This is a genomic window from Georgenia satyanarayanai (assembly GCF_900116375.1).
Lineage (GTDB): Bacteria > Actinomycetota > Actinomycetes > Actinomycetales > Actinomycetaceae > Oceanitalea > Oceanitalea nanhaiensis.
Map to the genome: position 1 here is coordinate 610,729 of NZ_UETB01000001.1, position 57,671 is coordinate 668,399.

General features: G+C 74.0%; 53 protein-coding genes and 3 tRNA genes (2 of these 56 only partly in view). 48 read left to right on the top strand and 8 right to left on the bottom strand.

Annotation, left to right across the window (positions count from 1 at the left end):
- Window positions 1-756, bottom strand: the 5' portion of a protein-coding gene (locus tag DSZ44_RS02640; RefSeq protein WP_110851007.1) for an aminotransferase class IV. 102 nt of this gene lie to the left of the window's left edge; 756 of the gene's 858 nt are visible here — the first part of the coding sequence; its start codon is at window positions 754-756; its stop codon lies beyond the left edge, outside the window.
- Between the two features lie 96 nt (window positions 757-852).
- Window positions 853-1,971: a chorismate-binding protein gene (locus tag DSZ44_RS02645; RefSeq protein ID WP_220035062.1), complete on the bottom strand. Its 1,119-nt coding sequence runs from the start codon at window positions 1,969-1,971 to the stop codon at window positions 853-855.
- A gap of 85 nt (window positions 1,972-2,056) precedes the next feature.
- Here DSZ44_RS02645 and DSZ44_RS02650 point away from each other — a divergent pair.
- The 24 genes from DSZ44_RS02650 to DSZ44_RS02765 all read left to right on the top strand — a co-directional run bounded on the left by DSZ44_RS02650 (window position 2,057) and on the right by DSZ44_RS02765 (window position 22,841).
- A tRNA-Gly gene (locus DSZ44_RS02650) sits at window positions 2,057-2,129 on the top strand.
- A 38-nt stretch (window positions 2,130-2,167) separates the two neighbouring features.
- A tRNA-Cys gene (locus tag DSZ44_RS02655) sits at window positions 2,168-2,238 on the top strand.
- A gap of 17 nt (window positions 2,239-2,255) precedes the next feature.
- Window positions 2,256-2,327: transfer RNA gene (locus DSZ44_RS02660), tRNA-Val, on the top strand.
- An 87-nt stretch (window positions 2,328-2,414) separates the two neighbouring features.
- Window positions 2,415-3,038, top strand: coding sequence for a maleylpyruvate isomerase N-terminal domain-containing protein (locus DSZ44_RS02665; protein WP_110851009.1), 624 nt, complete (start codon window positions 2,415-2,417; stop codon window positions 3,036-3,038).
- Between the two features lie 151 nt (window positions 3,039-3,189).
- Window positions 3,190-5,220 (top strand): threonine--tRNA ligase, encoded by a 2,031-nt coding sequence (thrS, locus tag DSZ44_RS02670; protein ID WP_373681220.1) that lies wholly within the window; start codon window positions 3,190-3,192, stop codon window positions 5,218-5,220.
- Window positions 5,217-5,783, top strand: a complete 567-nt coding sequence (locus DSZ44_RS02675) for an HIT family protein (RefSeq protein WP_373681221.1) — start codon at window positions 5,217-5,219, stop codon at window positions 5,781-5,783. Before thrS ends, DSZ44_RS02675 begins: the two co-directional genes overlap by 4 nt.
- Complete coding sequence (gene pgsA, locus DSZ44_RS02680) at window positions 5,780-6,397, top strand: phosphatidylinositol phosphate synthase (protein WP_110851327.1); 618 nt, start codon at window positions 5,780-5,782, stop codon at window positions 6,395-6,397. The genes DSZ44_RS02675 and pgsA overlap by 4 nt, the downstream gene beginning before the upstream one ends.
- The gene (locus tag DSZ44_RS02685) at window positions 6,394-7,344 is read left to right on the top strand and encodes a phosphatidylinositol mannoside acyltransferase (RefSeq protein ID WP_110851011.1); all 951 of its coding nucleotides are present in this window, start codon (window positions 6,394-6,396) and stop codon (window positions 7,342-7,344) included. Before pgsA ends, DSZ44_RS02685 begins: the two co-directional genes overlap by 4 nt.
- A complete protein-coding gene (locus tag DSZ44_RS02690; protein WP_110851012.1) occupies window positions 7,344-8,537 on the top strand; it encodes a glycosyltransferase family 4 protein in 1,194 nt (397 codons plus the stop codon). Before DSZ44_RS02685 ends, DSZ44_RS02690 begins: the two co-directional genes overlap by 1 nt.
- Window positions 8,534-9,124 (top strand): hypothetical protein, encoded by a 591-nt coding sequence (locus tag DSZ44_RS02695; RefSeq protein WP_110851013.1) that lies wholly within the window; start codon window positions 8,534-8,536, stop codon window positions 9,122-9,124. The genes DSZ44_RS02690 and DSZ44_RS02695 overlap by 4 nt, the downstream gene beginning before the upstream one ends.
- Window positions 9,125-9,196: 72 nt before the next feature.
- Window positions 9,197-10,426 (top strand): PrsW family intramembrane metalloprotease, encoded by a 1,230-nt coding sequence (locus DSZ44_RS02700; protein WP_110851014.1) that lies wholly within the window; start codon window positions 9,197-9,199, stop codon window positions 10,424-10,426.
- 93 nt (window positions 10,427-10,519) lie between these two features.
- A complete protein-coding gene (gene pdxS / locus DSZ44_RS02705) occupies window positions 10,520-11,431 on the top strand; it encodes a pyridoxal 5'-phosphate synthase lyase subunit PdxS (protein ID WP_110851015.1) in 912 nt (303 codons plus the stop codon).
- Complete coding sequence (locus tag DSZ44_RS02710; RefSeq protein ID WP_258369170.1) at window positions 11,428-11,961, top strand: NUDIX hydrolase; 534 nt, start codon at window positions 11,428-11,430, stop codon at window positions 11,959-11,961. Before pdxS ends, DSZ44_RS02710 begins: the two co-directional genes overlap by 4 nt.
- Window positions 11,962-11,990: 29 nt before the next feature.
- The gene (gene pdxT, locus DSZ44_RS02715) at window positions 11,991-12,596 is read left to right on the top strand and encodes a pyridoxal 5'-phosphate synthase glutaminase subunit PdxT (RefSeq protein WP_110851017.1); all 606 of its coding nucleotides are present in this window, start codon (window positions 11,991-11,993) and stop codon (window positions 12,594-12,596) included.
- Between the two features lie 55 nt (window positions 12,597-12,651).
- Window positions 12,652-13,410 (top strand): YebC/PmpR family DNA-binding transcriptional regulator, encoded by a 759-nt coding sequence (locus DSZ44_RS02720; RefSeq protein ID WP_110851018.1) that lies wholly within the window; start codon window positions 12,652-12,654, stop codon window positions 13,408-13,410.
- Window positions 13,411-13,463: 53 nt separating this feature from the next.
- Window positions 13,464-14,042 (top strand): crossover junction endodeoxyribonuclease RuvC, encoded by a 579-nt coding sequence (gene ruvC / locus DSZ44_RS02725; RefSeq protein ID WP_110851019.1) that lies wholly within the window; start codon window positions 13,464-13,466, stop codon window positions 14,040-14,042.
- A gap of 55 nt (window positions 14,043-14,097) precedes the next feature.
- Entirely contained in the window at window positions 14,098-14,697 is a 600-nt protein-coding gene (gene ruvA, locus DSZ44_RS02730) for a Holliday junction branch migration protein RuvA (protein WP_110851020.1), read from the top strand.
- Window positions 14,690-15,712, top strand: a complete 1,023-nt coding sequence (gene ruvB / locus DSZ44_RS02735) for a Holliday junction branch migration DNA helicase RuvB (protein ID WP_110851328.1) — start codon at window positions 14,690-14,692, stop codon at window positions 15,710-15,712. Before ruvA ends, ruvB begins: the two co-directional genes overlap by 8 nt.
- Before the next feature lie 105 nt (window positions 15,713-15,817).
- The gene (gene yajC, locus DSZ44_RS02740) at window positions 15,818-16,213 is read left to right on the top strand and encodes a preprotein translocase subunit YajC (protein ID WP_110851021.1); all 396 of its coding nucleotides are present in this window, start codon (window positions 15,818-15,820) and stop codon (window positions 16,211-16,213) included.
- Window positions 16,214-16,242: 29 nt separating this feature from the next.
- Entirely contained in the window at window positions 16,243-18,216 is a 1,974-nt protein-coding gene (secD, locus tag DSZ44_RS02745) for a protein translocase subunit SecD (RefSeq protein ID WP_110851022.1), read from the top strand.
- Entirely contained in the window at window positions 18,213-19,295 is a 1,083-nt protein-coding gene (secF, locus tag DSZ44_RS02750; RefSeq protein ID WP_110851023.1) for a protein translocase subunit SecF, read from the top strand. The genes secD and secF overlap by 4 nt, the downstream gene beginning before the upstream one ends.
- A complete protein-coding gene (locus tag DSZ44_RS02755) occupies window positions 19,292-19,828 on the top strand; it encodes an adenine phosphoribosyltransferase (RefSeq protein ID WP_110851024.1) in 537 nt (178 codons plus the stop codon). Before secF ends, DSZ44_RS02755 begins: the two co-directional genes overlap by 4 nt.
- A gap of 47 nt (window positions 19,829-19,875) precedes the next feature.
- Complete coding sequence (locus tag DSZ44_RS02760; protein WP_110851025.1) at window positions 19,876-22,176, top strand: RelA/SpoT family protein; 2,301 nt, start codon at window positions 19,876-19,878, stop codon at window positions 22,174-22,176.
- Between the two features lie 95 nt (window positions 22,177-22,271).
- A complete protein-coding gene (locus tag DSZ44_RS02765; protein WP_110851026.1) occupies window positions 22,272-22,841 on the top strand; it encodes a hypothetical protein in 570 nt (189 codons plus the stop codon).
- A gap of 20 nt (window positions 22,842-22,861) precedes the next feature.
- On the opposite strand, the gene DSZ44_RS02770 is transcribed toward DSZ44_RS02765, so the two are convergent.
- The gene (locus DSZ44_RS02770; protein WP_258369171.1) at window positions 22,862-24,832 is read right to left on the bottom strand and encodes a DUF349 domain-containing protein; all 1,971 of its coding nucleotides are present in this window, start codon (window positions 24,830-24,832) and stop codon (window positions 22,862-22,864) included.
- Window positions 24,825-25,607 (bottom strand): peptidylprolyl isomerase, encoded by a 783-nt coding sequence (locus tag DSZ44_RS02775; RefSeq protein ID WP_110851027.1) that lies wholly within the window; start codon window positions 25,605-25,607, stop codon window positions 24,825-24,827. Before DSZ44_RS02775 ends, DSZ44_RS02770 begins: the two co-directional genes overlap by 8 nt.
- 150 nt (window positions 25,608-25,757) lie before the next feature.
- On the opposite strand from DSZ44_RS02775, the gene DSZ44_RS02780 reads away from it, so the two are divergent.
- Genes DSZ44_RS02780 through DSZ44_RS02795 form a run of 4 tightly spaced genes read left to right on the top strand, consistent with a single transcriptional unit; the run spans window position 25,758 to window position 31,147 of the window.
- Entirely contained in the window at window positions 25,758-26,468 is a 711-nt protein-coding gene (locus DSZ44_RS02780; protein ID WP_110851028.1) for an MBL fold metallo-hydrolase, read from the top strand.
- Window positions 26,469-26,506: 38 nt separating this feature from the next.
- Window positions 26,507-27,832 (top strand): histidine--tRNA ligase, encoded by a 1,326-nt coding sequence (gene hisS / locus DSZ44_RS02785; protein WP_110851029.1) that lies wholly within the window; start codon window positions 26,507-26,509, stop codon window positions 27,830-27,832.
- A gap of 1 nt (window position 27,833) precedes the next feature.
- Window positions 27,834-29,579: a dynamin family protein gene (locus tag DSZ44_RS02790; protein WP_110851030.1), complete on the top strand. Its 1,746-nt coding sequence runs from the start codon at window positions 27,834-27,836 to the stop codon at window positions 29,577-29,579.
- A complete protein-coding gene (locus DSZ44_RS02795) occupies window positions 29,576-31,147 on the top strand; it encodes a GTPase (RefSeq protein WP_110851031.1) in 1,572 nt (523 codons plus the stop codon). Before DSZ44_RS02790 ends, DSZ44_RS02795 begins: the two co-directional genes overlap by 4 nt.
- A gap of 191 nt (window positions 31,148-31,338) precedes the next feature.
- Here DSZ44_RS02795 and DSZ44_RS02800 read toward each other — a convergent pair whose 3' ends face one another.
- Complete coding sequence (locus DSZ44_RS02800; RefSeq protein ID WP_110851032.1) at window positions 31,339-33,111, bottom strand: DEAD/DEAH box helicase; 1,773 nt, start codon at window positions 33,109-33,111, stop codon at window positions 31,339-31,341.
- Between the two features lie 223 nt (window positions 33,112-33,334).
- Entirely contained in the window at window positions 33,335-34,714 is a 1,380-nt protein-coding gene (locus tag DSZ44_RS02805) for an MFS transporter (RefSeq protein ID WP_110851033.1), read from the bottom strand.
- Between the two features lie 114 nt (window positions 34,715-34,828).
- Between DSZ44_RS02805 and aspS the strand changes: the two genes are divergently transcribed.
- Window positions 34,829-36,616, top strand: a complete 1,788-nt coding sequence (aspS, locus tag DSZ44_RS02810; RefSeq protein WP_110851034.1) for an aspartate--tRNA ligase — start codon at window positions 34,829-34,831, stop codon at window positions 36,614-36,616.
- 1 nt (window position 36,617) lies between these two features.
- Entirely contained in the window at window positions 36,618-37,343 is a 726-nt protein-coding gene (locus tag DSZ44_RS02815; protein ID WP_110851035.1) for a GNAT family N-acetyltransferase, read from the top strand.
- Window positions 37,344-37,460: 117 nt separating this feature from the next.
- On the opposite strand, the gene DSZ44_RS02820 is transcribed toward DSZ44_RS02815, so the two are convergent.
- Complete coding sequence (locus tag DSZ44_RS02820; RefSeq protein ID WP_258369173.1) at window positions 37,461-39,722, bottom strand: MMPL family transporter; 2,262 nt, start codon at window positions 39,720-39,722, stop codon at window positions 37,461-37,463.
- Between the two features lie 85 nt (window positions 39,723-39,807).
- Between DSZ44_RS02820 and DSZ44_RS02825 the strand changes: the two genes are divergently transcribed.
- The 17 genes from DSZ44_RS02825 (at window position 39,808) to nusB (ending at window position 55,265) form a co-directional block, all read left to right on the top strand.
- Entirely contained in the window at window positions 39,808-41,268 is a 1,461-nt protein-coding gene (locus tag DSZ44_RS02825) for a threonine/serine exporter family protein (RefSeq protein WP_181424511.1), read from the top strand.
- 170 nt (window positions 41,269-41,438) lie between these two features.
- Window positions 41,439-42,776 carry a replication-associated recombination protein A gene (locus tag DSZ44_RS02830; RefSeq protein ID WP_110851038.1) on the top strand — a complete coding sequence of 446 codons (1,338 nt, stop codon included), beginning with the start codon at window positions 41,439-41,441 and terminating at the stop codon, window positions 42,774-42,776.
- Window positions 42,777-43,093: 317 nt separating this feature from the next.
- Window positions 43,094-43,726 carry a 30S ribosomal protein S4 gene (rpsD, locus tag DSZ44_RS02840; RefSeq protein WP_110851040.1) on the top strand — a complete coding sequence of 211 codons (633 nt, stop codon included), beginning with the start codon at window positions 43,094-43,096 and terminating at the stop codon, window positions 43,724-43,726.
- A gap of 109 nt (window positions 43,727-43,835) precedes the next feature.
- Window positions 43,836-44,183 (top strand): DUF948 domain-containing protein, encoded by a 348-nt coding sequence (locus tag DSZ44_RS02845; protein ID WP_110851041.1) that lies wholly within the window; start codon window positions 43,836-43,838, stop codon window positions 44,181-44,183.
- A complete protein-coding gene (locus DSZ44_RS02850) occupies window positions 44,183-44,416 on the top strand; it encodes a hypothetical protein (protein WP_110851042.1) in 234 nt (77 codons plus the stop codon). Before DSZ44_RS02845 ends, DSZ44_RS02850 begins: the two co-directional genes overlap by 1 nt.
- A 36-nt stretch (window positions 44,417-44,452) precedes the next feature.
- Window positions 44,453-47,149: an alanine--tRNA ligase gene (gene alaS / locus DSZ44_RS02855; protein WP_110851043.1), complete on the top strand. Its 2,697-nt coding sequence runs from the start codon at window positions 44,453-44,455 to the stop codon at window positions 47,147-47,149.
- On the top strand, window positions 47,146-47,640 hold the full coding sequence (ruvX, locus tag DSZ44_RS02860) for a Holliday junction resolvase RuvX (protein WP_110851044.1): 495 nt from the start codon (window positions 47,146-47,148) through the stop codon (window positions 47,638-47,640). The genes alaS and ruvX overlap by 4 nt, the downstream gene beginning before the upstream one ends.
- On the top strand, window positions 47,637-48,806 hold the full coding sequence (gene mltG, locus DSZ44_RS02865; RefSeq protein WP_110851045.1) for an endolytic transglycosylase MltG: 1,170 nt from the start codon (window positions 47,637-47,639) through the stop codon (window positions 48,804-48,806). Before ruvX ends, mltG begins: the two co-directional genes overlap by 4 nt.
- A gap of 2 nt (window positions 48,807-48,808) precedes the next feature.
- Entirely contained in the window at window positions 48,809-49,744 is a 936-nt protein-coding gene (locus DSZ44_RS02870; protein ID WP_309146697.1) for a shikimate dehydrogenase, read from the top strand.
- Window positions 49,734-50,321, top strand: coding sequence for a prepilin peptidase (locus DSZ44_RS02875; protein WP_110851046.1), 588 nt, complete (start codon window positions 49,734-49,736; stop codon window positions 50,319-50,321). Before DSZ44_RS02870 ends, DSZ44_RS02875 begins: the two co-directional genes overlap by 11 nt.
- Window positions 50,322-50,380: 59 nt before the next feature.
- Window positions 50,381-51,592 carry a chorismate synthase gene (gene aroC, locus DSZ44_RS02880; protein WP_110851047.1) on the top strand — a complete coding sequence of 404 codons (1,212 nt, stop codon included), beginning with the start codon at window positions 50,381-50,383 and terminating at the stop codon, window positions 51,590-51,592.
- Entirely contained in the window at window positions 51,589-52,134 is a 546-nt protein-coding gene (locus tag DSZ44_RS02885) for a shikimate kinase (protein WP_110851048.1), read from the top strand. The genes aroC and DSZ44_RS02885 overlap by 4 nt, the downstream gene beginning before the upstream one ends.
- A complete protein-coding gene (gene aroB, locus DSZ44_RS02890; protein WP_110851049.1) occupies window positions 52,131-53,210 on the top strand; it encodes a 3-dehydroquinate synthase in 1,080 nt (359 codons plus the stop codon). The genes DSZ44_RS02885 and aroB overlap by 4 nt, the downstream gene beginning before the upstream one ends.
- 47 nt (window positions 53,211-53,257) lie before the next feature.
- Entirely contained in the window at window positions 53,258-53,875 is a 618-nt protein-coding gene (locus DSZ44_RS02895; protein ID WP_110851050.1) for a hypothetical protein, read from the top strand.
- Entirely contained in the window at window positions 53,872-54,243 is a 372-nt protein-coding gene (locus DSZ44_RS02900; RefSeq protein WP_110851051.1) for a hypothetical protein, read from the top strand. The genes DSZ44_RS02895 and DSZ44_RS02900 overlap by 4 nt, the downstream gene beginning before the upstream one ends.
- Before the next feature lie 28 nt (window positions 54,244-54,271).
- Window positions 54,272-54,835, top strand: coding sequence for an elongation factor P (efp, locus tag DSZ44_RS02905; RefSeq protein ID WP_110851052.1), 564 nt, complete (start codon window positions 54,272-54,274; stop codon window positions 54,833-54,835).
- A 1-nt stretch (window position 54,836) separates the two neighbouring features.
- Complete coding sequence (gene nusB, locus DSZ44_RS02910) at window positions 54,837-55,265, top strand: transcription antitermination factor NusB (protein WP_110851053.1); 429 nt, start codon at window positions 54,837-54,839, stop codon at window positions 55,263-55,265.
- 56 nt (window positions 55,266-55,321) lie between these two features.
- Here nusB and DSZ44_RS02915 read toward each other — a convergent pair whose 3' ends face one another.
- Window positions 55,322-56,194, bottom strand: coding sequence for a GNAT family N-acetyltransferase (locus DSZ44_RS02915; protein WP_181424513.1), 873 nt, complete (start codon window positions 56,192-56,194; stop codon window positions 55,322-55,324).
- Window positions 56,195-56,410: 216 nt separating this feature from the next.
- Here DSZ44_RS02915 and gltB point away from each other — a divergent pair, with 216 nt between their 5' ends.
- Window positions 56,411-57,671, top strand: partial view of a glutamate synthase large subunit gene (gene gltB, locus DSZ44_RS02920; RefSeq protein ID WP_110851055.1) — the 5' portion only. It continues 3,311 nt past the right edge of the window; only the first 1,261 of its 4,572 coding nucleotides appear in the window; it begins with the start codon at window positions 56,411-56,413; its stop codon lies off the right edge, out of view.

Consider the following 57,671-nt stretch of genomic DNA (forward strand, 5'->3'; position numbering starts at 1 on the left):
GACGATGCCGCGCGTGGCGGAGGTCACGGCCGCGTGCTCGGCCGCGAGGAGGTCGGCGATCGGCACGACCGCCTCCCGCACGGGCAGGCCCGCCTCGTGCGCCCACTCGAGGACGAGCTCGCGGGTGACGCCCGCGAGGCAGCCGGAGGCGAGGGGAGGGGTGAGCAGCTCGCCGCCGGTCTCGAGGAAGACGTTGGACGCCGACCCCTCGCACAGCTCCTCCCGCGTGTTGGCGAGCACCGCCTCCGTCCCGCCCTGCCGGCGGGCGTGCTCGAGCGCGAGGACGTTCTCCCCGTAGGAGGTCGACTTGACCCCCACGAGCGGGGAGCGCTCGTTGCGCACCCACGGCACGACGACGACGGCGGTACGCGGGGGCGGTCCGTCGGCTCCCGGGTGGGGCACCGACTCGGCCGACGCGGTGAGGAGGAGGGTGGGCGTCGCGTCGGCGCGGGGTGTCCCGGCCGGGAGCGGCCCTGCCGTCCACGTCATGCGCAGCCGCCCGGTCCCGCCGTCGAGCCGTGCGGCGAGGTCGAGGGCCGCGCCGGTGACGACGTCGGTGGGCGGGACGGGCAGCCCGGCGACGGTGGCCGAGCGCACGAGCCGGGCCACGTGCCGGCGCAGGGCGAAGGGCCGACCGGAGACGACGACGCAGGTGTCGAAGACGCCGTCGCCCACCGTGAGGCCCCGGTCCAGGGCCGTGACGACGGGCTCCTCGGCCGTCCGGACTTTGCCGTCGAACCACACGAGAGTGCTCATGGGGGAAGCCTGCCACCACGGGAGGTCCCGTGACCTCCCCGGTTCACCTTCTGCAGGCGGACGGAAGGAGGGGAGGCCGGAGGAGAAGCGGGGAGGTCAGCCGGGCGGGGCGGAGGCGAGCGCGACGAGGCGGGCGGCCTTGAGCTCGGTCTCGCGCCACTCGGCCTGCGGGTCGCTGCCCCACGTGATGCCCGCGCCCGTGCCGAACCGGAGCGTGCCGGCGCCGGTCCCACCGGGCGGCGTCCACCAGAAGGTGCGGATCCCGACGGCGAGCTCCGCCCGGCCGTTGTCGGCGTCGATCCACCCGACGGCCCCGCAGTACGGGCCGCGCGGCGCGGGCTCCAGCTCGCGGATGAGCCGCAGCGCGCTCGACTTCGGGGCGCCGCTCACCGAGGCGGGCGGCAGCGTGGTCTCGAGCAGGGCCGCCCAGCCGGCGGCGTCGAGTGGGTCGCGCAGCGTGCCACCGACCCGGGAGACGAGGTGGACGAGCCCGGGGTGCTGCTCGACGGCGCACAGGTCGAGGACCTCGACCGTGCCGGGAAGGCACACGCGCTGGAGGTCGTTGCGCACGAGGTCGGTGATCATGACGTTCTCGGCGCGGTCCTTGGCGCCGAGGTCCTCGGCACGGGTCGCGGTGCCCTTGATGGGGCCGGACACCACCCGCCCGTCCCGGACGGAGAGGAAGAGCTCGGGGGAGGCGCTGACCACCCACGCCGGTCGCTCGGCCGCCCCGGCCGGGACGTGGACGGTCCCGGCGTAGGGCGCCGGGTTGCCGGCGGTGAGGACCGCCGCGAGAGCAGCGGCGTCCGGCTCCGCCGCCGCCGAGCCGAGCGGCGCGGACAGCACCCGGCAGATGTTGGCCTGGTAGACCTCGCCCTCCCGCACGGCCGCGCGCACCCGGCGGACAGCCGCCATGTAGGCCTTCTCGTCCAGGGAGCTGCGCCAGGACACGGGGGAGGGGCCTACCCAGGTGCCGCCGTCGGCCGGTCCAGATCGCCCCGTGGTCCTTGTCACATCGTGGACGTCGGAGGTGGTTTCGGAGAAGCGCCAGCCCGTCGTCGAGCCCTCGAAGTCGGCCACCACCGCCCACCACCCCGAGGTCAGTGCCTCGGGGTGTTTGCGCAGGTCAGCGCACTCGACGAGGCCGCGGGCGCGCACTCCGGGGAAGTCGGCGCGGGCCTCCTGGAGGCGCCGACGAGGGGCTGCTGAGCTCACTCGCGCCACGCTAGTGGGCGAGTTGGACGTGCGGCCCTCCCCTCGGCTAATGTTGTCAACGCCGCCGGGGAAGCCCGGCAGCAACGCGGATGTGGCTCAGTTGGTAGAGCATCACCTTGCCAAGGTGAGGGTCGCGGGTTCGAGTCCCGTCATCCGCTCGAGGTACCACCCCCCGGTGGGGCAGTACAAGCCTCAGGGTGGCGTGGCCGAGAGGCGAGGCAGCGGCCTGCAAAGCCGTACACACGGGTTCGAATCCCGTCGCCACCTCGGTTGAAGCAGGACAAGGGCGATTGGCGCAGCGGTAGCGCGCTTCCCTGACACGGAAGAGGTCACTGGTTCGATCCCAGTATCGCCCACGAGAACGAAGCCCCCGGCCAGCAGGCCGGGGGCTTCGTCGTTCCCCGCGGGTCTACCGTGTCCTCCTCGGCAGGAGGAGGACCACCGTGGACCAGGTCACGCTCTACCTCGACACCGCCCGCGCCTACGCCGGTCTCGTCGCGCTCGTGCGCCCCGAGGACTGGGAGCGCCCGGCGCTGGGCGTGTGGGACGTGCGCGCCCTCGTCGGGCACACGACCCGCGCCCTGACGACCGTCGTCGACTACCTCGCGGCCGCCGAGCCCGCGGACGGTGCCGACGTCCTCACCGCACCGGAGTACTTCGCGGCGTTCGCCGCGTCGCCGGACAAGGAGGCGGCGGACGACGCCGTGGCGGCACGTGGACGGGCGGCCGGCGTCGGGCTAGGCAGCGGCCCCGCCGCGCGGACGGCCGAGCTCGTCGAGGAGGTCGCCGACGCCCTGGGCGGCGTGGCCGCGCGGCGGCTCGTGCAGACCCGGTTCGGCCACCTGCGCCTCGAGGAGTACCTGCGCACCCGCACGTTCGAGCTCGTGGTCCACGGCCTCGACCTCGCCCGGGCGCTCGAGCTGCCCGACGGCCTGCTCCCCGCGCCCGCGGTGGCCGGTGCGCTGGAGCTCGCGACGCAGACGGCGGCCGCGTCCGGGCACGGGCCGCACGTGCTCGCCGCGCTCACCGGACGGTCCCCCCTCCCGCCCGGGTTCGCCGTCCTCTGAACGGGTCCACCGGGTCCCGCCAGGGTGTGACGACCGCGACTCCGGCAACGGATCGGTGACGATTCGGCGCACGGGTGGGACGGGGCCGGGGCGCTCCGGGCAACCTGAGTACGATCGGTCAGTCATGTCCGAACGTCAGCGGGAGCCCACTGTGTCATCCGTCTCTGAGCAGGTCCTTGTCGTCGACGGCGCCGAGCGGACGGTCACCGAGGGCACCACCGGGACGGACCTGTTCGGCGAGGACCGCGCCGTCGTCGCCCTCCGGGTGGACGGCGAGCTCAAGGACCTCGCCACCGACGTGTCGCGCCTCCGGGCCGGCGCCGTCGTCGAGAAGGTCGACATCGCCAGCGAGGACGGCCTGTCCATCCTTCGCCACTCCGCCGCCCACGTGCTGGCCCAGGCGGTGCAGCAGGTGCGCTCGGACGCGCGCCTGGGCATCGGCCCGCCGATCACCGACGGCTTCTACTACGACTTCGACGTCGAGACCCCGTTCACGCCCGAGGACCTCAAGGACCTCGAGAAGCAGATGAACCGGATCATCCGCGAGGGCCAGAGCTTCGTGCGCCGCGTCGTCACCGACGAGGAGGCCCGCGCCGAGCTCGCCGACGAGCCGTACAAGCTCGAGCTCATCGGCCTCAAGGGCTCCAGCGCCGAGGACGCCGCCGAGGGCGCCTCGGTGGAGGTCGGCGCCGGCGAGCTGACGATCTACGACAACGTCCGCCGCGGGGGAGAGGTGGCCTGGAAGGACCTGTGCCGCGGCCCGCACCTCCCGAGCACCAAGCTCATCGGCAACGGGTTCGCGCTCCAGCGCTCGGCCGCCGCGTACTGGCGGGGGAGCGAGAAGAACCCCCAGCTCCAGCGCATCTACGGCACCGCGTGGCCCACGAAGGACGAGCTCAAGGCCTACCAGGAGCGCCTGGCCGAGGCCGAGCGCCGCGACCACCGCCGCCTCGGCTCGGAGATGGACCTCTTCTCCTTCCCCGACGAGATCGGCTCCGGCCTGCCCGTCTTCCACCCCAAGGGCGCGATGATCCGCATGGAGATGGAGGAGTACTCCCGCCGCCGTCACATCGAGGCCGGGTACTCCTTCGTCAACACGCCCCACATCACCAAGGGCCACCTCTTCGAGGTCTCCGGCCACCTCGACTGGTACCGCGACGGCATGTACCCCCCGATGCACCTGGACGAGGAGCGCGACGCCGAGGGCAACGTCAAGCGGCAGGGGCAGGACTACTACCTCAAGCCGATGAACTGCCCGATGCACAACCTCGTCTTCGGCTCCCGTGGCCGCTCCTACCGCGAGCTGCCGCTGCGGCTCTTCGAGTTCGGCACCGTCTACCGCTACGAGAAGTCCGGCGTCATCCACGGACTCACCCGTGCCCGCGGCTTCACCCAGGACGACGCCCACATCTACTGCACCCGCGAGCAGATGAAGGACGAGCTGAACTCCCTGCTCACCTTCGTCCTGGACCTCCTCAAGGACTACGGGCTCGACGACTTCTACCTCGAGCTGTCCACCCGCGACCCGGAGAAGTCCGTGGGAGACGAGGCCACCTGGGAGGAGGCGACCCGCGTGCTCGAGGAGGTCGCCACCGCCTCCGGCCTGGACCTCGTCCCCGACCCGGGCGGCGCCGCCTTCTACGGCCCGAAGATCTCCGTGCAGGCGAAGGACGCCATCGGCCGCACCTGGCAGATGTCGACCATCCAGCTCGACTTCAACCTGCCCGAGCTCTTCGACCTCGAGTACCAGGCCGCCGACGGCACCCGCCAGCGCCCGGTGATGATCCACCGCGCCCTCTTCGGCTCCATCGAGCGTTTCTTCGGCGTGCTCCTCGAGCACTACGCCGGCGCCTTCCCCGCGTGGCTCGCGCCCGTCCAGGTCGTCGCCGTGCCGGTCGCCGACGTCTTCGACGACTACCTCGCCGACGTCGTCGCCCAGCTCCGTGCCCGGGGTGTGCGCGCCGAGCTCGACCAGAGCGACGACCGCTTCAACAAGAAGATCCGCAACGCGACCAAGGAGAAGGTGCCCTTCATCCTCATCGCGGGCGGGGAGGACGCCGACGCCGGAGCGGTCTCCTTCCGCTTCCGGGACGGCTCCCAGCGCAACGGGGTGCCCGTGGCCGAGGCGGTCGAGCTCATCACCTCGGCCATCGCCGAGCGTCGGCAGGTGTCGACGGCGTGAGCGACGTGTCGCCGCCGAGCGGCGAGCCGGCGGAGGGGCTCGTCGGTGTGCCCGACGCGTTCCAGCGGCTGTGGACCCCGCACCGGATGGCCTACGTCGACGGTCACGACAAGCCCGGGGACGCGAGCACCGGCCAGTGCCCCTTCTGCCGGGCTCCCCAGCGGGAGGACGCCGACGCCCTCGTCGTCCACCGTGGTGAGCACGCCTACGTCGTCCTCAACCTCTACCCGTACAACCCCGGGCACCTCCTCGTGTGCCCCTACCGCCACGTCGCCGACCTCACCGAGCTGACGACGGCGGAGCGGGACGAGGTGGGTGCGCTCAGCGCGACCGCGATGACCGTCCTGCGGGCGGTGAGCGCGCCGCACGGCTTCAACCTGGGCATGAACCAGGGCGAGGCCGCCGGTGCCGGGATCGCCGCCCACCTCCACCAGCACGTGGTGCCCCGGTGGGGCGGGGACGCGAACTTCTTCCCGATCGTCGCCGGCACCAAGGCACTGCCGCAGGTGCTCGGCGAGACCCGGGACCTCCTTGCCGCGGCGTGGCCGGGGGCGACGTGCTGAGCTCCAAGGGCCGCGTCGTCACCAACGCGATCTTCGGGCCCGTCGCGCGCACCCTCGTCCGGGCCGGCGTCAGCCCCGACACCGTCACCGTCACCGGCACCGTCCTCACGGTGGCCGTGGCGCTGTGGCTGCTGCCGTCCGGGCACTTCGTCGCCGGCCCGCTGGCCATCACCGTCGTCGTCCTCATCGACAGCGTCGACGGGCTCATGGCCCGGATGCTGGGCCGCTCCACGCGGTGGGGCGCCTTCCTCGACTCGACCCTCGACCGGGTCGCCGACGCCGCGATCTTCTCCGGGATCCTCCTGTGGAGCATCGGCGCGGAGGAGACGTGGGTGCTCGGCACCGCGCTGGCCTGCCTCGTCCTCGGGAGTGTCGTCCCCTACGCCAAGGCCCGCGCCGAGGGGCTGGGCATGACGGCCTCGGGCGGGATCGCCGAGCGCGCCGACCGGCTGTTCGTCGCCCTCGCGGCGGTGCTCGCCGTCGGGCTGGGCGCGCCCGTCGTCGTCCTCGTCGTCGCGCTGGGGCTCCTCGCCCTCGCCTCCCTCTACACGGTGGGCCAGCGGATGGCGGCCGTGCACCGCCAGACGCGGGGCGACGTGGGGGAGACGGCGTGAGCCTGGACCCCGCGGCACTGCTGCTCGTCGCCGCCCGCATCGTGCCCAGGCTGCCCGCCTGGCTCTCCGCCGGTCTCTTCGCCGGCGCCGCCGAGCTCGCCGCCCTCACCGGCGTGGCCGGGGTGGGGCAGCTGCGCGCCAACATCGCCCGTGCGGTCCCGGACGCGTCCCCCCGCGAGCTGCGGCGTCTCACCCGCCGTGGCATGCGTTCCTACATGCGGTACTACGAGGAGTCGCTGCGGCTGCCCACCGTGAGCGAGGCCCAGCTGGGCCAACGCGTGCGCGCGGTGAACGACGGCTGGGTCCGCGCCGAGCGCGCCGCCGGCCGGCCCGTCGTCGTCGCCCTGGGCCACCTGGGCAACTGGGACCTCGCCGGCGCGTGGGCCACCCGTTTCCTCGCCCCCGTCGTCACCGTCGCCGAACACCTCGAGCCGGAGGAGCTCTTCCAGAGCTTCCTCGACTTCCGGCGCGGGTTGGGCATGACGATCATCCCCCTCGAGCGGGACGGCTCCACCTTCCGGGCGCTGCTGCGCGAGACCCGCTCCGGTGTCCCGCTCGTGCCGTTGCTGGCGGACCGCGACCTCTCGCGCACGAACGTCGACGTGGCGCTGCTGGGGGAGCGGGCACGCGTGGCGCCCGGCCCGGCCACGCTCGCGGTCGCCACCGGCGCCACTCTCGCCTTCGTCGGGATCCACTACGAGCGTCTCCGGGGACCACGCCGGCAGGCGGCCGGAAGCCGGTGGGGCATCGTCATCACCTTCGGTGACCCGATCACACCGCCGGACGGTGCCTCCCGGGAGGAGACCGTCACCGCCCTCACGCAGGCGTGGGTCGACGAGCTCGGCGAGGCCGTCCGTGCCCACCCGGAGGACTGGCACATGCTCCAGCCACTGTTCGTGGGGGACCTCGACCCCGCGCGCCTCAAGCCGGCCGGGAGCGTGGCCTGATGCGCATCGGGATCGTCTGCGGCTACTCCTTCGACGTGCCTGGCGGCGTGCAGTTCCACGTCCGTGACCTCGCCGAGCACCTCATCGCCACCGGCCACGACGTCAGCGTGCTCGCTCCCGCCGAGGACGCCACCCCCGTCCCCGACTACCTCGTGCCCGCGGGCCGCACCGTGGCCCTGCCGTACAACGGCTCGGTGGCACGGCTCAACTTCGGGCCGGTCGCCGCCGCGCGGACCCGCCGCTGGCTGGAGGAGGGCGACTTCGACGTTCTCCACCTCCACGAGCCGATCACCCCGAGCCTGTCGATGCTTGCCCTGTGGATCGCCAACGGTCCCATCGTCGGCACCTTCCACACCGCCATGGACCGCTCCCGTGCGCTGCAGGTGGCCTCCCCGCTCGTGCGGCCGCTGCTGGAGAAGATCGGCGGCCGGATCGCCGTGTCCGAGGAGGCGCGGCGCACCGTCGTCGAGCACCTGGGAGGGGACGCCGTCGTCGTGCCCAACGGCGTGTTCGTCGACCGTTTCGCCGACGCCCCGCGGGCGGAGGCGTGGTGCGGGACCGACGAGCGGCCCACCGTCGCCTTCCTCGGCCGGCTGGACGAGGCGCGCAAGGGCCTGCCGGTCCTCGCCGAGGCGATCCCGCAGGTGCTCGCGCAGGTGCCCGGCGCCCGGTTCCTCGTCGCCGGTCGCGGCGACGTCACCGAGTACCGCAGCACGCTCGGCCACCTCGGTGACGCCGTCACCTTCCTCGGGCCGGTGAGCGACGCCGAGAAGGAGTCCCTGCTCGCCTCGGCCGACGTCTACGTCGCCCCGCACACCGGCGGGGAGAGCTTCGGGATCGTCCTCGTCGAGGCGATGAGCGCGGGCGCGCACGTCGTCGCCAGCGACATCCCCGCCTTCCGTGCCGTGCTCGACGGCGGCCGGTACGGCACGCTCTTCCCCACCGGTGACGCCGCCGCCCTCGCCGCGGCGCTCGTGCCTGCCCTGCGCGACCGGGGCGCCTCCCGGTCGGTGGTCGAGGCGGCCCGAGAGGGCGTGCGCCGCTTCGACTGGTCGGTCGTCACCCGCGAGGTCCTCGCCGTCTACGAGATGGTGACGGCCAGCGGTGCGCACGTGCGCGAGGACCCGCGCTCCAGCACGGTGGTCGGTCGCCTGCGTGCCGCGCTGGACGGCCGGACGGAGGTGGAGCAGTGACCTGGGAGGGATGGACGCTCGTCGTTGTGCTGCTCGTGCTCGTCCTCGGGTGGGTGCTGTGGCTCCTGGCCTCGCGCGTGGACCGCCTGCACCGCAAGGTGCTGCGCTCCCGGGCCACGCTCGAGCTCCAGCTCGCCCAGCGCGCGGCCGCTGCTCACGAGCTCGCGATGAGCGGGGCGCTGGACCCCGTCGAGGCCGTGCTCCTCGCCGACGTCGCCCAGCGCGCCAGCGCCGTGGCGCCCGGCCCGGTGGTCCGCGACGGCCTCGAGGGCGAGCCTGACGTCGACGAGCCGGCCGGTGACGTCGACCGCTCCCTCGTCGAGTCCGAGCTGTCCCGCACGCTTCGTGCGCTGCTCGAGTCGCATGCCGACACCGAACCGCTGGGGGACAACCCGCTGGCCGTCGACCCGCTCAACCGGCTCGACGCCGCGTGGTACCGGCTCGAGCTCGCCCGCCGCTTCCACAACGCCCACGTCGCCGAGGTGCGGCGCATGCGCACCAACCCCGTCGTGCGGGTGCTGCACCTCGCCGGCCGGGCACCGATGCCGCACGCCTTCGACATGGACGACGCCCGGCCCGCGCGCTGAGCGCGGCGGCCGCGCCGTGGGGGCCGTGGCGCTGGGCGGGCCGCGTCCGTGGCTGCCTCTACGCTGATCGCCATGGCCTTCCCCCCTGAGCCCTACCCGCCGTCGGCACGCCCGGCGCGGCCCACCGCGTACCTGGCCGGCGAGCAGCCGCAGACCGCGCCCTGGGGTGCGGGTGGGCTGGCAGCGCCCGCGCAGGCGCCCTGGCAGCCGCCGCGGCCGCGGCGTGGCGGGACGGTGCTCGTCGCGGTCGGCACCGGGGTGGGAGTCCTCGCGCTCATCGTGACCATCGCCCAGATCGCTGCCCTCACGAGCGCCGGTGCGGCGCTCGTCGGCGGCATCGTCGCGCTCGTCCCGCTCACGGCCGTCCTCCTCGGTATCCGGTGGATCGACCGGTGGGAGCCGGAGCCCCGGTACGCGCTGCTCTTCGCCTTCCTCTGGGGCGCCGGCGTCTCCACGCTCGTGTCGATCTGGCTCAACACGGCGTTCTCCACCGCCGTCTACTACAGCACCGGCAACCTCGAGACGGCCGAGATCCTCGGTGCGGCGCTCGGCGCCCCACTCATCGAGGAGACCGCCAAGGGGCTGGGTGTGCTCGTCCTGTTCCTCGCCCGGCGCCGCTACTTCGACGGGCCGGTCGACGGCATCGTCTACGCCGCCATGGTGGCGGCGGGCTTCGCCTTCGTCGAGAACATCCTCTACTTCGGCCGCGCGATCGAGATGCTCCCGCAGATCTTCGTCATGCGCGGGATCCTGTCACCCTTCGCTCACGTGATGTTCACGGTGGCGATCGGCATCGCCCTGGGCCTGGCGGCCCGCAGCCGCTCGTCCCTCGCGTGGGTGGGGGCGCTGCCGCTCGGCTGGCTGGTGGCCGTGCTGCTCCACGGGCTGTGGAACGGCAGCACCTTCACCGGGTCCTTCTTCGGGCTCTACGTCGTCGTCCAGGTCCCGCTGTTCGTCGGGGCGATCGTCCTCGTCGTCTGGCTGCGCCGCCGCGAGCGGCGCGTCATCACCGGCCGCCTCGTCGAGTACGCCCGCGCCGGCTGGTTGGCCCCGCACGAGGTGACCATGCTCGGCTCCTTCCCCGGCCGGCGTGCAGCCATGTCGTGGGCCGCCCGTGGTGGACCAGCGGCGAAGGGTGCGATGAGGGACTTCCAGCGCTCGGCGACCGCCCTGGCCCTGGGCCGGCAGCGCTTCGCCACCGGTCGCGCCGAGCCCAGCTACCACCACGACGAGCGCGTCCTCCTGGACCGCGTCACCACCAGCCGCACGTCCTTCCTCCGCGCCCTGTCCGGAGCGCGCTGACCGCAGGCCGCCGGGTCTGGACAGGCGCACCGGGCCCTGAACGGCCGCACGTAGACTGGGTGCGCCCTTCCCCCTCCACCACCGAGGTGCACCATGTCCCAGCAGACTCCCACGCCCAGCGGCCCCCAGGTCGGCACCGCCCGCGTCAAGCGCGGCATGGCCGAGATGCTCAAGGGCGGCGTCATCATGGACGTCGTCACGCCGGAGCAGGCCCGCATCGCCGAGGACGCCGGCGCCGTCGCCGTCATGGCACTCGAGCGCGTGCCCGCGGACATCCGGTCCCAGGGCGGGGTGTCGCGGATGAGCGACCCGGACATGATCGACGGGATCATCTCCGCCGTCTCGATCCCCGTCATGGCCAAGGCCCGCATCGGGCACTTCGTCGAGGCGCAGGTCCTGCAGAGCCTGGGCGTCGACTACGTCGACGAGTCCGAGGTCCTCAGCCCGGCCGACTACGAGCACCACATCGACAAGTGGCAGTTCACCGTGCCCTTCGTCTGCGGCGCGACCAACCTCGGTGAGGCGCTGCGCCGCATCTCCGAGGGCGCGGCCATGATCCGCTCCAAGGGCGAGGCCGGCACCGGCGACGTCTCCAACGCCACCACGCACATGCGACGCATCCGCCAGGACATCCGCCGCCTCTCCTCGCTGCCCGAGGACGAGCTCTTCGTCGCCGCCAAGGAGCTGCAGGCCCCCTACGACCTCGTCGTCGAGGTGGCGCGCACCGGGCAGCTGCCCGTCGTCCTCTTCACCGCCGGCGGCATCGCCACCCCGGCCGACGCCGCGATGATGATGCAGCTCGGAGCCCAGGGCGTCTTCGTCGGCTCGGGGATCTTCAAGTCCGGCAACCCGGCGCAGCGCGCCGCCGCCATCGTCCGCGCGACGACCTTCTTCGACGACCCCTCCGTCGTCGCCGACGTCTCCCGCGGACTGGGCGAGGCGATGGTCGGCCTCAACGTCGACGAGGTCCCCGTGCCGCACCGCCTCGCCGAGCGCGGTTGGTGACCACCTACGGGCTCGGCCCCGACTGGGTGCCGGGCCCCGACGGCGTGCCCTTCCGGCGCGCCGCGCGTGTCATCCTCCTCGACGACGCCGACCGTCTCCTCCTCGTCCGCGGACATGACGCGGGGGAGACCAGCCGCTCGTGGTGGTTCACGGTGGGCGGTGGCCTCGAGCCGGGGGAGGAGCCCCGCGCGGGCGCCCTGCGGGAGCTGCGCGAGGAGACGGGCCTGCGCCTGTCGGCCGAGCAGCTCCAGGGCCCGGTCCTCACCCGCAGCGCGGTCTTCGACTTCGCCGCCGTCACCTGCCGGCAGGACGAGGAGTTCTTCCTCGCCCGCGGCACCGAGACGCGCCTGGACGACGGCGGGTGGACCGCGCTCGAGCGCGACGTCCTTGACGAGCTGCGCTGGTGGGAGCTCGACGAGCTCGACGCGGCCGTGGCCGCCGGCGCGGTCGTCTACCCCCGCCTGCTGCCGGGGCTCGTGCGTCGCCTGGCGGGCGGCTGGGACGGGACGAGCGAGCACGTCGTCGAGTAGGGCCCCGTGCCGTCGTAGACTGGTGGTTCGTGACCTCCCCGCGCATCGGCGTCCTGGCTCTTCAGGGTGACGTGCGCGAGCACCTCGCGGCCCTCGACGCCGCCGGTGCCCGCGCCGTCGCGGTACGGCGCGCCGGTGAGCTCGCCGCCGTGGACGGCCTCGTCCTGCCGGGCGGGGAGTCGACGACGATCGGCAAGCTGCTCGTCGCCTTCGGTCTGCTCGAGCAGCTGCGCGAGCGGATCGGCTCGGGGCTGCCCGTCTACGGCTCGTGCGCCGGGATGGTGCTGCTCGCCGACCGGGTGGCTGACGCGCACGGCCCCCTCGTGGGAGGCATGGACGTCACGGTCCGGCGCAACGCCTTCGGGCGTCAGGTCGACTCCTTCGAGGAGGACCTCCTGGCACCGGGGCTCGGCATCGTCGACGCCCCGCTCCGCGCGGTGTACATCCGGGCGCCGTGGGCGGAGGAGGCGGGCGACGGCGTCGAGGTCCTCGCACGCGTGAGGTCCGGGCCCGCCGCCGGTAGGATCGTGGCAGCTCGACAGGGCGCGCTGCTCGTCACCGCCTTCCACCCGGAGATCAGCGACGACGCACGGGTGCACCGTGCGTTCGTCGACCTGGTGCGTGCACACGCCTAGCGCCACCTGTCCCCACCGTCCCCGCGGGGACGCCGTCGTCAGCAAGGAGCACACAGTGTCCGGTCACTCCAAGTGGGCCACCACCAAGCACAAGAAGGCCGCGATCGACGCGAAGCGGGGCAAGCTCTTCGCGCGTCTCGTCAAGAACATCGAGGTGGCCGCCCGCACGGGCGGAGGCGACCCGGCCGGCAACCCCACCCTCTTCGACGCGATCCAGAAGGCGAAGCGGAACTCGGTCCCGGCGGACAACATCGACCGCGCCGTCAAGCGCGGCTCGGGCGCCGAGGCCGGCGGGGCCGACTACGAGACGATCATGTACGAGGGCTACGCCTCCGGCGGTGTCGCCGTGCTCGTCGAGTGCCTCACCGACAACCGCAACCGCGCGGCCTCCGACGTCCGCGTCGCCTTCACCCGTAACGGCGGCACCCTGGCCGACCCGGGCTCGGTCTCCTACCTGTTCAACCGGCGCGGCGTCGTCATCGTGCCGAAGGCCGACGGCCTCGCCGAGGACGACGTGCTGGCAGCGGTCCTCGACGCGGGCGCCGAGGAGGTCAACGACCACGGTGAGGCCTTCCAGATCCTCAGCGAGGCCACCGACGTCGTCGCCGTGCGCACCGCGCTCCAGGAGGCGGGGCTGGACTACGACTCCGCCGAGGCGCAGTTCGTCCCGTCGATGGAGGTCGAGGTCGACGTCGAGGGCGCCCGGAAGGTGCTGCGCCTCATCGACGCCCTCGAGGACTGCGACGACGTGCAGAACGTCTTCGCGAACTTCGACGCCTCCGACGAGGTCCTCGCCGCGCTCGACGAGGACTGACGCCGGCGGTGTCGCTCCCGCGGCACGTCCCACCCGGCTGCGACACTGGGACCATGCGCGTCCTCGGAGTCGACCCCGGCCTCACCCGCTGTGGCCTCGGGATCGTCGACTCCGACTCGCGGCGCACCCTGTCGCTCGTCGAGGTGGGCGTGCTGCGCACCCCCACGGACATGCCGATCCAGCAGCGGCTGCTCACCATCGCGGCCGGTATCGAGGAGTGGATCGTGCGGCACGACGTCGACGCCGTGGCCGTGGAGCGGGTCTTCGCCCAGCACAACGTCGCCTCGGTCATGGGCACGGCGCAGGTGGCCGGGCTCGCCATGGTCGCCGCGGCACGCGCCGGGCTGCCCCTGGGCATGCACACGCCCAGTGAGGTGAAGGCCGCCGTGACGGGATCGGGCCGCGCCGACAAGCCGCAGGTCCAGGAGATGGTGCGCCGCATCCTCCGGCTCGCCGAGCGGCCCGAGCCCGCCGACGCCGCCGACGCCCTGGCCCTGGCGGTTTGCCACCTGTGGCGCGGCGGCACGCCCGCGGCCGGCCCCGCCGCCCGGCACGCCACACCGGCGCAGGAGGCGTGGGCCCGCGCCGAGCTCGCGGCGCGTCGGTCCCGGCCTGTCACCCGCAGCCGGTAGCCTTCTTCGCACACACGTTCGCCCGGTCGCGCTCCGGGCCGGGATTGGAGCAGTCGTGATCGCCAGCGTCCGGGGGACCGTCGAGTCCGTGCGGCTCGACTCCGCCGTCGTCGAGGTCGGGGGGGTCGGGCTGCGCCTGCTGGCCACGCCCGCCACACTCGCCGGCCTGCGGCCCGGCACGGACGCCCGCCTGGCCACCACGCTCGTCGTGCGCGAGGACTCCCTCACCCTGTTCGGCTTCGCCGACGACGACGAGCGCGAGGTCTTCGAGATCCTCCAGACCGTCAGCGGCGTGGGCCCGCGGCTCGCGCTGGCCGTGCTCGCCGTCCACGAGCCCGACGCGCTGCGTACCGCCGTCGCCGCCGAGGACGTCGTCGCCCTCACCCGCGTGCCCGGCATCGGGAAGAAGGGCGCGCAGCGCATCCTGCTCGAGATCGGGGACAAGCTCGGGCCGGCGCGTGGTGAGGTGCGCGCCGCCCCGGCAGCCACGGACTCCCAGCCCGAGGTCGTCGACGCGCTCGTCCAGCTCGGTTGGTCCGCCAAGGCCGCCGAGGACGCCGTCAGCGCGGTCCTCGCCGAGCCCGGCGCCGACCGCGACGTCGCCGCGGTGCTGCGTGGCGCGCTCCAGCACCTGGGAGGCCACGGCCGTGGCTGACGACGCCGCCTTCCTGGACGCCGAGGCGGACGAGCTCGAGCGTGCGGCCGAGGCCGCCCTGCGGCCACGCCGGCTCGCCGACTTCGTCGGCCAGTCGGTGGTGCGCGACCAGCTGGCTCTCGTCCTCGACGCCGCCAAGGCACGCGGCTCGGCGCCCGACCACGTGCTGCTCTCCGGCCCTCCCGGGCTCGGCAAGACCACGCTCGCGATGATCATCGCCGCCGAGCTCGAGGGCGCGTTGCGCCTCACGTCGGGCCCGGCCGTCCAGCACCCGGGGGACCTCGCCGCGATCCTCTCCTCGCTCCAGGAGCACGACGTCCTGTTCATCGACGAGATCCACCGCCTGGCCCGCCCGGTGGAGGAGATGCTCTACCTCGCGATGGAGGACTTCCGCGTCGACGTCGTCGTCGGCAAGGGGCCTGGGGCCACGGCGATCCCGCTCACCCTGCCGCGCTTCACCGTCGTCGGTGCCACCACCCGTGCCGGTCTGCTCCCCGCGCCGCTGCGGGACCGCTTCGGCTTCACCGGCCACCTCGAGTTCTACTCGCCCGCCGAGCTCGAGCAGGTGCTCTCCCGCAGCGCCCGGCTCCTCGGTGCCGAGCTCGAGCCCGCGGCGGGCGCCGAGCTCGCCGGCCGCTCCCGCGGCACCCCACGCATCGCCAACCGCCTGCTGCGGCGCGTGCAGGACTGGGCACAGGTGCGTGGCACCGGCTCGCTCGACCTCGCCGCCACCCACGCGGCCCTGTCGCTCTTCGAGGTCGACGAGCGCGGCCTGGACCGCCTGGACCGCTCTGTCCTCCGCGCCCTGTGCGAGCGCTTCGGCGGCGGACCGGTGGGGCTGTCCACGCTCGCCGTCGCGGTGGGGGAGGAGCCCGAGACGGTCGAGACGGTCGCCGAGCCCTTCCTCGTGCGCGAGGGGCTCGTCTCCCGCACGCCTCGCGGGCGGGTGGCCACGGCCGCCGCCTACGAGCACCTGGGCCTCGCCCGGCCCGACGACGGCGCGCTGTGGGGCTGAGGGCGGTTTCGTCTCGTCAGCCCCGTCACCTAGACTCAGTCAGTATTTTGCCGCCGGTCGGCTCGCGCTCAGTCGCGGACCCGCCGCCACCAAGGGAGTAGTGCCGTGGAGTTCCTCATCCTCATCGCCGTGTTCGGACTCATGATGTGGATGATGTCCCGAGGGGCGAAGAAGCAGCGCCAGGCCGCCGCCGAGGTGCGCAACAGCCTCGAGGTCGGCCAGCAGGTCATGACCGCCTCCGGCTTCTACGGCACGATCGTCGACGTCGATGGCGATGTCATCACCCTCGAGTCCACCCCTGGCGTCGAGACCATGTGGAAGCGCGAGGCGATCCACTCCGTCACCGAGCCGCCCTTCGCGGTCGTGGACGAGGAGGAGACCGCCGCCGACGACGACACCACGGTCGCGGTTCCCGACGACGCCTCCTCGCTCACCACCACGGACGAGCCCGTCGTCACCGACGAGCGCCCCGGCGACGAGAGCGACGAGCGGCGCGCCTGAGCGCCCCTCCACACAGAGAGAAGACCGCGTTGGCGACAACCGCCCCACGCCCGCTGCGCAGGATCATCGTCCTGCTCGTCATCGTCGCAGCCATGTTCGGTTCCGTTGCGATCGCCCAGCAGCTGGGTGACGACGACGCCGAGGGCGGCGCCTCCTTCGCGCCCGGCCTCGCCCTCGACCTCGAGGGCGGTGTCCAGCTCATCCTCACGCCGCGGCTCGACCCGGAGGCCGAGGGCGGCGACGGCGAGATCACCGAGGACGACATCGACCAGGCGATCGAGATCATCCGCCAGCGCGTGGACGCCTCCGGCGTCGCCGAGGCCGAGATCACCCGCCAGGGCGCGGACAACATCGTCGTCGGCCTGCCCGGCCGCCCCGACGAGGCCACCCTCGACCTCGTGCGCCAGTCGGCCGAGCTGCGCTTCCGCCCGGTGCTCACGATGACCGACCCCACACCGATCGACCCCGGCCAGGAGGGCCTGCCCACCGGCCCCGAGGACGACGCCGAGGCCGGCGCGCCGCAGGACGGTGAGGAGGCGGCCGAGGAGAGCGCCACCGACGAGGCCACCGCGCCCGCGGAGGGCGAGGCCACCGAGGACGCCGCGACCGGGGGCGAGGAGCCCGCCGGGAGCGAGCAGCCCGCCGACGCGGACCGCGCAGCGATCGAGGAGGCGGCCTTCGCCGTCGCCGACGAGAACGGTGACGGGGAGCTGCAGAGCACGCCCGCGACCGAGCCGACGAGCAACAGTGACCCGGCCTGGATCACCGAGCAGCTGGTCTACGAGCTCTACACCCTCGACTGCACCGACCCCGCGAACCTCGTCGGCGGCGTCCAGGACGCGCCTGACGAGCCGCTCGTGTCCTGCGCGCAGGACGGCACGACGAAGTTCGTCCTCGGCCCCGTGGACGTCGAGGGGACGCAGGTCGAGTCCGCCGGCTCCGGCCTCGAGGTCACCCAGGCCGGCGTGACGACCAACAACTGGGTCGTCGACATCGCGTTCAACGACGAGGGCACCGAGCTGTTCCGTGAGGTCTCCGAGCGGCTCATCGCGCAGCCGAGCCCGCAGAACCAGTTCGGCATCGTCCTTGACGGTCTGGTCGTCTCCGCGCCCCGGATGAACCAGGCGATCCTCGACGGCCAGGCGCAGATCTCCGGCAGCTTCACGCGCGAGAGCGCCAACACGCTCGCCAACCAGCTGAACTTCGGCTCCCTGCCGCTCAACTTCGAGGTGCAGAGCGAGGACCAGATCTCCGCGACCCTCGGCTCCGAGCACCTGCGCAGCGGTCTCGTCGCCGGTCTCGGTGGCCTCCTCCTCGTGGCGCTGTACCTCCTGTGGCAGTACCGCGGCCTCGCGGTCGTGGCGGTGAGCAGCCTCCTCATCGCCGCCGTCACGACCTACGGCGCGATCATCGTGCTGTCGTGGCTCCAGGGCTACCGGCTGTCCCTCGCCGGCGTCGCGGGCCTCATCGTGGCCGTCGGCATCACGGCGGACTCCTTCATCCTCTACTTCGAGCGCATCCGCGACGAGATCCGTGACGGCCGCACCCTCGAGGGCGCGGTCGAGCACGGCTGGGCCCGCGCCCGGCGGACGATCATCGTCTCCGACCTCGTCACCCTGCTCGCCGCGGTGATCCTGTACTTCCTCGCCGTCGGCGGGGTGCGGGGCTTCGCCTTCACCCTCGGGCTCACGACGCTCATCGACCTCGTCGTCGTCTACCTCTTCACCCACCCGACCATGCAGCTGCTCATCCGCACGCGCTTCTTCGGTGAGGGGCACCGGCTGTCGGGCCTCAACCCGGAGAGCATCGGCGTCGACCCCGCGCGCTACCGCGGCCGCGGTCGCGTCGGTGAGGCGCGGACGCGGCCCCCGGCCGCCTCCCGGAAGGAGCCCGCGCGTGAGAAGCAGCCCGTGGGCGCCGGCCGCACGACCATCGCCGAGCGGCGGGCGGCCGAGCGTCGCGCCGCCGAGCAGGCGACGACCACCGAGGAGGAGGGCCGATGACCCGCCTGTCCCAGCTGGGCAACGAGCTCCACACCGGCGACCGCTCCTTCCCCTTCGTCCAGCGTCGCCGCACGTGGCTCTCCGTCGCCGCCGTGCTGGTCCTGCTCTCCGTGCTGCTCGTCGCTTTCAAGGGCATCAACGCTGGCATCGAGTTCACCGGTGGCTCGCAGTTCACCGTCACGGGGACGCAGAACGTGGAGGAGCAGCCGGCCCACGACGTCGTCGCGGAGGTCGGTACCGGCCAGGTCGCGCGCGTCTCGACGGTCGGCTCCACCTCGGTGCGCGTGCAGACCGAGGAGCTGAGCACGGAGCAGACGAGCGCCGTGCGCCAGGGGCTGGCCGAGGCCTACGGCGTGCCGGAGGCGGACGTCACCTCCACCTTCGTCGGTCCCTCCTGGGGCCAGGACATCACCCGGCAGGCGCTGCAGGGACTGATCGTCTTCATCGTGCTCGTGACGATCGTGCTGTCGGTGTACTTCCGCAGCTGGCAGATGGCCGGGGCCGCGCTCGTGTCGCTGGTCAACGACCTCATGCTCACGGTCGGGGTGTACGCCCTCATCGGGTGGGAGGTGACGCCGGCCACCGTCATCGGTCTGCTCACGATCCTCGGGTACTCGCTGTACGACACCGTCGTCGTGTTCGACAAGGTCCGCGAGAACACCCAGGAGCTCGCCGAGCAGCACGAGAGCACCTACGCCGAGCTGTCGAACCTCGCGGTCAACCAGACCCTCGTGCGCTCGATCAACACCTCGCTCACCTCGCTGCTGCCCGTGGGCTCGATCCTCTTCGTCGGGGCGATCCTGCTCGGCGCCGGGACGCTGCGGGACATCGCGCTCGCGCTGTTCGTCGGCATGTTCGTCTCCACCGTCTCCTCCGTCTTCGTCGCCACGCCCCTGCAGGTAGCCCTCCAGGAGCGCAACGCGGAGATCCGTCAGCACACGGACGACGTCCTCCAGCGCCGCAGCCGCCGGACGGGCAAGGACACCGTGGCGGTTGGTGCCGCAGCCGAGGAGAGCACTGTCGCAGGGACCCACCGTGGCCAGGCATCCCAGCCCAAGCGCCGGAAGGGGCGACGATGACAGACTTCCCGCAGGAGCTGACCCGGCTCCTCGACTCCCACGTCCGTGAGGTCCCCGACTTCCCCGAGCCGGGTGTCCTCTTCCGTGACATCACGCCGCTCCTCGCCGACGGTCCCGCCTTCGCCGCGCTCGTCGACGCCCTCGCCGAGCGCTACCGCGGGAAGATCGACGCCGTCGCCGGACTGGAGTCTCGCGGCTTCATCCTCGCGGCCCCCCTCGCGCACGCGCTGGGCGTCGGGATGATCACGATCCGCAAGGCCGGTCGCCTCCCGGGCCCCGTCACCGGTGTGGACTACACCCTCGAGTACGGCACGGCGCGTCTGGAGCTGCGCCCGGAGACGGTCGCGCCGGAGCAGCGGGTCCTCATCATCGACGACGTCCTCGCCACCGGCGGCACCGCGAGAGCCGCGATCGAGCTCATCGAGGGCGCCGGTGCCCGCGTGGCGGGCCTGACGATGCTCCTCGAGCTCGACGAGCTGCGCGGCCGCGAGCAGCTGACCGACTACCCGCTGGACAGCATCCTGCGCTACTGACGCACCCCGGTGCTCGGATCTGCCGACACGCTGCCTAGAATGGGGCGATGGCGGAGGAGACGGCTACCGGCGCAGGCCCGGACGCACGCGGACCGCGGGTGCGGTCGCGTTTCGCGCTGCTCGGCTCGCGCGGGCACTCCGCGTCGCCCGCGATCGAGCCGGTCCTCCACGCGCTGCGGTCCAACCACCCGCGGGCCGACACAGCACTGATCGAGCGAGCCTTCACGGTCGCCGAGCGCGCCCACCGCGGGCAGATGCGCAAGAGCGGTGACCCGTACATCACCCATCCCGTCGCGGTGACGACGATCCTCGCCGAGCTCGGGATGACGGTGCCGACGCTCGCGGCCGCCCTGCTCCACGACACCGTCGAGGACACCGACTACTCCCTGCAGCAGCTGCGCAGCGAGTTCGGGGAGGAGATCGCCCTCCTCGTCGACGGCGTCACCAAGCTCGACAAGGTCACCTACGGCGAGGCCGCCGAGGCCGAGACGGTCCGCAAGATGGTCGTGGCGATGGCGCGCGACATCCGCGTCCTCGTCATCAAGCTCGCCGACCGGCTTCACAACGCCCGCACGTGGAAGTACGTCTCGGCGAAGTCCGCCGGGCGCAAGGCCCGCGAGACCCTGGAGATCTACGCACCGCTCGCGCACCGGCTGGGCATGAACACGATCAAGTGGGAGCTGGAGGACCTGTCCTTCGCCACCCTCTACCCCAAGGTGTACGACGAGATCGTCCACCTCGTCGCCGAGCGGGCACCGGCGCGGGACGAGTACCTGTCCACGGTGCGCGGCCAGATCGAGTCGGACCTGCGCTCGAACAAGATCCGCGCGACGGTCACCGGCCGGCCCAAGCACTACTACTCGATCTACCAGAAGATGATCGTGCGCGGCCGCGACTTCGACGACATCTTCGACCTCGTCGGTGTGCGGGTCCTCGTCGACTCGGTCAAGGACTGCTACGCCGTCCTCGGCACGATGCACGCCCGCTGGAACCCCCTGCCCGGGCGGTTCAAGGACTACATCGCGATGCCGAAGTTCAACCTCTACCAGTCGCTCCACACGACCGTCATCGGTCCGGGCGGCAAGCCGGTGGAGATCCAGATCCGCACCCACGACATGCACCGCCGTGCCGAGTACGGTGTCGCGGCGCACTGGAAGTACAAGGAGGCCGCGCGGGGACGCACGGTCGACGCTCCCAAGGGTGCCGAGGAGATGGGCTGGCTGCGCCAGCTCGTCGACTGGCAGCGCGAGACCGCCGACCCCGGTGAGTTCCTCGACTCGCTGCGCTTCGAGATCTCCGGCTCGCAGGTCTACGTGTTCACCCCGAAGGGTGACGTCATGGCCCTGGCTCCCGGCGCGACGCCCGTCGACTTCGCCTATGCCGTCCACACCGAGGTGGGGCACCGGACCGTGGGTGCGCGCGTCAACGGACGCCTCGTGTCCCTGGAGTCACGCCTGGAGAACGGCGACACCGTCGAGGTCTTCACCTCCAAGTCCGAGTCGGCCGGCCCGAGCCGTGACTGGCTCAACTTCGTCACCACCCCGCGCGCCCGCAACAAGATCCGGGCCTGGTTCACCAAGGAGCGTCGCGAGGAGGCCATCGAGGGCGGCAAGGGCCTCATCGCCCGGGCGATGCGCAAGCAGAACCTGCCGATCCAGCGCCTCATGTCCCACGACAGCCTCACCGCCCTCGCGCACGAGATGAACTACGCCGACGTGTCGGCCCTCTATGCCGCGGTGGGCGAGAGCCAGGTGTCGGCATCGAACGTCGTCCAGAAGCTCGTCCAGTCGATGGGCGGGGAGTCGGGCGCCGAGGAGGACCTCGCCGAGGCCACCATGCCGGGGGAGACCCGGCCGCGGCTGCGCTCGGGGGACCCGGGGATCGTCGTCAAGGGCATGGACTCCGGAGACCTGTGGGTCAAGCTCGCCCGCTGCTGCACGCCGGTTCCGGGCGACCCCGTCGTCGGCTTCGTCACCCGTGGCTCGGGCGTGTCGGTGCACCGCACCGACTGCGGAAACCTCGAGAGCATGCGCAACGAGCCCGAGCGCATGGTGGACGTGGAGTGGTCGCTGCACGGCCAGAGCTCCTTCCTCGTCCAGATCCAGGTCGAGGCGCTGGACCGCGCCGGGCTGCTCTCCGACGTCACCCGGGTGCTGTCGGACAACCACGTCAACATCCTCTCGGCCTCGGTCCAGACGAGCCGCGACCGGGTGGCGCTGTCGAAGTTCGTCTTCGAGATGGCCGAGCCGTCCCACCTCGGGCACGTCCTGTCCGCCGTGCGGCGCATCGACGGCGTCTTCGACGTCTACCGGATCACCGGCGCCCGGTCCGAGGCCCGGCTGAAGTAGCCGGCTCCTCCACAGGGCCGGCCCGCCGACGCTGCCGTCCACAGCACCGGGTGGTGCCTCAGCGGCCCGTCCGGTCGCGGGGGCACTCTCGGGGCATGACGAAGGCGCTGGCGTGGCTGGAGGCGCCGCGGCCCACTCCGGTCGCGGCGGTGCTGCCGGCGCCTGGCGGCCTCGCCGGTGAACGGTACGACGGGCTCCTCGTGGCCACGCCCGGCGGCGGGCTCGCGCCCGTGGACGTGCTCGCACGTCCGGCGAGCAGGGCGTGGTCGCTGCGTGACGCCGTGCCGGCGGGGGCGGCGCTGTCACGCATCGCGGCGGTGTGGGTCCACACGGGTCGGCTGTGCCCGGAACGGGTGGAGGTGGTCGTCGACCCGGGCCGGCGGCTGCACGCCGGTGCCGTCGTGCACAGGCAGCAGCTGGAGGAGGCCGACGTCGTGGTCCTCGGCGGCGTGCCGACGACGACGCCGCTGCGCACGGCCGTCGACCTCCTGTGCTTCACGGAGGAGCAGCTCGCCGTCGCGGGCGCGTGCGCGCTCGTCCTCGGCGGGCTCGCCCCGCCGCTCGTGCACGAGGCGCTCACACGTCCCGGCCGCCGGGCGCCGGTCCGGCGCGCCATGGCCCTCCTCGCGGCGGCCGAGGACGCGGCGAGGCGGCGACGTCCATGACGCCGCCGCCTCGCTCGGGCTCAGGACCCCGTGGATCGCAGGATCTGGTCGAGCCAGGACTTCCGCGCCTCGAGCGCCGCGGCCGCCTCCTTCTCGGCCCGGGGGTCACCAGCGGCGCGCGCCTGCGCCAGCTGCTGCTCGAGGCCGTCGATCGCCTCGTAGAGCTGGGCCGCCGCGCCCTCGGCGCGGGCCTTCTTCTCCGGGTCGCTGCGGCTCCACCGCTCCTGGTCCGCGTCGCGCACGGCCTGCTCGACCGCCCGCATCCGGCCCTCGACCCGCTGGACGTCGCTACGCGGGACCTTGCCCGCCTCGTCCCACTTGTCCTGGATCGGGCGCAGGGCCGCCTTCGCGGCCTCCGGGTCGGTGACCGGGAGCAGCGCCTCCGCCTGCTCGAGCAGCGCGAGCTTCACCTCGAGGTTGGCCGCGTACTCGGCGTCGATCTGGGCGTTCTCGTTCTCCCGGGCCTCGTAGAAGGCCTGCCGGGCGGCGCGGAAGCGCGCCCACAGGGCGTCGTCCTCCTTGCGGCTGGCGCGGCCGGCGGCCTTCCACCGGTCCATCAGGTCCCGGTACGCGGCGGACGTGCGCCCCCAGTCCTTCGAGGTCGACAGCGCCTCGGCCTCGGCGATGAGCTGCTCCTTGGCCCGCTTGACCTCCGACTGCGTGGCGTCCAGCTGGGAGAAGAAGTGGCCCCGGTTGCGGTCGAAGGTCGTCCGCGCGCGGGAGAACCGCTTCCACAGCGCGTCCTCGGTGGGACGGTCCAGACGCGGGCCCGAGCGCTGAGCCTGCTTCCACTGGTCCAGGAGCGCGCGGAGCTCGTCACCGCTGGAACGCCAGTGGGTGCTGGCCGGGTCCGCGGCGGCGATGGCCTCGGCGCGCTCGACGACCGCCGTGCGCTCCTCGAGCGCCTTGGCCTTGGCGGCCTCGCGCTCGGCGCTGATCTCCTTGCGGCGGGCTGCCGCGCGCTCCCGCAGCGTCTCCACGCGGGCGCGCAGACCGTCGAGATCCCCGACGGCCGCCGGCTCGGCCAGCGCCTCGGTGAGCGTGGCCAGGGTCTGGTCGATCTCCTTGGTCTGCAGCTGGGGCAGGCGGGTCTCGAAAAGCAGCATCTGTGCCTGGAGGTCGAGGAAGCGGCGGACGTAGAAGGCGAGGGCCTCGTCCATGTCGGCGCCGGTGTACTGGCCAACGGTGCGCTCCCCGGCGGCCTCGCGCACCCAGACGGTGCCGTCCGGGTCCACCCGACCCCAGGCGGCCGCCGCTGCGGCCTCCTTGGCGTCGTCGAGGACGGGAGCGACCACGGCCGGCGCGGGCGCCGCGCCCGGTGCCTGCGCCGCGGGCTTGCGCAGGGCGGAGGGCTTGGGCAGCGGCCGGGGCCGGGGGACCGCCGTGGGCCGCGGTGCGGGCGCGGGTGCCTCGGCGGCCTCGGCCTCGATCGCGCCACCGGGCTCCGCCGAGGCGGGCTCGGTGTCCGCCTGCACCGCGGGTGCCTCGGGCTGCTCGGCGGGGGCGTCTGCCTGCTCGGCGGGTGCGTCTGCCTGGTCCGCGGGGGCGTCTGCCTGCTCGGCGGGTGCGTCTGCCTGGTCCGCGGGTGCGTCCGCCTGCTCGGCGGGTGCCTCGGGCTGCTCGGCGGGGGTGTCCGCCTGCTCGGCGGGTGCCTCGGGCTGCTCGGCGGGTGCCTCGGGCTGCTCGGCGGGGGTGTCCGCCTGCTCGGCGGGTGCCTCGACCTGCTCGGCGGGGGCGTCGGCCGGCCCGGTGGCGGCCTCCGGCTCCTCGGCGGCCTCTGCGGGCGCCGCAGCCTGCTCGGAGGGTGCGTCGGCGCCGGCGTCCGGCTGCGAGGGGGACTCCTCGACCGGCTCGGCGTCGGCCTGCTCGACGGGAGCGCCCTGCGTGGCAGCAGGAGCAGGCGGCAATCCCCCCTGCTCCGTCAGCGCCACGCTCTCGATCGCGTCCGCTGTCGGCTCGTCCGCGGGGTGCGGGGTCTGCTGCTCAGTCAATGGTCACTCCTTCGATGGTGACGGGAAGGGCCGGCTGCTCTGTGCCCTCGACGGTGCCCGCCGAGCCGACCTGCTGGAGGATGTCCAGCCCTTCGGTCACACGACCGAAGACGCTGTAACCGCCGGCGTTGTCCGACGGAAGTGGGACGTCGGCGAACACCATGAAGAACTGGCTGCCCATCGACTCTGCATTTCCTGACTGTCGTGCCATGGCGAGCGTGCCCGCCGGGTAGAGGTCGTCCTCGGGGGCGTTCTCCACCGGCCCGAAGCTGTAACCGGGCCCACCCGTGCCGGTGGCGGTCGGGTCGCCGCACTGGAGCAGCGAGTCGGGCAGCAGCCGGTGGCAGGCCGTGCCGTCGTAGAAGCCGTCACGCGCGAGGCGCAGGAAGTTCGCCGCCGCCTGCGGGGCGTTCTCCCCGTCGATCTCCATCCCGATGTCGCCGGCGCTCGTCTGCACGGTCACCTGCCACGTGCGGCCCTCGGCCTCCGCCGGGTCGGGCGCGGCGTCGTAGAGCTCGGGGTCGGTCGTCGGCAGGGGAGCGGCCTCCTCGGCGGGCGCCGTCGTCGGGGTGTCCGTCGGCTGCACGTCGGGCTCGTCCTCGGGCCGGTTGATCAGCAGCAGGGCGATGACGGCGGCCACGACGGCGAGGCCGACGATCGTGGCGACGACCATCGTCGTGCGGCGCCGGCGCGCGGCCTTCTCGCGGCTGCGCTTGTCCCAGCTCTCCTGCCGACGCTTCTGGTACGCGCGCTCCTGCTTGCTGCTGCGGGTCACGAGTTCTCCTGGTGGTGGTGCCGGCGGCACCGCGACGAACGAACGCCGACAAGTCTAGGCGGAACCCGAGCCCGCCGTGACCGTCCTCACGCCGGAGTGGCGCCGGGCCCGTCGTCGGGCGCCGTCCGGGCCGCTGGCTAAGGTGGTCGGATGCTCCTCCACGGCCTGCGTTCGCCGGTCTTCGGCACCAACACCCTGGTCCTCGCGGCGGGGTCGGACGGGCCCGCCGTCGTCGTCGACCCAGGGGCCGGCTCGGCCCCCCTCGTCGGCGAGGTGCTGCGCCGTCACGGCCTCCACGTGGGCGCCGTCGTCCTCACCCACGGGCACGCCGACCACCTGTGGGACTGTGCCGCGGTGGCGGGCGACGCGCCCGTGCTCATCGGCGCCGACGACGCCGACCGGCTCGCTGACCCGGGCGCCCACCTCGGCGTCGTCGGCAGCGCCTTCGCGAGCCTCGCGGGCGCACCGTGGCAGCCGGTGAGCGACGTGCGACCTGTCGGGCCCGGAGCCCACGAGCCGGTCCCCGGCGTCGTCCTGCACGCCGTCGCGGCGCCCGGCCACACGCCCGGCAGCACGCTGTGGCGACTCGACGGCGTCACCGCCCTCGACGGGCCGGCCTTCGCCGAGGCCGGGGTCGCCTCCCACGACGGCCCCGTCGTCCTCACCGGGGACGTCGTCTTCGCCGGCTCCGTCGGGCGCACCGACCTCCCGGGCGGGGACGAGGCCATGATGCGCCGCACCCTGCGCGAGCTCGCCTCCTCGCTGCCCGCCGGCGCCCTCCTCGTCCCCGGGCACGGACCCGCGACGACGACGGCGCGCGAGCTCGCGACCAACCCGTTCATCGCCCGCGCACTGGCCTGAGCACCGGCCCACCGCCCGAACCTCACTAGGATCGCCCCATGGCCCGTCCCACCCCCCTGTCCGGCTTCCCCGAGTGGCTGCCCGCCGAGCGCGCGGTCGAGACCCACGTCCTCGACGTCCTGCGCCGCACCTTCGAGCTGCACGGCTTCGCGGGCATCGAGACCCGCGCCGTCGAGCCCGTCGAGGAGCTCCTGCGCAAGGGGGAGACCTCCAAGGAGGTCTACGCGGTCAGCCGCCTGCACGACGAGGACGGCGCCTCCTCGGAGAAGCGCCTGGGCCTGCACTTCGACCTCACCGTGCCGCTCGCCCGGTACGTGCTCGAGCACGCCGGCAAGCTCGTCTTCCCCTTCAAGCGCTACCAGATCCAGAAGGTGTGGCGCGGGGAGCGCCCGCAGGAGGGCCGCTTCCGGGAGTTCACGCAGGCCGACGTCGACGTCGTCGGCTCCGAGACGCTGCCCTTCCACTACGAGGTCGAGCTGCCCCTGGTCATGGCCGAGGCCCTGTCCACGCTGCCGATCCCGCCCGTGCGCATCGCGGTCAACAACCGCAAGATCGCCGAGGGCTTCTACACGGGCATCGGGCTCACCGACGTCGAGGGGGCGCTGCGCGCCATCGACAAGCTCGCCAAGATCGGCCCCGACGCCGTCGCCGAGCTCCTGGAGAAGGACGCCGGCGCCACGCCCGAGCAGGCCCGCCAGGCCCTCGAGCTCGCCGCGGTCAACGGCATTGACGCGAGCGTCGCCGAGCGCGTGCGCGCCCTGGGCGTGAGCACCCCGCTGCTGGAGGAGGGCCTGTCCGAGCTCGTCGCGCTCGTCGAGGCGGCCGAGGAGCGCGTCCCGGGCACCGTCGTCGCCGACCTCTCGATCGCCCGCGGCCTGGACTACTACACGGGCTCGGTCTACGAGACGACGCTCGTCGGCCACGAGGACCTCGGCTCCATCTGCTCCGGCGGCCGCTACGACTCCCTCGCCTCCGACGGCTCGCGCACCTACCCCGGCGTCGGGCTGTCCATCGGCGTGTCGCGACTGGTCGCCCGCATCCTCGGCGCCGGGCTGGCCACCGCCAGCCGCGCGGTGCCCACGGCCGTGCTCGTCGCCGTCGGCTCGGAGGAGGAGCGCCGCCGCAGCGAGGACGTCGCCGCCGCCCTGCGCGCCCGCGGCATCCCCACCGACGTCGCCCCCACCGCCGCGAAGTTCGGCAAGCAGATCCGCCACGCGGACCGGCTCGGCATCCCCTTCGTCTGGTTCCCGGGCGCCGAGGGCGACGAGGTCAAGGACATCCGCTCCGGGGACCAGGCGCCCGCCGACCCCGCGAGCTGGGCCCCGCCCGCCGAGGACCTCCTGCCGTCGGTGCAGCGGACCTGAGATGACCCAAGTCTCCGGCGAGCCGCGCGACGACGTCGTCGCGGGCCTGCGCACGCTGGACGAGCGGCTCGCGCGCACGGCCCTGCCGCTCGACCTGCCCGGCGTGGAGGAGGCCAGGCGGCTGCAGCGTGGCCTCGTCGACCAGCTCGAGGACTACGTCCTGCCCCGCGCCGAGCGGCTGGACGCGCCCCTGCTCGCCGTCGTCGGCGGCTCCACGGGTGCGGGCAAGTCGACGCTCGTCAACTCCCTCGTGGGCCAGGAGGTCTCGCGCGCGTCGGCGATCCGGCCGACCACCCGGCGCCCCGTCCTCGTCCACCACCCCGACGACGCCGCCTGGTTCACCGGCGACCGCGTCCTGCCCGGGCTCGCCCGGGTCCAGGGGGCCGCACCGGCCACGCCGCACGCCGCCGAGGAGGACCCGATCACCGAGCTCGGCCTCGTCGCGGCCGACACCGTCCCGCGAGGGCTCGCGCTCCTCGACGCGCCGGACATCGACTCCGTCGTCGCCGCCAACCGGCGTCTGGCCACCCAGCTCCTCGCGGCCGCCGACCTGTGGATCTTCGTCACGACGGCGGCCCGCTACGCCGACGCCGTCCCCTGGGAGCTGCTGCGCGAAGCAGCGGCCCGGCGCGTCGTCGTCGCCGTCGTCCTGGACCGGGTGCCGCCCGGCACGGCCGGGGAGATCCGTGCCGACCTCGCCGAGCGACTCGAGACGGAGGGGCTCGCGCACGCGCCCCTGTTCGTCGTCTCCGAGCAGCCCGCCGGCGCGGCGCGCCGCCTGCCCGACGCCGACATCGGCCCCGTGCGCACCTGGCTCACCGGTCTCGTCGCCGACGCCGGCACCCGCGCGAGTGTCGCGCGCCAGACCCTCGCCGGTGCGGTCGCCGGGGTGCTGCGGGGGGCCGCCGACGTCGCCGCTGCCGCACGCGCCCAGGCGCAGGCCGCCGACGGTCTCACGCAGGCCGCCGTCGAGCACCACGCGGCGGCGGCACGCGCCGTCATGGAGGCCACCGAGGACGGCACGCTGCTGCGCGGGGAGGTCCTCGCCCGGTGGCAGGAGTTCGTCGGCACGGGGGAGTGGCTGCGGGGAGTCGAGGCCGCCGTCGGTCGCCTGCGTGACCGGGTCGCCGGCTTCCTGCGCGGACGGCCACCCACCCAGGCCCGCGCGGAGGAGGCGATCGAGAGCGGGCTCGTCACGCTCGTCGTCTCCGAGGTCGAGCACGCCGAGCGCGAGACCCGCCGCGCCTGGCAGGGCCTGCCGGGTGGGACCACGGCCCTCGAGGGCCTGCCGCCGCGGCCGGCCGCCGCCGACCGTCCCCGGCTCGCCGAGGAGGTCGCCGCCGAGGTGCGCGACTGGCAGCGGGCTCTCCTCGAGCGGGTCCGCGCCGAGGGGGAGGACCGGCGTGTACGCGCCCGGATGCTCTCGCTGGGCGTCAACGCCTCCGGGGTCGCCCTCATGCTCGTCGTCTTCGCCTTCTCCGGCGGGCTCACCGGTATCGAGGTGGGCGTGGCCGGCGGCACCGCCGTCGTGGGCCAGAAGGTCCTCGAGATGGTCTTCGGGGACCAGGCCGTCCGCGAGCTCGCCCGGCACGCCCAGCGCGACCTCGGCGAGCGGGTGGACCGGCTCCTCGAGGAGCACCGGCGCCCCTGGCTGGAGCGCGTGGCAGGACTCGGCGTGGACGCCGACGCCGCGGACGGCCTGCACGCGGCAGCCGACGCCGTGCGCACCGGCGAGGCGGGCCGATGAGGCGCCGCTCGCGTGCGCCCCTCCTCGAGGATCGCGTCACCGCCCTGACGACGGCGGTCGAGCTCGGCGAGGGGGTCGTGCCGCCGGCCCGCCTGCTGCCCGCCCGCGAGGTCCTCGAGCGGTCCGGCGCCCGCAGCGCACTCGCGCCCGGCGTGACCGTCGCGGCGCTCCTCGGCGCCACGGGCTCGGGCAAGTCGAGCCTGTTCAACGCGCTCGTCGGGGAGCCGCTGGCCGCCGTCCACGCGCGCCGTCCCACCACCACGCAGCCCTTGGCCGCCGTCTGGGAGGCGCCGGGCGTCACCGGGCTCCTCGACTGGCTCGAGGTCCCCGACCGGCGGCTGCGGCCCGCCGACCCGACGCTCTCGGGCCTCGTGCTCCTCGACCTCCCGGACATCGACTCCACCCGGGTGGAGAACCGCGCCGTCGCCGCGCGCCTCGCCGACCGGGTCGACGCCCTCGTGTGGGTGCTCGACCCGCAGAAGTACGCCGACGCCGTCGTCCACGAGGAGTACCTGCGCCCGCTGCGCGAGCACGCGTCGGTGAGCGTCGTCGTCCTCAACCAGGTCGACCGGCTGCCCGCCGAGGAGCTGCCCGGCGTGCTCGCCCACCTGCGTCAGATACTGGCCGACGACGGGGTGGGCGACGTCGAGCTCCTCACCACCTCCGCCCGCACGAGCGCCGGCGTGCCCGAGCTCAGTGCCCGCCTCGCGCGCCTGGCCGCGGAGGGTCGCGCGGCGCGCGACCGGCTCGAGGCCGACGTGCGCACCGTCGCCGCGACCCTGCGGGACACCACCGGCGGTGAGGCCTCGGCCCCGGACGCCGGCCGCCTCGTGGACGCCTGCGCGTCGGCCGCCGGGGTGCGAGAGGTCGTCACCGCCGTCGAGCGGTCCTACCGGCGCCGCGCGGGCCGGCACGTCGGCTGGCCACCGCTGCGCTGGCTGGGACGGCTGCGCCCGGACCCGCTGCGCCGCCTGCACCTCGAGTCGCCGGCAGCCGGCGCCTCGTCCCTGCCCGCACCCACCCCGGCGCAGGAGGCGGGCGTGCGCACCGGCGTCCACGACCTCGCGTGGAGCGCAACCGAGGGGATGGCCGAGCCCTGGCGGGGCGCGGTCACCCAGCGGGTCGAGGACCGGGTCCCGGTGCTCGTCGACGCGCTCGACACCGCCGTCGCCCGCACCGACCTGGGCGCCGAGCACCGTCCGCGGTGGTGGCGGCTGTGGGCCGTGCTCGGGGTGCTCCTCTTCACGACGGCGCTGGCCGGGGCCGCGTGGCTGGGCGCGCTGGCCCTGTTCGGCTACCTGAGGCTGCCCGAGCCCGAGACGCCGATGGCGGGGCCGCTGCCGTGGCCGACGGCGCTGCTCCTCGGTGGCCTGGCCGCCGGGCTGCTCCTCGCCGTCGCGGGGCGGCTGCTCGCGCGGGTCGGCGCCCGCCGGGCGGCCCGGCGCGCCCGCGGCCGGCTCGCGGCTGCCGTCGAGGACGCCGCCACCCGGGTCATGGTCGAGCCGCTCCGCGCGGACCTCGACCGCTACCGGGAGTTCTCCGCCGCCGTGGAGCTCGCCGCCCGGTGAACGGCGAGAGCCGGCCCGCCCGCGAGACGTAGCTGTCCACCTGCTGGTCTACCCGCTTGTCGTCCGAGCTCCCTCGCCCGCTCAGCCCCGGCTGAGGTGAACCGGGTAGCTCACGGCGCCGCGCCGCCCACACATGCCGAGAGCCGGCCGCCCGCTGCTGCGGACGACCGGCTCCCGGTGACGCTGAGGTGTCAGCGGCGCGGCTTGCGCGGGCCGGGGCCCGTGTCGGGACGGATCTTCAGCGGGCGGCCGGCGACGCGCGCGGCGGCGATGCGCCGGCTCGTCTCCGGGCTGAGCTCCTGGCTGATCTCCACGAGGGAGAAGCTCGGGAAGATGTCGATCTTGCCGAGGTCCTGGCCACGCAGACCTCCCTCACCGGTGATCGCGCCGACGATGGCGCCCGCCTGGACGCCGTCGCGGTGGCCGACCTCGACGCGGTAGCGGGTGCCGGAGCCGTCGCGGTGACGCGAGCGGGTGCCGGCGCGGCCGGTGCGCGGGCCGGTGTGACGGTGGCTGTTGTCGCGGCCCTCCTCGAAGGTGGCGCCGACGAACTCACCGGAGGAGTCGTAGCGCTCCTCGCGGCGCTGGCGAGGGCCGGCGTCCTCGACGCTGCGCTCCTCGCGGGGCGCGGGGCCGTCGTCGCCGACTGCGATCGCGAGCAGGGCGGCGGCCATCTCGCGCAGGTCGTGCTCGGAGCCGTCGAGGATCTCGCGGTAGAGGTCCAGACGGCCGGCGGCGAGCCGGTCCCCGACCTTGGCGAGCATGGAGCTGGCCCGGTGGGCGGAGACGTCCGCCGGGCTGGGGATGACGGCCTCCTGGAGCCGGCTGCCCGTGGCGCGCTCGATCTGGCTCAGCTGCCCCCGCTCGCGGGGGGTGAGGAAGGTGAGGGCGCGGCCGCTGCGGCCGGCGCGGCCGGTACGGCCGATGCGGTGCACGTAGGTCTCGGTCTCGCGGGGCACGTCGAAGTTGACGACGAGGCCGATGCGCTCGACGTCGAGGCCGCGGGCGGCGACGTCGGTCGCGACGAGCACGTCGAGCGTGCCCGAGCGGAGCCGGTCGATGAGCTTCTCGCGGTCCTTCTGCGCGACGTCGCCGGAGATCGCGGCGGCCTGGATGCCGCGGCCGGCGAGCTCGATGGCGACCTCGTCGGCGGCGGACTTGGTGCGGACGAAGACGATGGCGGCGTCGGCGTCGCTGATCGCGAGGACGCGGGCCAGGGCACCGGTCTTGTGACGGAACGGCACGACGGCGTAGGTCTGCTCGATGTTGCTCACCGTCGACGACGCCGGGGTGACGCTGACGCGGACCGGGTCGGTGAGGTGGGTGGCGGCGACGCGCTTGATCGCGGCCGGCATGGTCGCGGAGAAGAGGGCGGTGCGGCGGCCGGCGGGGACGCGGGCGGCGATCTGCTCGACGTCCTCGGCGAAGCCCATCCGGAGCATCTCGTCGGCCTCGTCCAGGACGAGGAAGCGGACGTTCGACAGGTCGAGGCTGCCCTTCTCCATGAGGTCCATGACGCGGCCGGGCGTGCCGACGACCACCTGGGCGCCGTCGCGCAGGCCGCGCAGCTGCGGCGTGAAGCTCGAGCCGCCGTAGATCGGCAGCACCGTGAGGCCGCGCTGGTGCGAGGCGAAGGTCGCGATGGCGTCGCTCACCTGGAGCGCGAGCTCACGGGTGGGGGCCAGGACGAGGGCCTGGACGGCGCGGAGCTTGGGGTCGACGGCGGCGAGGAGCGGCAGGCCGAAGGCGGCCGTCTTGCCGGTACCCGTCTGGGCGACGCCGACGACGTCGCGGCCGGCGAGCAGCAGCGGGATCGCCTCGGTCTGGATGCCGGTGGGGGTGGTGAAGCCGAGGTCGGTGACCGCGGAGAGGAGGTCGTCCGGCAGTCCGAGGTCGGCGAAACCGGTCTCCGGGCGTGCGGGGGCAAGGTCATTGAGGACAGCAGTCAAGAAAAGACAACCCATCAGATAGCGGAGTGGGGCTTACGCACGCCAGGCAGGCGACGCACCCTCCGCGATGGGCCCCGACCAGCGACACTTCCGCACGGGACCTGAGGCGGCACATACACACTCCAGGAGCCACCAGACTACCGGCAGGGTGCCGCGCGCGGTCGGCGGGGCGCGGTGACGCTCGGCACAGGGTCGGTCGGCTCACGCGTCGGCGTCGCTCAGGCGTCCGCCGGTCGGCTCACGCGTCGGCGAGAGCCGAGCTGTTCCTCGGGGCGCGGGCACCGGCGGCCGTGGCGAGGAGGCCGACGGCCGTGGCGAGGAGCAGCCCGGCGAGGTAGGCGACGGTCCCGCCCGAGTCGATGAGCGCGAGGACGATCGCCCCCGACGCCGCCAGGCCGGTGGCGGCACCGAGCGCGTCGGCCACCTGGAGGGAGGCGCTGACCTCCCCGTGCTGCGCGGCGGGCGTGAGCCGCAGCGCGAGGACGGTGAGCGCCGGGTAGACCATCCCGATGCCCAGGCCGGCGACCGCCGAGCCGGGCACCGCCAGCCAGGGGCTCGCGCCCGGCAGCGCCGCGCCGGCCGTCACCAGCGTCCCGACGGCGAGGACGAGCGGCCCGGCCCACGTGAGGCGTGCCCGCCCGGCCTCGCTCGCCACGCGGCCCTGGACGAAGGCGCCGACGGCCCAGGTGAGGGAGGAGACGGCGACGACGAAGCCGGCCGCCGTCACCGACCAGCCGTACTCGCGGACGAGGAGGAGGGGGAGGAAGGTCTGGCTCGTCATGAAGGTGGCGTTGAGCAGCGCGCGGCAGGCGACTGCGGCGGGCACGCCGGCCCGCAGGCGCACCGTGCCGGAGGGCAGCAGCCGCGGCAGGCACACGGCCAGGACGGCGAGCGCCATCCCGACCGCGGGCAGCGACCACCCCTGCTGGGCGCTGCCCGCCACCTGGAGGACGGCGACGGCGGCGCCCGCGCCCGTGGCGGCGAGGACGAGCCCGCGCACCGCGGGGCCGGACGCGTGGGCCGTCCCGCGGGCGGGCATGTGGCGCAGGAGCGGGGTGAAGGAGAGGGCGGCCGTGCCCACGAGGACCGCCGCGCCGAGGAACACCCAGCGCCACGACGCGTGGTCCACGACGAGCCCGGTGAGCGCCGGCCCGCCGAGCGCCGGCACCACCCACGCCGCGGAGAACCACGCGAAGAAGCCCGGTTGGCGCGCGGGCGGCACGATGGCCCCCACGAGGACGTACAGCGGCACGATGAGGAAGCCGCCGCCCAGACCCTGCACCCCCCGCCCGAGGGCGAGGACCTCCATCGTCGGGGCGGTCCCCGCGAGGACGAGGCCGAGCGGGAAGAGGACGAGCCCGAGCAGGAGGACCGGTCGGGGGCCGCGGGCGTCGGCCCACCGCCCGGCCACCGCCGTCGCGACGAGCTGCGCCGCCAGGGGCGCGCCGGCGGCCACCGGGTACAGACGCAGGCCCTCGAGCTCCTCGCTCACCGCGGGCAGGGCGGCGCTGGCGGCGAGGTTCTCGAAGGCGACGAGGGTGATGAGGACGACGGAGGCGACGAGGAGCAGCCGCACGAGGTCGGGCGGGGCCGTCGCCCGGGCGGACGCACGGGTCATACCCGGATCATCGCGCCTCGCGGACCTCCGGTGGTAGCCGGGCCCGGCGGGCCAACTAGGATTGGCCGAGCGCCCGCCCGTCTAGCGGTGCGCCCGACCAAGGGAAGGATCCTCGTGCTCCGCACTCGCGACGCAGGTTCGCTGCGCTCCGCCGACATCGCCACCACCGTCACCCTCGCCGGGTGGGTGGACCGCCGCCGTGACCACGGCGGGGTGGCCTTCATCGACCTGCGGGACGCCTCGGGCATCGCCCAGGTCGTCATCCGGGACGAGGACGTGGCCCACGAGCTGCGCTCCGAGTTCGTCGTCCAGGTGACCGGTGAGGTGTCCCAGCGTCCGGAGGGCAACGCCAACCCCAACCTCGCGACCGGTGACATCGAGGTGATCGCGAGCGACGTCGTCGTCCTCAACGCGGCCGCCCCGCTGCCCTTCCAGGTCTCCGAGCACGCCGAGGACGGCGGCCAGGTCGGCGAGGAGGCGCGCCTGAAGTACCGCTACCTCGACCTGCGCCGCAAGGAGCCCGCGCACGCCCTGCGCCTGCGCGCCAAGGTCAACCAGGCCGCCCGCCGGGTGCTGGACGACCAGGGCTTCGTCGAGATCGAGACCCCCACCCTCACGCGGTCCACCCCCGAGGGCGCCCGTGACTTCCTCGTGCCCGCGCGCCTGTCGCCCGGCTCCTGGTACGCCCTGCCGCAGTCGCCGCAGCTGTTCAAGCAGCTGCTCATGGTCGCCGGCATGGAGCGCTACTACCAGATCGCGCGCTGCTACCGCGACGAGGACTTCCGCGCCGACCGCCAGCCCGAGTTCACCCAGCTCGACGTCGAGATGAGCTTCGTCGACCAGGAGGACGTCATCGGCGTCGCCGAGGAGGTGCTGCGCGAGCTGTGGGCGCTCATCGGCCACGAGATCGACGCCCCGATCGCGCGGATGACCTTCGCCGACGCGATGGCCCGCTACGGCACCGACAAGCCCGACCTGCGCTTCGGTCTGGAGCTCACCGAGCTCACCGAGTACTTCGCGAGCACGCCCTTCCGCGTCTTCCAGGCGCCCTACGTCGGCGCCGTCGTCATGCCCGGCGGCGCGAGCCAGCCCCGCCGGCAGTTCGACGCGTGGCAGGAGTGGGCCAAGCAGCGCGGCGCCAAGGGCCTGGCCTACGTCACCGTGGGTGAGGACGGGACGCTGGGCGGACCGGTCGCCAAGAACATCACCGACGAGGAGCGCGCAGGCCTGGCCGCCGCCACCGGCGCGCAGCCGGGCGACGCGATCTTCTTCGCCGCCGGCAAGCAGGGCGAGGCCCGTGCCCTCCTCGGCGCCGCGCGCCTGGAGATCGGCCGCCGCACCGGGCTCATCGACGAGGACGCCTGGTCCTTCGTCTGGGTCGTCGACGCGCCGCTGTTCAAGCCCACGGGCGAGGACGACGACGTCGCGGTGGGCTCCGGCTCCTGGACCGCCGTCCACCACGCCTTCACCTCCCCGACCCCGGAGTGGGTCGACCGCTTCGAGGAGGACCCGGGCAACGCGCTGGCCTACGCCTACGACATCGTGTGCAACGGCAACGAGATCGGCGGCGGGTCGATCCGTATCCACCGCCGCGACGTTCAGGAGCGCGTCTTCGCGATGATGGGGATCGGCGAGGAGGAGGCGCGGGAGAAGTTCGGCTTCCTGCTCGACGCCTTCGCCTACGGCGCCCCGCCGCACGGCGGGATCGCCTTCGGCTGGGACCGGATCGTCGCCCTGCTCACCCGCTCGGAGTCGATCCGCGAGGTCATCGCCTTCCCGAAGTCCGGTGGCGGCTACGACCCGCTCACCCAGGCACCGGCGCCGATCACCCCCGAGCAGCGCCGCGAGGCCGGCGTGGACGCCAAGCCGAAGAAGGCCGAGCCGGCCGCTCCCACCGCCTGAGGTGGGGCGCCACCTCTTCCTCCGCGCCAACGCCAGCCGCTGGCAGGAGGAGCGGGCCTGGCACGCCGACGGCGCGACGCTCCTGCTCGTGCGGGTGCGTCGCCCGTCGGGGGAGCGGCAGCAGCTCGTGGGCGCGGGCGAGCCGGACGCACTCGCGTCCGCGCTCTCCCGCGCCGCCGCCGACGGCGTGCCCGCCGTGCCTTTCGGCCTGCTCACGCGCGGCACGTGGGAGCTCGTCCCGGCGGACGCACGCGAGCGGCTCGGCCTGCGGGCCGGGCCGGTGTGGGACTGGATGTGGTCGGCCGAGGTGCCGCCGCTCCAGCCGGGGGAGGAGCGCGTCGGCCCGGTGACGGGACCCGACGCCGCCGAGGAGGTGCGCGCCTGCCTGTCGCGCGCCAACCCGGACACGAGCGCCGACCCCGCCGACCCCGACCTCCGGTGGTGGGGCTACCGGGACGAGGACGGGGTCCTGCGCGGCGTCGTCGCCGTCAACGCACCCGCCGGCGGCCCGGTGCACCTCTCGGGGCTGGGCACGGACACGAGCTGGCGCCGCCGGGGCGTCGGCGGCGCGATGATGGCCGCGGTCACCCGGTGGGCGCTGACCGAGCACCCGCTCGTCCACTACGGCATCTGGACCGACAACGACGCCGCCCGGCGCATCTACACGCGCCTGGGCTACGCCGTCGGCCAGGAGATCGAGAACGTCGTCGCGAAGCCCACGGCCTAGATCCGGGCAGGTCAAGGCCTGAGGCTTGGTGCCCCCAAGGAGCCTCCGGCTCGATGTGGGATTCTCGGCCGCGGAGGCCGGAGATCCCACACCTTGGCGAGCAGGGCGCCTCGGCCGTCAGTGCGTGATGCCGATGCGGTCGTGGACGCGGCGCAGCGCCGCCGGCGCCCACCAGTTCCACCTGCCGAGGACCGTCATCGTCGCGGGGACGAGGAGCATCCGGACGAGGGTCGCGTCGACGAGCACCGTGACCGCCAGGGCGAGGCCCACCTGCTTGATCACCATGAGCTCACCGGCGACGAAGCCGAGGAACACGAGGGTGATGATGAGCGCGGCCGAGGTGATGATCCGCCCCGAGCGCTGCAGCCCGTGCTCGACGGCGGCGTCGTTGTCGTGCCCCGTGTCCCAGTACTCCTTGATGCGGGCGAGGAGGAAGACCTCGTAGTCCATCGCCAGCCCGAAGCCGAAGGCGATGACGACGACCACGACGTAGGTCTCCAGCCCGCCGATCGGCGTGAACCCGAGGAGGCCCGAGAGGTGCCCCTCCTGGAAGACCCAGGTCGTGACCCCCAGCGCCGCGGCGAGGCCGAGCGCGTTGACGAGCACCGCCTTGACCGGGATGAGGACCGAACCCGTCATGAGGAAGAGGAGGACGGCGACGGCGAGCAGGACGAGCCCACCGGCGAGCGGCAGCCCCTCGCCGACCGCCGTGAGGAAGTCGACCTGGTTGGCGGCCTGTCCCACCACCCACGTGGGGAAGCCCGGGTCGAGCTCGCGCAGCGCGTGGACGACGTCGGTCGCCACCTCACCGCCGGCGTCGGTGGACGCGATGTCGACGCCGAGGACGACGTGCTCGCCGGACTCCGTGGGTGTCACCTCGCCCACGCCCGTGACGTCGGGCAGCGCCGCGACCTCCTGCGCCCAGGTCTGCGCGGTGGCGACGTCCGTGTCGGCGACGACGAGGACGGGCGGGGTGGTCGCTCCCGGGTAGTCCTCGCCCAGCACGGTGATGAACTCGCGCTGGTCGGAGCTGGCCGGGATGAGGTCGGTCGTCGAGTTGCGCAGCTGCAGGCCCAGTACGGGTGAGGCCAGCAGCCCGAGCACGGCGACCGTGCCGACGATGACGAGCCACGGGCGGCGGTGGACGCCGCGCGCCAGCCGCGCGAACACGCCGTCCTCCGGGGCGACGTCACCGAGGCGGCCGAGCAGCCGGTCGAGCGCGGGCACTCGGGTCAGCACGGAGGGCCGCTGCAGCCGCTCGCCGAGCAGGACGAGGAGCGCGGGCACGAGCGTGAGCGCCGTGGCGAGGGCGATGACGACGACGGACACCCCGGCCGCGCCGAGGGAGCGCAGGATGTCGGGGGACAGGAGCATGAGGGCGCTGATCGCGACCGCGATCGTCACCGCCGAGAACGTGACGGTCCGGCCCGCCGTGCGCACCGTGCGGCGCACCGCCTCCTCGACGACCGCCCGCCCGTGGGTGCGACGCCGCCGGCGCCGCAGCGGCAGGCCGGTGCTCGCGGTGGAGGCGACGAGGTCGGCGGCCTCCTCGCGGTACCGGGAGACGATGAGCAGCCCGTAGTCGATCGACAGTCCCAGCCCGAGCACCGTGACGACGTTGACGACGACGGCGTCGAGCTCGATGACCCGGGCGAAACCGAGCAGCGCTCCGAGCCCGCCGGCGATCGAGGCGACGGCGCCGACGAGCGGCATGCTCGCGGCGAGGAAGCCGCCGAAGACCACCACCATGACGAGGAGGGACAGCGGCAACGCGATGGCCTCGCCGCGGGCGAGGTCGGCCTCCACCCGGTCGGTGACGGCCGAGACGACCCGCTCGTTGCTCGAGACGATGCCGCTGGCGTCCGGCGCCACGTCGGCGAGCTCGGCGGGCACCTCCTCGAGACGGTCCTCGACGGCCGTGCGGGCAGCGCCGCCGTCGTCGAGCCCGGGCTCGAGCTCGGCGATGAGGAGGAACCCGTCGTCCGCGGCGGAGACGAGGGAGGCGACGAGCGGGTCCTGCGGCCCCTCCGGGGCGAGGAAGGGGTCGAGGACGGTGGCCACGCCGTCGAGGCTCTCGACGTCCTGGCGCACCGGGATGAGCGCCGCGGCGAGCCCCGCTGAGACCTCGGGGTCGCCGAGGTCGGTGCCCTGGACGAGCAGCGTCACCTCCTCACCGTTCTCGGGCGACGCCGCGAGGATGTCACGCCCCTCCTGGCTCTCGGCCCCGGGCACCCTCGGCTCGCCCGAGTGGAGGCTGGCGAACAGGCCGTCACCGACCGCTCCGAGGGCGAGCGCGAGGCAGGAGAGGACGAGGACGGTCCACACGGCGAGGGTGGTCCGGGGGCGACGGATGACGCCGCGGGCGAGTGCATCGAACACGGCGGTCAGTCTCTCACCGTGGAGGCCGTCACAGCGTGCCCTGGGCCCTCGTCGCGGGGCGTGCTGGTGACGTAGCGTCATGGCCGTGGCGACGACTCCCGAACACGAGACCGCGCCCCTCGGCGCGCCACGCGCCGAGGGGCACGTCCGCCGCGAGTCGATCCTGCGTGAACGGGCGCGACGGGTGGTCGCCGGCAGCGGACCGCCCACCCTGGCCCTGTCCGCACGCCGCCGGCAGTCCGACCTCGCGGCCGAGACCGAGCGCTCCGTCCTCGACCTCGTCCTGCGGGTGGGCGAGGCGATGATCGCCACGGGCGCGCCCGTGGCCGACGTCACCGCGGCCCTGCTGCGGCTGGCCGCCTCCTACGGCGTGACGAACTGCCACGTCGACATCACCTTCATCTCGATCTCCGCGTCCATCGACCGCGATGACGACCCCATCACCAAGATGCGGGTCATCAACGTCCGCACCTCCGACTACAGCCGCCTCGCCGACCTCTTCGCCATGGTCGACGCCGCGGCTGCGGGCCGCCTGTCACTCGAGCGCGCCCACACCCGCCTGGAGGACGTCCTCGACTCGCCGCACCCCTACCGGCGCTGGGTCGTCACCCTGGCCCTGGGCGTCATGGCCGCCGGTGTCGCCGGGCTGCTGGGTGGTGGGTGGCAGGTGGCCATCGTCGCCGCCGGTACGACGGCGCTCATCGACCGTGCGCTGCGTGTGCTGCGCCGCTGGGGGCTGCCCTATCTCTTCCAGCAGGCCGTGGGCGCCGGCATCGCGACCTTCGTGGCGATCGCGCTGCTGTGGGGGCAGGACACGTTCGGCTGGGACCGGGCGCTGCTGCCGCCGTCGCTCGTCGTCGCCTCGGGCATGGTCGTCCTGCTCGCCGGGATGCAGCTCGTCGGCGCCGCGGAGGACGCGATCTCCGGCTACCCGCTCACCGCGGCCGCCAAGTCCTTCGAGGTGGCGCTCTACACGGTGGGGCTCGTCGTCGGGATCGGTTTCGTGCTGGACCTCGGGCGGCGGCTCGGGGTGCCGCTGTACATCGGGGACGTCTTCGGCAACGCGCCGCCGGGTCTGGTGCAGATCGCCTGCGGCGCGGTCATCGCCGGGTCGTGGGCGGTGGCGTCCTACACGCGGGCGGCCAACATCTGGCTCATCTCGCTCGTCGGCGCGGTCGCGGCCGGCATCTACTACGCGGTCGACGCCCTGTGGCTCGGGCCGGCGGGAGCCGCCTTCTTCGCCGCGCTCCTCGTCGGACTGCTCGCCGGCGTCATCGGGGACCGCGGGCGCCTGCCGAGTCTCGTCGTGTCGGTGTGCGGGGTCACTCCGATGCTGCCGGGCCTGTCGATCTACGCCGCGATGTTCGACTTCATCGAGGGCGGTGACGTCATCGGGGGCGGACAGCTGGCGATCCGGGCGCTGTCGGTCGGCCTCGCCCTCGCGGCGGGAGTCACGCTGGGGGAGTTCCTCGCCTTCTCGCTGCGCTCGGAGATGGACCGCTGGGAGCGCCGGGCCCGCAGCCGCGCGCGCGGCGCCCGCATCTGACCACCCCACCTCCCGCCGAGAGCTGACTCACCCCCCTCCCGCCGACAGCGCACTTGTCGCCGACCGCCGACCTCCCGCCGACAGCGCACTTGTCGCCGACAGCGCACTTGTCGCCGACAGCTGAATCACGCCCGACGCACCCACCGCGCGGCGCGACGTAGGCTCCGGGCGTGGACCTCTTCGACTCCGTGGGCGCCGACGACGCCGGCACCCCCGCCGCCCGTCCGGACGCGCCGCTCGCCGTGCGGATGCGTCCCGCCTCTCTCGCCGAGGTGGTCGGCCAGGAGCACCTGCTCAAGCCGGGCGCGCCCCTCCGGCGGCTCGTCGAGCCGGGCGGTACCTCCCGTGCGTCCTCGGTCATCCTCTGGGGGCCGCCGGGTACGGGGAAGACGACGCTGGCCTACCTCGTCGCCCACGCCTCCGGGCGTCGCTTCGTCGAGCTCTCCGCCGTGACCGCCGGCGTCAAGGACGTCCGACAGGTCGTCGAGGACGCCCGGCGGCGCCTCGTGAGCACCGGCGGGGAGACGGTCCTGTTCATCGACGAGGTGCACCGCTTCTCCAAGACCCAGCAGGACGCGCTCCTGCCGTCGGTCGAGAACGGATGGGTCACCCTCGTGGCGGCGACGACGGAGAACCCGAGCTTCTCCGTCATCTCCCCGCTCCTGTCCCGCTCCCTGCTCCTCACCCTCCAGCCGCTGGAGGAGGAGGACATCCGCGCGCTGGTGGCACGGGCACTGGAGGACGAGCGCGGGCTGGGCGGGCGCTACGAGCTCGCCGACGACGCCCTGAACCACCTCGTGCGGCTGGCCGGTGCCGACGCGCGCAAGGCGCTGACCATCCTCGAGGCCGCGGCCGGCGCCGCGGACGACGCCGGGACGATCGACCTGCCGACGATGGAGCGCGCCATCGACGTCGCAGCGGTGCGCTACGACCGCGACGGCGACCAGCACTACGACGTCACGAGCGCCTTCATCAAGTCGATGCGGGGTTCGGACGTCGACGCCGCGCTCCACTACCTCGCCCGGATGATCGTCGCGGGGGAGGACCCCCGCTTCATCGCGCGGCGCATCGTCATCGCGGCTGCCGAGGAGGTCGGCATGGCCGACCCGACGGCGCTCCACACCGCCGTCTCCGCCGCGGACGCCGTCGCATTCATCGGGATGCCCGAGGGTGCGCTCGTCCTGGCCCAGGCGGTCGTCCACATCGCGACGGCGCCCAAGTCGAACGCCTCCTACCGGGCCATCGGCGAGGCCATCGCGGACGTCCGCGCCGGGAAGGCCGGGCCGGTGCCGCCGCACCTGCGCGACTCGCACTACGCGGGGGCGAAGAAGCTCGGCCACGGCACCGACTACGTCTACGCCCACGACGTCCCCCACGCCATCGCCTCCCAGCAGTATCTGCCGGACGAGCTCGTCGGACGCCGGTACTACGAGCCCCGCCCACGCGGGCTGGAGCGGGACATCACCACCCGCCTCGAGCGCATCCGCGACATCCTCGGCAACGGCTGACGTCCCGGCGCCGGTGCCCCCGTCCGGCGGGAAGTGCGCTGTCGGCGGGAAGTCCGCTGTCGGCGGCAAGTGCGCTGTCGGCGGCAAGTGCGCTGTCGGCGGGAAGTGCGCTGTCGGCGGGAAGTGAGTGGGCGGGTGCGGGTGCGGGTGCGGGTGCGGCGGAGGTCACAGGGGGGCTACGCCGACGCCGGGAGGGCGCTGGTAGGCTTGTCCGGTTGCCTTCGGGCAGCCACCTGGGGTCCCAGCCTTCGACGGTCGGCCCCGCGCGAGGGGAGTCCTCCCACTCGCGTGACGTCACAACGACAGGAAGTACACGCATGAGCAAGAACAACCAGGCACGGTCGCGCCGCCAGGTGCGCCTGTCCCGCGCCCTCGGCATCGCGCTGACCCCCAAGGCGGTCAAGCACTTCGAGAAGCGCCCCTACCCGCCCGGTGAGCACGGCCGCGCCCGTCGTCGGACCGAGTCCGACTACGCCGTCCGCCTCAAGGAGAAGCAGCGTCTGCGCGCGCAGTACGGCCTGCGCGAGGCCCAGATGACGCGCGTCTTCGAGGAGGCCCGCAAGGAGTCCGGCCTGACCGGTGAGTCGCTGGTCGAGCTGCTCGAGATGCGTCTGGACGCCCTCGTGCTCCGCGCCGGCTTCGCCCGCACGATCGCCCAGGCGCGCCAGGCCGTCGTGCACCGCCACATCCTCGTGGACGGCAAGCTCGTGGACCGCCCCTCCTTCCGCGTGAAGCCCGGCCAGGTCGTCCAGGTCAAGCCGAAGAGCCAGACCATGACGCCGTTCCAGATCGCCGCCGCCGGTGCGCACCGCGACGTCCTGCCGGACGTCCCGGGCTACCTCGACGTCGCGCTGGAGAAGCTCCGCGTCCAGCTCGTCCGTCGCCCCAAGCGCGACGAGGTCCCCGTCACCTGCGACGTGCAGCTGGTCGTCGAGTACTACTCGCGCTGACCCACCCTGCTCGACTCTGCGCCCCGGGCGCCGGCCACGCCGGTACCCGGGGCGCGGACATTTCCGGGTAGCCTTCCCCGCAGCACCCGCCCGACCAAGGAGCCAGCAGATGAACATCGGCGACATCGCCGGGATCGTGGCCGCCGTCGCGTTCCTCGCGCTCGTGGCTTTCCTCGCCGTCCCCCTCCTCAAGGTCGGCAAGGTGCTCGACGCCGCGACCGACTCGGTCCGTGAGGTCACCGCCCACGCGCTGCCGGTCGTCGACGAGGCCGCGGCCACCATCGCGGCGAGCAACGCGCAGCTGGCCAAGGTCGACGCCGTCACCACGGCCGCCACCGAGGTCTCGCAGAACGTCTCGGCCCTCACGACGCTCGTCTCCGCGACCGTCGGTGGCCCGCTCATCAAGGTGGCCGCCTTCTCCTACGCCGTGCGGCGGGCCTTCCGGCGGGGCGCCTGATGCGTCGCACCGCCGTCGTCGGCGTGACGGTCGTTGCCGTCCTCGTGCTCGCCACCCCGGCCGTCCGCCGCGGAGTCGGAGCCCGGCTCGAGTCCGCCGCCGCCGGCGTCCGGGCCCGCGTCGAGGGCTTCCGTACCGACTACGCCGCCCGCGAGGCCGAGCTGCGTGAGCGGCTGCTGCCGGACGACGCCGTCGTCGAGGCCGCGGCCCGCGCCCGCGACGACCGCCACTGACACTCCGTCCCTCCCGACCCTTCCCCCGAGGTCCCATTGCGCACCGCCGAGATCCGCTCCCGCTGGCTCGACTACTTCGCCAAGCACGACCACCACATCGCGCCGAGCGTCCCGCTCGTGTCGCCGGACCCGTCGATCCTCTTCACGATCGCCGGCATGGTGCCCTTCATCCCCTACATCGTCGGGACGCAGGAGGCGCCGTGGCCGCGTGCCGCCTCGGTCCAGAAGTGCCTGCGCACCAACGACATCGAGAACGTCGGTCGCACCACGCGCCACGGCACGTTCTTCCAGATGAACGGGAACTTCTCCTTCGGGGACTACTTCAAGGAGGGGGCGATCGGCTACGCCTGGGACCTCCTCACCAGCTCCCAGGCCGACGGCGGCTACGGGCTGGAGGGGGACCGCCTCTGGGTGACCACCTGGGACCAGGACACCGAGGCCCACGACGCGCTCAAGGCGATCGGCGTGGACGAGCGGCACATCGTGCGCCTGCCCCGCGAGGAGAACTTCTGGGACACCGGCCAGCCCGGCCCCGCCGGCCCCTGCGCGGAGTTCCACTACGACCGCGGCCCCGAGTTCGGCCCGGAGGCCGAGGGCGGCACGGTCGACCCGGGCGGTGACCGCTACCTCGAGATCTGGAACCTCGTCTTCGACCAGTTCCTCCGCGGTGAGGGCACCGGCAAGAACTACCCGCTGATCCGCGAGCTCGAGCACAAGAGCATCGACACCGGCGCCGGCCTGGAGCGCATCGCCTACCTGCTCCAGGGCAAGGCGAACATGTACGAGACCGACGAGGTCTACCCGCTCATCGCGACGACGCAGGCGCTCACCGGCCGCCGGTACGGCGCCGACGGCGAGGACGACGTGCGCATGCGCATCGTCGCGGACCACGTCCGCTCGGCGCTCATGCTCATCGGCGACGGCGTGCGCCCGGGCAACGACGGTCGTGGCTACGTGCTGCGCCGCCTCATCCGTCGCGCCGTGCGCTCGGTGCGACTGCTCGGCGTCGACGAGCCCGTGCTGCCCGAGCTGCTCCCCGTGGTCAAGGACGCGATGTCCCCGTCCTACCCCGAGCTCGAGCGGGACTTCGCGAGCATCAGCGACGTCGCCTACGGCGAGGAGGAGGCCTTCCGGCGCACGCTCGTCGCCGGCACGACGATCCTCGACACCGCCGTGAACCGCGCCAAGTCCTCCGCCGGTGACACCGGCCGCCCGCAGCTGCCCGGCACCGACGCCTTCGCGCTCCACGACACCTACGGCTTCCCGATCGACCTCACCCTCGAGATGGCCGCCGAGCAGGGCGTGGCCGTGGACGAGCAGGGTTTCCGGGACCTCATGGCCGAGCAGCGCGAGCGCGCCCGCGCCGACGCGCTGGCCAAGAAGTCCGGCCACGTGGACCCGGCCCACTACCGCGAGCTGCAGGACCGCCTCGGCGGCAGCACGATCTTCCTCGGCTACACCGACACGACGGCGGAGGCCCGGCTCGTGGGCCTGCTCGTCGACGGGCGGCCGGTGCCCGCCGCCACGGCGCCCGCCGACGTCGAGGTCGTCCTGGACCGCACCCCGTTCTACGCCGAGGCCGGCGGCCAGCTCGCCGACCAGGGCACCATCCGGCTCCAGGGCGGCGGGATCGTCACGGTCGACGACGTCCAGGCCCCGGTCAGGGGCCTCGTCGTCCACCGCGGCCGCCTCACCGAGGGCACCGTCACGCTCGACGAGACCGGTGTCGCGAGCATCGACACCGCCCGCCGCACGGCGATCGCCCGCGCCCACTCGGCCACCCACATGGTCCACAAGGCGCTGCACGAGTCGCTCGGCGAGCAGGCCACCCAGGCCGGCTCCGAGAACGCGCCCTCCCGCCTGCGCCTCGACTTCCGGCACGGTGCCCAGGTGCCCGGCGCCGTCGTCGGTGAGATCGAGGAGCGCGTCAACAGCCAGCTCGCCGAGGACCTCGAGGTCACCGACGAGGTCATGGACATCGAGGACGCCAAGGCGTCCGGCGCGATGGCGCTCTTCGGCGAGAAGTACGGCTCGCGGGTGCGCGTGGTGTCCATCGGCGGGGACTGGTCGCGCGAGCTGTGCGCCGGCACCCACGTGCCGCGCACCGGCAACATCGGCCGCGTCACCCTCCTCGGGGAGTCCTCCATCGGCTCGGGAGTGCGCCGCGTCGACGCGCTCGTCGGGGCCGGCGCCTACGGCTTCCAGGCCCGGGAGCACGCCCTCGTCGGCCAGGTCACCAGCCTGCTCGGTGGCCGTCCCGAGGAGCTGCCCGAGCGCGTGTCCTCCCTCATGAGCCGCCTCAAGGCCGCCGAGAAGGAGCTGGCCGCGGTCCGGCGCCAGCAGCTCCTCGCAGGGGCCGGCGCCCTCGCCGGTGCCGCCCAGGACATCGACGGGACCCTCGTCGTCGTGCACGACGCCGGTGAGGTCGCCGGGGGCGACGACCTGCGCACCCTGGTCCTCGACGTCCGGGGACGGCTCGGTGACGCCCGTCCCGCCGTCGTCGCCGTCGCGGGAACGAGCAACGGCCGCCCGGCCGTCGTCATCGCGACCAACGCCGCGGCACGTGAGGCGGGCCTGCGCGCCGGCCAGCTCGTCCGCGGCGCCGCCGGCCGCCTCGGTGGCGGCGGCGGAGGCAAGGACGACGTCGCGCAGGGCGGCGGCACCGACCCGGCGGCGGTCCCGGCCGCCCTCGACGGGGTCCTGGACGACGTGCGGGGCGTGGTCGCTCGATGAGTGACCAGGCACCCGCCTTCGCCCGCGGCGCCCGCATCGGCGTCGACGTCGGTGCGGTGCGGGTCGGCCTCGCGCGCAGCGACGCCGACGGTCTGCTCGCCACCCCGGTCGAGACCGTGACCGGGGACCGCCCCGCGCAGCTGCGGCGGGTCGTGGAGATCGTCCGGGAGGTGGAGGCCGCGGCCGTCGTCGTCGGCCTGCCCCGGCAGCTGTCCGGCGCCGAAGGGCATGCTGCGGCGCTGGCGCGGGAGTACGCTGTGGACCTGGCGCGAGCGTGCGACCCCGTGCCCGTCAGGCTCGTCGACGAGCGGCTGACGACCGTCAGTGCCCACCAGGCGCTGCACCGGTCGGGCCGACCGGGGCGGCGCCACCGGGCGGTGGTCGACCAGGTCGCCGCCGTCATGATCCTCCAGGCTGCCCTGGACCAGGAGCGCCGGACAGGTCAACCGGCGGGGGAGCTCGTCGACCACGGAATGGAGGCAGACGCGTGAGCGACCTCTTCGACCAGGCCCTGCTGGCCGATGAGCCCGAGCCGCGCTCGTCCGTCGAGCGACGCTCCGCACGACGTGACCGTGCCGAGCGGAAGCGGCGCCGCCGTCGGCGGACCGCCGTCGCGGTCGTGCTGAGCCTCCTGCTCGTCGCCGCTCTCGTCGTCGGGGCCTTCCTCGTCCTGCGCCCCCTCTTCGACGGCACCGACACCCCCGCGGCGGACGACTACCCCGGCCCGGGCTCGGGCAGCGTGCCCGTCGTCATCGAGGAGGGCGCCACCGGCGCCGCGATGGGCAGCACGCTCGTCGAGGCCGGTGTCGTCGCCTCGCAGCAGGCCTTCGTCGATGCCTTCAGCGCCAACCCCGACGCCGCGCAGATCCAGCCCGGCACCTACGAGCTCATGGCCGAGATGCGCGCCGAGGACGCTGTCAGCGCACTGCTCAACCCCGCGAACAAGTCCGAGCTGCGCATCACCGTGCCCGAGGGCTGGCGCGCCGAGCAGATCTTCGAGCGTGTCGCCAGCGTCGCCCAGATCCCCCTCGAGGACGTCGAGGCCGCCGCGGAGGACCGGGAGGCGATCGGCCTGCCCGAGCAGGCCGCGGAGAACCCCGAGGGCTGGTTCGCCGCCGCGACGTACACCCTGGAGCCCGACGCCGACGCCACCGCGATCCTCGCCGCCATGGTCGAGCAGACGACGAGCACCCTGGAGTCGCTCGACGTGCCCGCCGACGAGCAGCACGAGGTCCTCACCCGCGCCTCGATCATCGAGCACGAGGTCAACCGCGAGGAGGACCGCGGGAAGGTCGCGCGGGTCCTGGAGAACCGTCTGCAGAACTGCAGCGACGACGGCCTCATCGGCATGGACTCGACGATCAACTACGGCCTGGGCCGCTCCGGCGGCGTGCCCGAGCGCTCCGAGCTCGACAACGCGGACAACCCGTACAACACCCGGATCCACCCGGGGCTGCCGCCCACGCCGATCGGTGCCCCGGGCGTCGCCGCCATCGAGGCCGTGCTCGACCCGCCCGAGGGCGACTGGTGCTACTTCGTCACCGTCAACCTCGACACCGGCGAGACACGCTTCACCGGGGACTACTCCGAGCACCTGCAGAACCAGGAGCTCTTCCGCGAGTGGCTGGCGACGAACCCCACCGACGACGAGGGCTGAGCGTGAGCGGTGGTGAGCCGGGCGGCCCCGCGCTGCCCACCTACGACGTGCACCCGGCCGGCGCCCTGCCGGCCGGGGCGCGGCGGGCCGCCGTCCTCGGCACGCCGGTCGGGCACTCGCTGTCGCCCGTCCTCCACGGCGCCGCCTACGCCGCCCTGGGGCTGGAGTGGGTGTACGGGCTCGCGGAGGTCGACGCCGACGAGCTCGCCGGTGTCGTGGCCTCCCTCGACGGGGAGTGGGCGGGGCTCTCGCTCACGATGCCGCTCAAGCACGTGGCCCTCGAGGTGGCCGACGTCGTCGACCCGCTCGCCGAGGTCGTCGGCGCCGTCAACACCCTCATCGTCCAGCCCGGCCCCGGGCGGGGGCTGGTGGTCGCGGCGAACACCGACGTCCACGGTGTCGTCGCCGCCCTGCGTGAGGCGTCCGGGCGGGAGGGCTGGCGCCCGAGCAGCGCCGTCGTCCTCGGGGGAGGGGCCACCGCGGCGTCCACGCTCGCCGCGCTCGCGGAGCTGGGTGTCACCGCCTCCCTCGTCCTCGTCCGCAACCCGGCCCGGGCCGGTGCGCTGCAGCGCGCGGCCCACCGGATGGGCGTCCACGTCACGGTGCGCCGCTGGTCCACGGTGGAGCAGGCCGCCGACGCCGTGACGTCCGCGGACGTCACCGTCTCCACCCTGCCCGCGCGCGCGGGCGACGAGCTGGGTGACCACCTCGCCTCGGTGGGCGGCACGACCGGGCGTGTCCTCCTCGACGTCGCCTACGACCCGTGGCCCAGCCGCCTCGCCGCGGGCTTCACCGGCGGGGGCGGCACCGTCGCGCCGGGCTGGGCGATGCTCCTCCACCAGGCCGCGGAGCAGGTGCGCCTCATGACGGGGCGTCCGGCCCCCCTCGAGGCGATGCGGGCGGCGCTCTCCGACGCCCTCGCCCGCCGTGGCGGCTGAGCCGGCCGCCACCGCACGTTGGTGGCAGGCCCCGGGCGTGCTGGCCGGGGCCTGCGCCGTCGCCGTCGCGCTCACCCTGCTCGTCCACGGCTGGCGGGCCGACCTGCCCGCTGCTCTGCTCCTCGCCGTCGCCGGTGTGCTTCTGGCCACCGAGGACCTCGCCAGCCACCGGCTGCCCAACGCCGTCCTCGCGCCCACGGCCGTCGCCCTGGCGCTGCTCCTCGTCGTCGCCTCCCTCGCCACCGGGGAGTGGGACGCACTGCTGCGCGCCGTCCTCGCCGCCGTGGCGAGCGGCGTCGGCTACCTCCTCCTCGCCCTTTTGCGGCCGGCCGGCCTGGGCATGGGGGACGTCAAGCTCGGGGCGCTGCTCGGCGCCTGGCTGGGGTGGCTGGGCTGGGGGGCCGCCGTGCTCGGGGTGCTGGCCGGCTTCGTCCTCGGCGGCGTGGCCGGGCTGGTCCTCCTCCTCGCCGGGCGCGCGACACGGACGACGGCGATCGCCTTCGGCCCGTGGATGCTCCTCGGTGCCGCCGTGGCCGGCGGCGTCACCGTCCGCCTGGGACCCGTGCTCGGGATGTGAGCGCGCCGTCTGCCGGACGCCTGCCGGGCGTGTCGGTGGGGCGTGGCAGGATGCCAGACATGCGTTGGTTGACAGCAGGGGAGTCCCACGGCGAGGCGCTCGTCGGTGTGGTCGAGGGCGTGCCGGCGGGTGTCGCACTGGGCACCGAGGAGCTGCGCACGGTGCTCGCGCGGCGTCGGCTCGGCTACGGCCGCGGGGCCCGGATGAAGTTCGAGCAGGACGAGGTCCGGCTCCTGGGCGGGGTGCGTCACGGCCGCACGATGGGTGGGCCGGTCGCCATCGAGATCGGCAACTCCGAGTGGCCCAAGTGGCAGACCGTGATGTCGGCCGACCCCGTGGACCCCAGCCTCCTCGAGGTGGACGCCGGCACCGGGGACCAGCGCGAGATCGCCCGCAACCGGCCCCTCACGCGGCCGCGGCCGGGCCACGCCGACCTCGTCGGCATGACGAAGTACGCCCTGGACGACGCCCGGCCGGTCCTCGAGCGTGCCAGCGCCCGCGAGACCGCCACGCGCGTGGCTCTCGGGGCCGTCGCCTCGGCGGTCCTCGAGCAGATAGCCGGCGTGCGGCTCGTCTCCCACGTCGTCGCCGTCGGTCCCGTCGACGTGCCCGACGACGCCCCCGCTCCCGGTCCCGACGACGTCGCCGCGCTCGACGCCGACCCCATCCGCTGCTTCGACCCCGCCACCTCGGCCGCGATGGTCGAGGAGATCGACGCCTGCCGCAAGGACGGCGACACTCTCGGCGGCGTCGTCGAGGTCCTCGCCTACGGTCTGCCGCCCGGCCTGGGCTCCTTCGTCCACGGCGACCGCAAGCTCGACTCGCGTCTCGCGGGGGCCGTCATGGGCATCCAGGCGATCAAGGGCGTCGAGGTCGGGGACGGCTTCCGCACCGCCCGCCGCCGCGGCTCCCTCGCCCACGACGAGATCGTCCGCGAGGCCGACGGTGTGCACCGCACCACCAACCGCGCCGGCGGCGTCGAGGGCGGGATGAGCAACGGCGAGGTGCTGCGCGTGCGCGCCGCGCTCAAGCCCATCTCCACCGTGCCCCGCGCCCTGCGGACCATCGACGTGTCCACGGGCGAGGCCGCCACGGCCATCCACCAGCGCTCGGACGTCTGCGCGGTGGCCCCGGCCGCCGTCGTCGCCGAGGCGATGGTGGCACTCGTCCTCGCCGAGGCGCTGCTGGAGAAGACCGGCGGCGACTCCGTGGCCGAGTGCTCGCGCAACCTCGCGGCCTACCTCGAGTCGATCCCGGAGGGCATGCGATGAGCGGGCCCGCCTCCCGTGCCCGTGTCGTCCTCGTGGGCCCGCCCGGTGCGGGCAAGTCCACGGTCGGCCAGGTTCTCGCGCGGCTGCTCGCCGTCGAGCTCCTCGACACCGACGACGCCGTCGAGCGCCGTGAGGGCCGCACCATCAGCGACATCTTCATCGAGGACGGCGAGCCGCACTTCCGCGCGCTCGAGCACGCCGAGGTGCTGCGGGCGCTGGCCGAGCACGACGGCGTCGTGGCGCTGGGCGGGGGAGCGGTCGAGCACCCCGACACCCGTGAGGCCCTGCTCACCGTGCCTGTCGTCTACCTCGAGGTCTCCATGGCCAAGGCGCTGCCGCGTGTCGGTCTGTCCGGCGCGCGCCCGCTGCTCGTCGAGAGCCCCCGCGCCCGGTGGAAGGCCCTCATGGACTCTCGCCGTCCGCTGTACCAGGAGGTCGCCGGCCTCGTCGTCGACACCGACACCGAGCCCGTCGAGCGGCTCGCCACCCTCGTCGCCGAGGCGCTCGAGCGCGGCGACCTGCGCCCGCGGAGCGAGGCGTGATCGAGGCGCGCGTGCCGGTCCGGGCCGAGCACGAGTACGAGGTCGTCATCGGCCGCGGCCTGGACCGTGAGGTCGCCGCCGCCGTGGGCGGTGAGCCGCGGCGTGTGCTCCTCGTCCACCAGGCCCCGCTCGCCGAGCGGGCGGGGCGCCTGGGCGCCGCCCTCGAGGCCGCGGGACACGAGGTGCACCCCGCGCTCGTGCCGGACGGTGAGCAGGCCAAGACGGCCGCCGTCCTCACCGAGCTGTGGTCGCGTCTGGGCCGGGCCGCCTTCACCCGTCAGGACCTCGTCGTGGGGCTGGGCGGGGGAGCGGCCACGGACCTCGCCGGCTTCGTCGCGGCCTCCTGGCTGCGCGGGGTCGCCGTCGTCCACGTGCCCACGACCCTCCTCGGCATGGTCGACGCCGCCGTCGGCGGCAAGGCCGCGATCAACACCCCCGAGGGCAAGAACCTCGTCGGTGCCTTCCACTCCCCGCGTGCCGTCGTCTGCGACCTCGACACCCTCGCCACCCTCCCGCCCGAGGACCACGCCGCCGGGCTGGCGGAGGTCGTCAAGGCCGGGTTCATCGCCGACCCCCGCATCCTCGAGCTCGTCGAGGCGGACTCCGGTGCCGCCGCGCGTGACGCGGGCTCCGACGTGCTGGCCGAGCTCGTCCGCCGGGCGGTGCAGGTCAAGGCGGAGGTCGTCTCGGAGGACCTCCGGGAGGCCGGGCGGCGAGAGTTCCTCAACTACGGGCACACGCTGGCCCACGCCATCGAGCTGAGCGAGGACTTCCGCTGGCGCCACGGGGACGCCGTGGCCGTCGGCATGGTCTTCGCCGCCGAGCTCGGCCGGGCCGCCGGACGGCTGCCCGACGCCGACGTCGCTCGGCACCGGGACGTGCTGCGCTCCCTCGGCCTGCCCACCGGCTACCGCCAGGACCGTTGGCCCGAGCTCCTCGAGGCCATGGGTCGCGACAAGAAGACCCGCGGTGCCACCCTGCGTCTCGTCGTCCTCGACGGCATCGGCCGACCCGGGCGCCTCGAGGGCCCAGACCCCGCCCTGCTCGAGGCCGCCTACGCCACGCTCGCCCAATGAAAGGCTGAACCCTTGATCTGGTCGCATCAAGCATCTAGCCTTGTGTCATGTTCGTCATGACGGCCGACCAGAAGGCCAGCCGCAGCCGCGGGGACGCCGTGCCCGGGCTTCTCCACGCCGTCTCCGAGTGGTGTGGGCGCCAGTCGGCCGACCCCTTCGTCCTGCCGCTCGAGCGGACCGTGGGCGACGAGGTGCAGGGCGTGCTCGCCGACCCGCACGCCGTCGTCGGCCTCGTTCTGCTGCTCCAGCGGCTGGGCGGGTGGAGCGTGGGCGTCGGCGCCGGTCCGGTCGTCGAGCCGCTGGCCGAGTCCGCGCCCGCCAGCGCCGGGGAGGCCTTCATCCTCGCCCGCGCCGCCGTCGAGCGGGCCAGGGGGCGCTCCGTGAGCGTGCCGCTCGCCGTCGACGGCGTGGCCACGGGCGCCGCGGAGGAGGCCGAGGCCCTGCTCCAGCTGCTCGCGGCCGTCGTGCGCCGCCGCAGCGACGCCGGCTGGGAGGTTGTCGACCTCCTCGCCGAGGGCGGCACCCAGCGCGCGGCCGCGGAGCGTCTGGGGATCAGTGCCCAGGCGGTGAGCCAGCGCCTGGACGCCGCCCTGTGGCAGGAGGAGGTGCGGCTGCACCCGCTCGCCGCCCGGCTGCTCACTGCCGCCGAGGGGGTGGCCGCGTGAGCTGGGCCGGTGCCGGAGTCGTCGTCGCGGCGCTCGTCGTCTCCGTCCTCCTCGGACGGGTGGTGACGGGTCTGGTCCTGCGCCGCGTGCAGTCCAGCCCGCCCGCGAACGGGGTGCTGCGGGGCGGCACCTGGATCGGGATGCTCGAGCGTGCGGCGATCACCGGCGCCGTCCTCGCCGGCTTCCCCGAGGGCGTCGCCGTCGTCCTCGCGGTCAAGGGCCTGGGCCGCTACCCGGAGCTGCGCGAGAGCCACCCCGACAAGGTGAGCCCCGCCGCCGAGCGCTTCATCATCGGCACGCTCATCTCCTACACCTGGGCCGGGGCGTGCGCCGTGCTGGGTCTGTGGGGGCTCGACGAGTTAGGCTGACTGCCGCTCTCTCGAAAGGAAGACCTCAGTGGCCACCACGAACGACCTCAAGAACGGCATGGTGCTCGTCATCGACGGGAACCTCTGGTCCGTCGTCGAGTTCCAGCACGTCAAGCCCGGCAAGGGCCCCGCCTTCGTGCGCACCAAGATCAAGAACGTGCTCTCCGGCAAGACGATCGACAGGACCTTCAACGCCGGCGTCAAGGTCGAGACCGCCACGGTCGACCGCCGCGACATGCAGTACCTGTACCAGGACGGCGCGGACTACGTGTTCATGGACACCTCCACCTACGACCAGATCCTCGTCGGTGCCGATGTCGTGGGGACCGCCGCCAACTTCCTCCTCGAGGGCCAGATCGCCACCGTCGCCACGCACGAGGGCCGGGTCCTGTACATCGACCTGCCCGCCTCCGTGGTCCTCGAGATCACCTACACCGAGCCGGGCCTCCAGGGAGACCGCTCCTCCGCGGGCACCAAGCCCGCCACCGTCGAGACCGGCTACGAGATCCAGGTGCCGCTCTTCCTCGAGCAGGGGACCAAGGTCAAGGTCGACACGCGCTCCGGGGACTACCTCGGCCGCGTGAACGACTGACATGGCGGCACGCACCAAGGCGCGTACGCGCGCCGTCGACGTCCTCTACGAGGCCGACCAGCGCGCGCTGGCCGGGTGGGAGGTCGAGCTGCGCGAGCTGCTGGCCCAGCGCCTGCAGCACACGGCGGCGCAGACGGCACTGCCGCAGTACGCGGTCGAGATCGTCGAGGGTGTGGCCGACCACGCCACCGAGATCGACGAGCTCATCACCACCTACGCCCAGGACTGGACCCTGCCGCGGATGCCCGCGGTCGACCGGGCCATCCTGCGCCTGGGCGTCTGGGAAGTGATGTTCAACGACGACGTACCGGGCGCCGTCGCGGTCGACGAGGCGGTGGCCCTGGCCACCAAGCTCTCGACCGACGAGTCGCCCCGCTTCGTCAACGGCCTTCTCGGCCGCATCCTCCAGCTGGAGGCCGGCGGCCGCTGAGCCGTCACCGGAGCCGGGTCCCCGAGGGGCCCGGCTGCTGCCGTCCCCGCCGGCGGTCAGCGTGCCGGTCGCACGAGGCGGACGTTGCGGGCGTACGGGCGGAACCCCACCGCCTCGTAGGTGGCGCGGGGGGCAGGGTCGGCGGCACCGTCGCGGGCGCACACCCGGGCGTGGGTGGCCCCGAGCTCGACCGCGGCGCCGAGCACGGCGAGGACGCAGGCACGCGCGAGCCCCCGGCGGCGGAACCGCGGGTCGGTGCCCACCGGCTCGAGGGCGAGCACGCCGCTGCGCGGGTCGAGCCAGCCGAGCGCGGCGGCGGCCGGCGTGCCGTCGGGCGCGACGACGAACCGGTCGAGGGCAGGGCGGTAGGACGGGTGCGCCATGACCGCCCGGTAGGTGGCTGTGGCGGGCTCGGGGGTGGCGAACGCGGCTCGGTGGAGCCCGGTCCGGGCGTCCGCGTCCTGCGCTCCGACCACCGAGCGCAGGACGTAGCCGGGAGGCAGGGGCGCCGGCGGTGACGCCGCAGCCAGGCGGCGCCGCAGGTGGAGGAAGCTCGGCGCGTCGACGTCCGGGGAGTAGCCCCGGGACAGCAGGACCTCGCGCAGGAGGCTCTCGCGCTCGAGCACGGTGACCGCGAGGTCGTGGCCGGCCGCACCGTCCTCGAACCAGTCGAGCACGGCGGGGGTGAGCCCGTCGTGAGCGGTGTCGACCTGGAGGTCGAGGCGTCCCGGAACCGTCGACCGCGCCCACGCGAGGGTCCGGCCACCGGCGCGCCAGCTCGCCGTGCGCCAGCTCGCGACCCCGGGCCCGGCGGCGCGCCAGAGCCAGGCCAGCTCTCCCGGGTGCCACCGGCTCGACCAGCTCCACAGGCGGCCGGCGAGATCCTCCGCGGCAGCGGCGTCCGCCCCCTCGACCATCTCGACCCTCACGTCCACCTCCGTGCCCGACGTCTTCCCACGCGGCCGTGTCTGTGCACAGAATGCTGCTCCGGGCGGTGTCGGGTACATCGTCCAGCATGCAAGACAGCGCGCGTGTCGGGGGCCGATGAGTTCACCATCGAGTCACCGGGGAGTAAAGTTCCCGCTCGCTGGGTCAACGGCGCCCCACTTCTGGTCAAGTCAGTCACGGAACAAGGGGAATGCACCATGGGCCCGATCCACGGAACCACGCCGCAGCCGGGGGCGCCGCCGCGCCAGGGTCTCTACGACCCCTCGTACGAGCACGACGCCTGTGGCGTCGCCTTCGTCGCCACGCTGCGGGGCACTCCGGGCCGCGACATCGTCGACGCCGCTCTCACCGCCCTGGCGAACCTCGACCACCGCGGAGCCGTCGGCGCCGAGCAGGACACCGGCGACGGTGCCGGCATCCTCCTCCAGGTCCCCGACGCCTTCCTCCGCGAGGAGCTCCCCTTCGAGCTGCCCGACACCGGACGCTACGCCGTCGGCATGGCCTTCCTCCCGGGCGGCAACAGCGCGTCCACCGAGCGGGCCGCTGCCGTCGCCACGATCGAGCGGATCGCGGCGGAGGAGGGGCTGCGCGTCCTCGGCTGGCGTGAGGTGCCCGTCGTCGAGCACCTCGTCGGGCAGATGGCCCGGTCGACGATGCCCGCCTTCCGCCACCTCGTCGTCACGGACGCCGACGGGGAGCGTTCCGGCGTCGCCCTCGACCGCCTCGCCTACCGTCTGCGCAAGCGCGCGGAGCACGAGCTCGGCGTCTACTTCGCCTCGCTGTCCTCCCGCACGCTCGTCTACAAGGGCATGCTCACGACCGAGCAGCTGGCGGAGTTCTTCCCGGACCTGCGCGACGCGCGCCTGGTCAGCACCCTCGCGCTCGTCCACTCCCGCTTCTCGACGAACACCTTCCCGTCGTGGCCGCTGGCCCAGCCCTTCCGGATGGTCGCCCACAACGGCGAGATCAACACCGTGCGCGGCAACCGGAACTGGATGGGCGCGCGTGAGGGCGTGGCCTCGAGCGAGCTGCTCGGCGACCTCGAGCCCCTCCTGCCCGTCTGCCCGCCCGGAGCGAGCGACTCCGCCTCCTTCGACGAGGTCCTCGAGCTCCTCCACCTCGGTGGCCGGTCGCTGCCGCACGCGGTGCTCATGATGATCCCGGAGGCGTGGCAGAACCACGCCGAGATGGACGAGGCCCGCCGCGCGTTCTACGAGTACCACGCGACGATCATGGAGCCGTGGGACGGTCCCGCGGCGATGACCTTCACCGACGGCAGCCTCATCGGTGCCGTCCTGGACCGCAACGGACTGCGCCCCGCGCGCTACGTCGTCACCGAGGACGGTCTGGTGGTGCTCGCCTCGGAGTCCGGTGTCCTGGAGATCGACCCCGCCACCGTCGTGCGCAAGGGCCGCCTCGAGCCGGGACGGATGTTCCTCGTCGACACCGCCGCGGGCG

What these genes read in the sequence shown, in the direction of transcription:
- DSZ44_RS02690 (WP_110851012.1), top strand. Translation starts at nt 7,344, where the DNA reads ATGCGCATCGGGATCGTCTGCGGCTACTCCTTCGACGTGCCTGGCGGC.
- DSZ44_RS02700 (WP_110851014.1), top strand. Translation starts at nt 9,197, where the DNA reads ATGGCCTTCCCCCCTGAGCCCTACCCGCCGTCGGCACGCCCGGCGCGG.
- pdxS (WP_110851015.1), top strand. Translation starts at nt 10,520, where the DNA reads ATGTCCCAGCAGACTCCCACGCCCAGCGGCCCCCAGGTCGGCACCGCC.
- ruvC (WP_110851019.1), top strand. Translation starts at nt 13,464, where the DNA reads ATGCGCGTCCTCGGAGTCGACCCCGGCCTCACCCGCTGTGGCCTCGGG.
- secF (WP_110851023.1), top strand. Translation starts at nt 18,213, where the DNA reads ATGACCCGCCTGTCCCAGCTGGGCAACGAGCTCCACACCGGCGACCGC.
- DSZ44_RS02755 (WP_110851024.1), top strand. Translation starts at nt 19,292, where the DNA reads ATGACAGACTTCCCGCAGGAGCTGACCCGGCTCCTCGACTCCCACGTC.
- DSZ44_RS02760 (WP_110851025.1), top strand. Translation starts at nt 19,876, where the DNA reads ATGGCGGAGGAGACGGCTACCGGCGCAGGCCCGGACGCACGCGGACCG.
- DSZ44_RS02765 (WP_110851026.1), top strand. Translation starts at nt 22,272, where the DNA reads ATGACGAAGGCGCTGGCGTGGCTGGAGGCGCCGCGGCCCACTCCGGTC.
- DSZ44_RS02780 (WP_110851028.1), top strand. Translation starts at nt 25,758, where the DNA reads ATGCTCCTCCACGGCCTGCGTTCGCCGGTCTTCGGCACCAACACCCTG.
- hisS (WP_110851029.1), top strand. Translation starts at nt 26,507, where the DNA reads ATGGCCCGTCCCACCCCCCTGTCCGGCTTCCCCGAGTGGCTGCCCGCC.
- DSZ44_RS02790 (WP_110851030.1), top strand. Translation starts at nt 27,834, where the DNA reads ATGACCCAAGTCTCCGGCGAGCCGCGCGACGACGTCGTCGCGGGCCTG.
- DSZ44_RS02795 (WP_110851031.1), top strand. Translation starts at nt 29,576, where the DNA reads ATGAGGCGCCGCTCGCGTGCGCCCCTCCTCGAGGATCGCGTCACCGCC.
- DSZ44_RS02800 (WP_110851032.1), bottom strand. Translation starts at nt 33,111, where the DNA reads ATGGGTTGTCTTTTCTTGACTGCTGTCCTCAATGACCTTGCCCCCGCA.
- DSZ44_RS02805 (WP_110851033.1), bottom strand. Translation starts at nt 34,714, where the DNA reads ATGACCCGTGCGTCCGCCCGGGCGACGGCCCCGCCCGACCTCGTGCGG.
- rpsD (WP_110851040.1), top strand. Translation starts at nt 43,094, where the DNA reads ATGAGCAAGAACAACCAGGCACGGTCGCGCCGCCAGGTGCGCCTGTCC.
- DSZ44_RS02845 (WP_110851041.1), top strand. Translation starts at nt 43,836, where the DNA reads ATGAACATCGGCGACATCGCCGGGATCGTGGCCGCCGTCGCGTTCCTC.
- DSZ44_RS02850 (WP_110851042.1), top strand. Translation starts at nt 44,183, where the DNA reads ATGCGTCGCACCGCCGTCGTCGGCGTGACGGTCGTTGCCGTCCTCGTG.
- ruvX (WP_110851044.1), top strand. Translation starts at nt 47,146, where the DNA reads ATGAGTGACCAGGCACCCGCCTTCGCCCGCGGCGCCCGCATCGGCGTC.
- aroC (WP_110851047.1), top strand. Translation starts at nt 50,381, where the DNA reads ATGCGTTGGTTGACAGCAGGGGAGTCCCACGGCGAGGCGCTCGTCGGT.
- DSZ44_RS02885 (WP_110851048.1), top strand. Translation starts at nt 51,589, where the DNA reads ATGAGCGGGCCCGCCTCCCGTGCCCGTGTCGTCCTCGTGGGCCCGCCC.
- DSZ44_RS02895 (WP_110851050.1), top strand. Translation starts at nt 53,258, where the DNA reads ATGTTCGTCATGACGGCCGACCAGAAGGCCAGCCGCAGCCGCGGGGAC.
- nusB (WP_110851053.1), top strand. Translation starts at nt 54,837, where the DNA reads ATGGCGGCACGCACCAAGGCGCGTACGCGCGCCGTCGACGTCCTCTAC.